The sequence below is a fragment of the Bradyrhizobium sp. CCBAU 25360 genome, from assembly GCF_028128695.1.
Classification (GTDB): Bacteria; Pseudomonadota; Alphaproteobacteria; order Rhizobiales; family Xanthobacteraceae; genus Bradyrhizobium; species Bradyrhizobium ottawaense.
This window is the reverse complement of sequence record NZ_LBJA01000042.1, coordinates 115343-170791: the sequence shown is the minus strand read 5'-3', so window position 1 is coordinate 170791 and position 55449 is coordinate 115343. Positions and strand designations below refer to the sequence as shown.

The following is a 55449-nucleotide window of genomic DNA, read 5'->3' as shown; positions in this document are numbered from 1 at the left end:
ATCAAGCATTCGTGACCAGGGGCCGGCCGGTACCGACCCTGCCGCCGGCCCGGGTCAGATCTTCGGGATCTTCGCGCGCTCGACCACGCCGGTCCATTTGGCGATCTCGGTCTCGATCAGCTTCTTCATCTCCTCCGGCGAGCTGCCGCGGACCTCGCCGCCGACGGCGGTCTCCAGACGCTGCCTGAGCTCGGGATCCCCGAGTGCGTCCAGCGTCGCGGCATTGAGCGCGGCGATGATGGCGGACGGCGTTCCCTTGGGCGCCAGCAGGCCAGCCCAGGTGCGCACGTCGTAGCCCTTGATGCCGGCTTCCTGCACGGTCGGGACATCGGGCAGCAACGCAGTGCGCGTCGGCGAGGTCACCGCCAGGCCACGGATCGCGCCGCTCTGGATCTGCGGGGCCAGCAGCACGGGCGTGCCGACGATGACGGGAACGTCGCCACCGAGCAGCGCGGTGGTGGACTGCGAATCGCCGCGATACGGCACGTGCACGATCTCGATGCCGGCTGTGGCGTTGAGCAATTCTCCCGCAAGATGATGCGTGCTGCCGAAGCCGACCGATCCGAAGCTGAGTGAACCCGGCTTGGCCTTGGCCATGGCGATGAGCTCACCCAGCGATTTTGCGGGATAGTCGCTGCGCACGGCGATGACGAGCGCGTAGTAGACCAGCGTCGAAATCATCTCGAAGCTTTCGGCCGGCTGATAGGCGAGACTCTTGTAGGTCGCCGCGGAAATCGCGTGCGCACCGGTGACGAGGCCGAGCGTATAACCGTCGGGCGCCGCCTTGGCGACCGCATCCGCCGCGATGTTGCCGCCGGCGCCCGGCTTGGCCTCGACGATGATCGGCTGCCCGAGCTTCTTCGACAGCCCGTCGGCGATGATTCGCGACAGCGTGTCGGCGGCGCCGCCGGCGGCAAAGCCATGCAGCAGGCGGATCGGACGCAACGGATAATTGTCCGCCCATGCCGGGGTCACCAGACAACCACCGAACAGAAAAATGGCCGCAGCAAGCCGCTTCATCCCTCGCATGGATGCTCTCCCTCAATTGTTATGTCGTTGGCCACAGCGCGTGCGGCGTCTTCAAGTCATGATCGCGCTAACGCGCGAACTCCGTGCATTCAGGCGACGGCGGCATACCCCAGACGTCACGCGGCAGCCCGACCCATATCTTCGGCCGCTGCGGGCGATCGCGATGCCAGGGACGCGGCTCGAAATAGCCGAGCTCCTCGTCCACCATCCGGTCGAGGTCATGAAACAACTCGACCAGATGCCCATCGGGATTGCGGTGATAGATCGCCGTGTTGTGCCCGGGGCCGTGACGCACCGGTCCCCAAAGCACCGGGAGCTTGTGACGCGCGAGATGGTCGCAGGCCCGATGCATGTGGTCGGGGCCCCGCAGTTCGAACGCAAAATGATGCAGACCGCGGCCAGGCGCGAGCGCAAAATTCAACGTGTGATGCTCGAAGCCGCTGCGCATGAAGACGAAGCGGTCCTCAATCCAGTCGGATACCCGCAGGCCCATCACCTTCGCGTAAAACTCCGAAGCGGCCTTGGGATCGGGCGTGCGAAGGGCGACATGGCCGAGCTTGGCGACAGCGAGGCCACCGATCCGCTCCTGCGCGGGCGTGGGCGTCCAGCTCTGGATCAGCTCGAAGCGCGTGCCCTCTGGATCCGTGAACGACAGCAGCCGGGACACGCCCGGCAGGGGATCGCTCCGAAGCTCGGGCCGTAAGTCCGCCTGCTTCAGCGCGGCGCCCAGCGCCTCGATCTGGACCTCCGGGGAGATCTCAAAGGCGATGCTGCTCAGTGCGGCATCGCCGGGCTCGATCACGAGCGAGAGCTGCTCGGAATCGCTGGCGAGGAAAATGCGGTCTCCGTCGCGGGCAACGAGGCCAAGTCCGATCACGCCGCGATAATAGTCGAGCAGCCGCTCCGGATCGGGCGAGGTGAAGGTCGCGTGTCGCAGCCGGGTGAAGCGTGCAATGGGTGCTTGTGTCATCGTGCGGTCCATCCCCTCATGGAATCATGATGATCTTGCCGAGCGCGGAGCCCTGCTCCAGCAACGTATGCGCCTTGCTGACTTCGTCGAGCCTCAGTACCGCCGAGATCGCCGGCTTGATCGCATTGCGGCTCAAGGCCTCGATCACGCTGCGCATCACGCCACGGCGTCCGTCACGATCGTGGTCGTAGATGTGGAAGGAGAAGCAGCGGATCGCCGGACAGATGTCGAGATGATCGCGCATCGCCGCCATCAGATTTTTTTCCGGCAAACCGGCGAAGGCGTTGTAGGACAGCAGCGTGCCCCATTTGCCGAGCGCGCCGAGATAAGAGGTGAACTCGGGCCCGCAGACGTGATCGAGCACGAGGCCGACGCCCTCGCCATCCGTCAGCTCGCGGGTGCGCGCCACGACATCCTCGCTCCGGTAGAAGATGACGTGATCGGCGCCGTTCGCCCTGGCGAACGCGGCCTTCTCTTCAGTCGAGACCGTGCCGATGACGGTCATCCCGGCAAGCTTGGCCAGCTGCACCAGCGCCGTGCCGACGCCGCCGGCAGCTCCAATCACCAGCGCGCTTGCGGGCGCGCGCGGATGGCGGCACTCGTGCAGCAGTGCGTAAGCGACCTGGTAGTTCGACAAGCACACGGCCGCTTGCAGATCGACATTGTCCGGCAGCGCGTGAACGGCATCCGCGGGCGCGACCACGACGTCGGCATAGCAGCCGCCGCGCTGGGACAGATCGCGCGCGCTCAGCAGCACCTTCTGGCCGATGGCAAAGCCCTCGACGCCGGACCCGAGCGCGGAAATGCGCCCCGCGACGTCGTTGCCGGGATTGGCCGGCAGCGGCGGCATCCATTTGTAGACGCCGCGCCGGATCAGCACGTCGGGTTGACCGACCCCGAACGCCTCGGCCCGGATTTGAACATGGCCGGCTCCGGGCAGAGGCACCGGAAGCTCGACCAATTCGAGTGCATCCGGCCCACCCGGCTGACGCACCAGCACCGCCCTCATGACTTCACGCGCTCCCTGGGACCATATTTTCGAAAATCATACCGTTTACGAAAATTATTGCAAGATGGTCGTTAGCGCGGCATGTTGAGGCATCGATTCAGCGACAGGTCCCATGCCCGAGAGCGCCGTCCGCCCCCGCAAGGAATTCGGCAAGACCATCGCCGCCGACATCACGCATCGGCTGCGCGAGGAGATCATTGCCTGCGCCCTTCCGCCCGGCGAGCCGCTGCGCTTCGACGTGCTGCGCGAACGCTTCGGCGCCAGTTTTACCACGCTGCGCGAGGCGCTGACCGCGCTCGCCGCCGAAGGCCTGGTCGATGCCCAGGAGCAGCGCGGCTTTCGCGTGGCGCCGGTCAGCCGCCAGGATCTGGTGGAGGTCACCGATGCAAGGGTGCTGATCGAGGTGGAATTGATCCGCCGCTCGATCGAGCGGGGCGATGACGATTGGGAAATCGCCGTGATCTCCACACTGCACCGATTGAAGCGGATCGAGCAGCGCGATCCCGAGCATCCCCTGCGCGATCCCGAGTGGAAGATCGCGCATCGCCAGTTCCACCAGGCCCTGGTCTCCGCCTGCGGCTCGGCGACGCTGCTCGCCATTCGCGCCGAGCTGTTCGACCGTGCCGAACGCTACCGGCATCTCTCCGCCAATTTCAGGCCGCGCCCGCGCGACAAGGCCGGCGAGCACCAGGCGATCATGCAGGCCGCCATCTCGCGCAACGCGGATCTCGCCGTGCAGTTGATCGAGACCCATATCCGCTCGACCTCCGACAACGTCGCCAAATACGCCGGCCATCTGCTCGACGCCGAATAGGCGACCTGCATTTTCACGCGGCGGGCTTGCGCCCGGCCTAATTTTCGAAAACAATACATCAGATCGAAAATCGAAATCGTTAGGGCGAAATCATGAAGCTGCTGTCGTTCTTGGATGGAAATCGGGAAAGCTGGGGCGCCGTTGTCGAAAACCGCGTGGTGGATCTGGGCCGCGCCCTGCCCCAGTACCCCACGCTCGCGGACTTTCTCGGCAGCGATGACTACGCCAAGCGCGAGGCGATCGTCGCCGGGCACAAGCCCACGTTGGCGCTGAGCGACATCAAATACCTGCCGGTGATCCCGCGGCCCGAGAAGATCGTCTGCGCCGTGCGCAATTATCTCGACCACCACAACGAAGCCGTGGCGTTCGGCATGAAGCGCGAGATCACGGAATTTCCGCCGATCTTCCTTCGGGTCTGGCGTTCCCAGGTTGCGCACAACGCGCCGGTGATCCGGCCGAAGGTCTCGGACAATTTCGATTGGGAGGGCGAGCTCGCCGTCGTCATCGGCAAGGGCGGCCGTCATATCAGCCAGACTGATGCATGGAATCATGTCGCGGGCTATTCGATCTACAACGACGTCAGCGTGCGCGACTGGCAGCGCCACGCCCAGCAGATCGCCTCCGGCAAGAACTTCGTCGGCACCGGCCCGTTCGGACCGTGGCTGGTCACGCCGGACGAGATCGGCGATCCCACGAAGCTCAAGCTGGAGACGCGCGTCAACGGCGCGACCGTGCAGTCCTCCGACACCTCGATGCTGATCTTCTCGATCCCGCGGCTGATCGAATATTGCTCGACGATCTTCGATCTCGTCCCCGGCGACGTCATCGCCACCGGCACGCCGGCCGGCGTCGGCTTCACCCGCAAGCCGCCGATCTTCCTCAAGCCCGGCGATTTGGTCGAGGTCGAGATCGAGAACATCGGCGTGCTCAGCAATCCCGTCGTGGACGAGGCCTAGCTTCAGCATGTCGTCCTACGATATTCGCAAGACCGCGCTCAGCGTCGAGACCATCTGGCATGAGCGCGGCCCACGGCTGGAGAAGCCGCTGCTGGTCGGAACCGCCGTCGCGGTGATCCGCAATCCTTTCGCCGGCCGCTATGAGCCCGATCTGATGCCGTTCCAGGCGGCCTTGCGTGAGCTCGGGCGCGAGCTCGCTGGCGCGCTGATCGCACAGCTCGGCGGTGCGCCGCGGATCGAAGCCTATGGCAAGGGCATCATCGTCGGCGAAGACGGCGAACTCGAGCATGGCGCCGTCTGGCATGAAGCCGGCGGCCACGGCATGCGCGAGGTGCTGGGTCAACCCAAAGCAATCGTGCCGGCGGCGAAGACCATCGGCGGTCCGGGCACGCGCCTGATGGTGCCGCTCGGCCACATCCATGCCGCCTATGTCCGCAGCCATTTCGGCACCGCGGAGATGACGCTGTGGGACGCGCCACGGCGCGACGAGATCGCCTTCGGCCTCGTGATGGCGACCGGCGGCCGCCCCCACGCCCGCATCGGCGGCCTCAAGGCGTCGGAGATCTCCGTGCATGACGGGCAGCGGTGAGCGCCGCCCGTCTCCGCGTCACAGGAAGCCGGTCGAGATCCACGGGATCGCCGCGACGATCAGCGTGCCGATCAGCAGGGCCACGATATAGCCGACGATCGGCTTGATACCCTCGTCGGGACTGATGCGGCTGATGGCGCAGGCCGCGTAATAGCCGACCCCGAATGGCGGGGCGAACAGGCCGATACCCATCGCGAGCACGACGACCATCGCGTAGTGCACTTCGTGCACGCCGACCTGGCGGGCGATCGGAAACAATAGCGGCCCGAACAGGACGATGGCGGGGATGCCTTCCAGCACGCTGCCCAGAATGACGAAGGCGAGGATCGTCACGCCGAGAAAGACAGGCGTTCCGCCCGGCAGCGCCGTCATGAACTTTGCAAGCGAGGCCGAGAAACCCGATTGCGTCAGAGCCCACGCCATCCCTGTCGCAGCGCCGATGATCAGCAGGATCGCGCCGGACAATGACGCGGTCTCCACCAGCATTGGGTAGAGGCGGCGCCAGGAGAACTGACGATAAATCAGGAGCCCGGTGAGCACCGAGTAGACGATGCCGATGGTCGAAACTTCGGTCGCGGTGGCGACGCCCTCGACCACCGCGGCGCGGATGACGAAGGGCAGCGCCATTGCCGGGATGGCAATGACGAAGGCGCGGCCGATCTCCCTCCCCGTGGCCCGCTTCACATGCGACAGGTCCTCGCCCCGGTATCGCCACCAGACCACGGCGCAGAGACCGATGGCGAGCACGATGCCGGGCAGCAGCCCCCCGGTGAACAACGCCGCGATCGACACGCCCGTCACCGAGCCGATGGTGATCAAGACGAGCGACGGCGGAATGGTCTCGGTCTGGGCCCCGGTCGCCGCGAGCAGCGCCACGAGATCACCGGGCCTGGCGCCGCGCTTGGTCATCTCCGGAAACAGCACCGGCGCCACGGCGGCCATGTCCGCCGCCTTCGAGCCGGAGATGCCCGACACCAGGTACATTGCGCCGACCAGCACATAATGCAGGCCGCCGCGCACGTGGCCGAGCAGGCTGGCGAGAAAGCCGACCATGGCCCGCGCCATGCCGGTCATCTCGATCAGCAGGCCGAGGAACACGAAGAGCGGCACGGCCAGCAGGATCAGATGGCTCATGCCTTCGTCCATGCGACCAATGATGACCGCATCGGGCGTGTTCGTCGTCAGCGCCAGATATCCGACGGTGGCAAGACCGAAGGCAAAGGCGATCGGCACCGCCGCCAGCACCATGGCGCCGACGATGACCACGAAGAAGATCAGCAGGTTGAGATTGCCGAGCGGTTTCAACACCGGCGCGATGAGGACGAGCGCGGCGATGATGCCGGCGACGAGCGCCCCAGCCGCGAGCAGGCTGCGCAGGCTCGAGATGCGGGCGAGCCGCAGGACCGCCGCGACCAGCATCAATCCGATGCCAACGGGTAACGCGGCAGCCCGCCAGCTGTTGACGATTTCGAGCGCCGGGGTCGTGACGAACACCTCGTCGGCCGCGAACTCGTAGGCAGGGTGGACCACCAGCAGCAGGAATGCCAGCGATGCCGCGGCGGCAACGACGTCCAGGAAGGCACGTGCGTCGGGACGGAGCATGCCGATGATGGCCGTCATCCGCATGTGCTCACCGCGCTGGAACGCGATCACCGATCCCAGCATGGCGAGCCACAGGAACAGGATGCCGGCAAGCTCATCCGCCCAGATGATCGGAGCGTGAAAGACATATCGTCCGACGATGCCGGCCGACAAAACGACGATCTCGGCGAGCACCAGGAGCGCCGCCGGGATCGCAACCACATGACCAAGCACCTTGTTGGCCGCGACGGCCCAGCGGTGCACACCGGATTGAGGCGCCGCACCCGCGGCGCCCTGATCGATCCCAGGCATATGGTTGATCGCGGTCATGACAGCTTGCCCGCCGCTTTCTCGAGCTGAGTCCAGGCCTCATCGCCGAACTTGGCCCTCCAGTCGGCGTAAAAGCTGGTCTTCGCCAGGGCCTGGCGGAATGCGCCGCGGTCGACGTCGATGAACTGCATGCCCTTGGCGGTCAGGTCGGCGCGCAAGGACTCGCTGAGCTTGGCGACGTCCGCACGCTCGTCCTTGGCCGAGCGATCCAGCTCGCGTGTCACGATCTGCTGCACATCCTTCGGCAGCTTTTCGAAGGCGCGCTTGTTGCCGAGGATCCAGTAATTGTCCCAGACATGCCCGGTCAGGGAACAGGTCTTCTGCACCTCGTACAGCCGGGCCGTCGCGATGATCGGCAGCGGATTTTCCTGACCGTCGACCACTTTGGTCTGGAGCGCGGAGTAAACCTCGTTGAAATTGATCGGCGCGGGGCCTGCCCCGAGCGCCTGGAACAACGACGTCAGATTGGGAGCGGCCGGCACGCGCAGCTTGAAGTTCTTGAGATCGTCCGGCGTCCTGATCTCGCGGCCGGACGACGTGACGTGGCGGAAGCCGTTATCCCAGGGGCTCGACACCGCCATGATCGGCGTCCGCGCGATCTGCGCGCGGATATAGGCGCCGAGCTCGCCATCCATCGCCTTCCAGACCGCGTCATAGTTCGTGAAGAGAAAGCCGAGGTTGACGATGCCTGCGGCCGGCACCAGCGTCGCGAGGATCAGCGAGGACAGGTTGAAGAACTCGACGCCGCCGTTGCGGACCTGCGTCAACAGGTCGGTATCCGATCCGAGCTGGTTCGCCGGGAACAGATTGATCTCGAGCCGTCCGCTCGTCGCCTCGCGAATGCGGTCGGCAGCTTCCTTGGCGCGGATGTTGACGGGGTGCGTCGGATCCTGCCCCGTCGCAAGCTTGTAGGTGAATTCCGCGGCCGAGGCCGGGCGGGTGAGAATGGCACATAGCGGCACGGCGGCGCCGGCCATGAGCAACTTGCGGCGGCTGAGAGTTATCGGCTTGCGCAAGGTCATCGTTTCCTCCTGTCGAGCATGGATTGGTTGATCTAAAGGCGGCTCTTCACCGTCCGTGTTGCTGCTGGCCGGCTCTCGATGCGCCGGCATTGGACAGCAGCCGTCGTTCTTCGCAGCGGCGCGACGAAGCATGTCCGTCGTGGATCGGGAAGACGGGCTGCTAGCGCAGCCACTCCTTGATCTGCCGCTTCACTTCCGCGGTCGAGATGCCGTAGCGGTCGTGCAGCGTCGGCAGCGCGCCGGCGGCGAGAAACTCGTCGGGAAGTCCGATCTGCCGGAACGCGGGATGAACGCCCGCGCGCATCAGCAGCGTCGCCACGGCCTCGCCGAGCCCGCCGATCACGGTGTGATTCTCGGCGACGACGACGAGGCGGCCGGGCTTGCCCGCTTCGCGCAGGATCGCTTCGGTGTCGAGCGGCTTGATGGTCGGAACGTGCAGGACAGCCGCATCAATGCGGTCGTCCGACAAGGCCTGGGCCGCCTCCAGCGCGCGCATGGTCATGATGCCCGAGGAGATGATCAGGACGTCGCCACCGTCACGAAGCAACGCAGCCTTGCCGAGCTCGAACCGGTAATTGTACTCGTCGAGCACCAGCGGCACCTGTCCGCGCAGCAGGCGCATATAGACCGGTCCGCGATGCGCGGCGATCGCCGGCACGACCTGCTCGATCTCGTGCGCATCGCAGGGATCGATCACCGTCATGTTCGGCATCGCGCGGAACAGGGCGAGATCCTCGGCCGCCTGGTGGCTGGGTCCATAGCCCGAGGTCAGGCCGGGCAGCGCGCAGGCGATCTTCACGTTGCGGTCTTCTTCCGCAATGGTCTGGTGGATGAAGTCGTAAGCCCGGCGCGAGGCGAACACCGCGTAGGTCGTCGCGAACGGCATGAAGCCTTCGGCGGCGAGCCCCGAGGCTGCGGCGAACAGCAGCTGCTCGGCCATGCCCATCTGGTAGTAACGATCGGGAAAGGCCTGCGCGAAGATGTGCAGGTCGGTGTATTTGCCGAGATCGGCGGTCATGCCGACCACGTCCTCGCGGCTGCGGGCGAGCTCGACGAGCGCGTGGCCGAAGGGCGCGGGCTTGGTGCGCTGGCCCTCCGCTGCGATCGAGGCGATCATGGCCGACGTGGTCAGGCGCGGCTTTGCCGAGGGGGTCGATCCGGCGGACTTCATGACTGGTCTCCCGCGTTCAGTGCAGACAGCGCGAGCTGCCATTCATGCGGCTCGACGCGAATGAAATGGTTCTTCTCACGCTGCTCCAGGAAGGGAACGCCCTTGCCCATCAACGTGTCGGCGACGATCATGCGAGGCTTCGGCTCGGCATGCGCCGTCGCGGCATCGAAAGCCCCCACCACTGCGTCGAGATCGTTGCCATCGACGCGCTGCACGAACCAGCCGAAGGCTTCGAGCTTGTCGACCAGTGGCTCGAAGCCGAGCATCTGCTTGGAGGGACCGTCGGCCTGCTGATTGTTGACGTCGACGACTGCGATGATGTTGTCGAGCTTGTGATGGGCCGCCGACATGATGGCTTCCCATTTCGAGCCCTCGTCGAGCTCGCCGTCGGAGAACAGCGTGAAAATGCGCGCCGCCGATTTCTTGCGCTTCAGCCCGAGCGCCATGCCGACGGCGATGCCGAGGCCAAGGCCGAGCGAGCCGCCGGACATCTCCATTCCCGGGGTGTAGGAGGCCATGCCCGACATGGGCAGACGGCTCTCGTCGAAGCCATAGGTCGCGAGCTCCGCCCCCGGAATGATCCCGGCCTCGATCAGCGCCGCATAAAGTGCGATCGCATAGTGCCCGTTCGAGAGCAGAAAACGGTCGCGGCCTTCCCAGACCGGATCCTCGGCGCGAAAGCGCATCGCGTGGAAATAGGCCACCGCCAGCACGTCGGCGATATCGAGCGCCTGGGCGATATAGCCCTGGCCCTGGACCTCGCCCATCAGCAAGGCGTTGCGGCGGATATTGCGGGCGCGCTGTGCCAGCGTCGGCGCGTTCGGGAGTGTCGGTTTTGCCATGTATATCTCCTCCTCGCCTAGTGGATCAGCATGCCGCCGTTCACGTCGATGACCGCACCGGTGACGTAGGCCGACAGGTCCGAGGCGAGGAAGGTGTAGATGCCCGCGACGTCGGCGGCCTCGCCGAGGCGGCCGAGCGGTATGCCCTCGAGGATCTTCGTCCGCATCTCGTCGGTGAGCTTGCCCGCGGTGATATCGGTGCCGATCAGGCCCGGCGTCACGCAGTTGACGCGGATACCGTCGGGCCCGAATTCGCGGGCCATCGCCTTGGCGAGGCCGAGCACGCCGGCCTTGGCTGCCGAGTAATGCGGTCCGCCGAAGATGCCGCCGCCGCGCTGGGCGGAGACCGACGACATGCACGCGATCGACCCGCTCCTGCGCTTGCGCATATGCGGGATCACCGCCTGCGACAGGAACAGGATGCCCTTCAAATTGACGTCCTGGATACGGTCCCAATCTTCAGGGGTGATGTCGAGAAGCTTCACCGGCTGCGTCACGCCCGCATTGTTGATGAGGATGTCGATCTGACCGAATTTCGCGATGACCGCTTCAACGGTCTTGATGCAGGCCTGCTTGTCGGTGACGTCCAAGGCGAGGCCAAGATGCGGCTCGCCAGTGCCGGATTCGAGTCCGCGCGCGGCGGCTTCCGCGGCTGAACCGTCGATGTCGAGAATGGCGACCCGGGCGCCTTCGGCCGCAAAGCGGCGGGCCGTTGCAAGGCCGATGCCCCGCGGCGAGGCCGCTCCGGTGATGATGGCTGTCTTGCCGCGTAGCAGCATTGTGATCCTCCCTGAATGGCTGTTGCCGGCACCGACGGCGCCACTGTTCTTGACCCGTTGATTATGCCCCTGCCTCGTTTCCGACAAACGCGCTGTTGTCTTGCATAGGTGAATTTGGTTCACTCGTCGGATGCTGCTGTCCAGTATTCCGATATCATCCATCCGCGCGTTCGAGGCGGCCGCACGCACCGGCTCGTTCCGGGATGCGGCGAACGAACTTCATTTGACGCCGAGCGCGGTGAGCCACGCCATCCGCAAGCTCGAAAGCGCGATGGGCACGATATTGTTCGAGCGGAGCGCCCGCGCCGTCCGTCTGACGCCGGCGGGCGAGAACCTGATGCGTCATGCCGGCGCCGCCTTCGACAATCTGCGCCGCGGGATCGAAGAGGTCGCGGGCCGCGGCCCGCAATTGCTGAGAGTGCACTGCGCGCCGAGCTTTGCCGCGCAGTGGCTCGCCCCGCGCCTTGCCCGCTTCATGGCCGCAGAGCCCCAGCTCGAGGTCCGGCTCGCCGCCAGCACGGAATATGCCCGGTTCAGCAATGACGATTTCGACATCGACATCGTCTACGGGCAGCCGAGAGCCGAGGGAGTCGAGGTCATTCCGCTCGGCGAAGAGACCGTAACGCCGCTCTGCACGCCCGAGCTCGCGAAGAAAATCCGCAAGCCGAAGGACCTGCTCGATCAGGTGCTGATCCGCTCGGAAGTGAAGCAGGTGCAGTGGCACCAATGGTTCACCGCCAACGGACTCGAAGCGCCTGCCATTCACGGCATGCGCTTCGATCGCAGCTTTCTGGCGATTGCGATGGCGTCGAGCGGCCTCGGCGTGACGCTGGAGTCAACCCGGCTTGCCGAACGCGAGATCGCCACAAGGCGGCTGGTTGCCCCCCTCGCCGGACGCTCCGTCGACATCCGCTATATCGGCCACCATCTGGTGTTCCCGCGCGCGAGCCAGCAGCGGCGACCGATCCGCGTCTTCGCCGAGTGGATCACGCGGGAGGTCGCGGTTGCCGGCCCGGCTTCAAGCCGATCGAGAGTCAAGTCGACGGGCTGACGGCTCCGACCGCTCAATACGTGCCGCCGAAGCGTCTTTTCTGCTCAGCCCTTCGAAACCACCGCGCGCCCATAGGGCGGTTGTGCCTGGACCGGCGGATTGGCGGTCTGGGCGGCGAGCTCGCCGATCAGGCGGTCGGCATCGGCGGCCATGCCGTCAGGGGCCTGGATCACCAGGCGCTCCAGTGCCCAGCGATAGGACGAGATGCGCTGCTCCAGACATTGCTGCACCCACTGCACGATCAGCGAGTTCTCCTGCATCCGCGCGACCGCGTCGTCCCTCTCTCTCGGCGAGAGCGCGGAGACGCGCGCCATGCTGGCGTTGCGCTTTCTGTCGAGGTCGATGACGCGGATCGCGGATGCGAAGAACGGCTCGAAGCGGGTGATGTCGTTGCGGACGTCCTCGATCAGCTGCGCATAGCGCGAGGAATGCGAGCGGTGCGGCTCGTCGATCAGCGTGCGGCCGTACATGGTGCGGTCGAACACGATCTTCTGCCGCCAGGGTGACGGCATCGCCTTGTAGTCGCCGAACACGCTCTTCCAGGCGGGGCGCGACAGCGGCGGCTCGATCATGGGATAGGCGAGGTCGCGCAGCTGGCGCTCCTCGTCGGTGAGCTGGAATTGCGAGGGTTTCAGACCGACGCTGGAGGTGACCTCCTCGCCGAGCCAGCGATGCATGTCGTCGCTGCGCATGTCGGCGCGGGTGCGGCCGAAATCGCCGCCGCTACAGGCACCGAGCGCAGCGCCAAGCATCGTGAGCAGCACGGCCGATCGGACAGACCGGATCTGGCGGATGGTGTCCGGCATTGCAAAAGCCCGGAATCAGCGACGGCGACGACGGCGCCCCGGCGCTGTGCCCTGCTCCGGCCCGTGATCGCCGCTGGTTTCGTCTGCCTCGCGCTCGATACGGATGACGGGAAGGATCAGGATCGTTCCCATGTCCGCGCGCGGAGCGACATCCCCCGACGAGCCCACCCGGCGACCGGCCGGAAATTCAATGATGGTCCCCATGTCAGCTCTCTTCAATTGCCGCGCGACCGAGCGCGCTCATGCAACATGCATTCATTAAGATCAGTTCATGGTTAACGGGGTGTAAACGTCGCGGTCGGACCGTAACCGCACGGGCCGCCCGCGACGTCCCGTTGCGGCACGAGATCGCTTCAAATCGAGCGTTCGGCTTCACGCCTCGTTTTCCTTAACGAGCCTTTAAAGGAGCCTGCGATAGGCTGGCGGGCAGTATCTCTTCCAGGTCGCGTATCTCTCCATGACCAAGTCGCTGTTTCCCGGATTCGACGGGCTGATGTCGCTCTCCCGTCGCGAAGGCGTCGATGTTCGGCCGACGCTGCTGCGCGTGCTGACCGACCTCTATGTGCAGACCCGCATCCACAGTGACGACGAGCAGCGCCAGTTCACCGAGCTTGCAACGCGGCTGATCGACCAGGTCGACGATGCGACCCGCGCGGCCATCAAGGCCAAGCTCGCGATCTATCCGTCGACGCCCGTCCCGGTTCTCCAGAAGCTCGGGCTGGTTGCCGCACATGAAGGCCGCAGGGTTCCACTGGCGCGTGAAATCCCCACGCCCGCACCCGCCCCCGCGCCGGCCCGCACGCCGACCGACGCCGAGCTGCGCATGGCCGCGAACATGGCGATGCAGCCGAAGGACGCCGCCGAGATCCACGACATGTTCTTCCGCGCCGGCGCCTCCGAGCGCGCGCTGATCCTGCACAACCTGGCGCAGACCCCGCTGAAGGCGGCGCCCCGCATTCCGACCGTGCGCGCCAAGCGCGCGATTCAGATCCTGGAGATGGCGGCGATCGCGGGCGACGTCGAGAATTTCACCCTCGAGCTCGGCGACAGCCTGATCCTGCCCTCGCGCGTCGCGGCCCAGATCGTCGACGATGCCGGCGGCGAGGCGCTCGCGGTCGCCGCGCGCGCGCTCGACATGCCGAGCCCCAACTTCCAGCGCATCCTGCTGTTCTTCAAGCCGGAGATCGGCACGTCCGTGAACGAGGTCTACCGGCTATCGCGGCTCTACGATCGTCTCAACGACCGCTCGGCGCTGGTGATGCTGGCAGCCTGGCGCGGCTCGACGCTCGCCGTCACCCGCGCAAAGTACCAGTCGTCACTGCATGACGGCGAACGCCAGCGCGCCCGCGCGGGCGCAAGCCAGACCCGGCCGGGCGTGCAGCCCGGCGCAATGCCGCCGCGCCGCACCGGCACCGACGGGTCATCGGAGCGTTGAACGACCCGCTGACGCTGAGCGTGAGGCGCGCGGCATCTCCCCAAGCTCGTCATTGCCAGCGCAGCGCGCAGTCGTGCCCCGGACGCAGCGCAGCGCCCCTCCGGCGATGCGCTGCTGAGCCGGGGCCCATCTCTCCGCCTTCGTTGATGCAGCCTTATGGGTCCCGGCTCTGCACGGCAACGCTGGCGCGTCGCCGCTTGTCCGGGACACAGCTACGCCTTCGCAAGCTCGAGGAAATGCCGTCCGGCACGATCCTCGGTCTCGACGATCCAGGCGTCCGGATCGAAGCGGATTTCCTTCGTCAGCCGCTCCTCGATCGTGTGCTCGGGCAGAGGTTGCTGCGCGACCGGCACGAAGAAGCGATCGACGGGGCGGCCGTCGTCGTAAGAGGTCTGCGGCGCCGGCGCGTACAGCATCGCATGGCCGTCGAGCAGCGACACTTTCACGAACACCGCGCCCGCCTCCTCGGCACCGCGACGGCGCACCGCGCCGAACACGCCCTCGGTCTGGCACCGGCGCAGGTAAGCCGCCACCCATATGTTGGATTTCAAACGCATGAGTCGAACGATAGGCCAGCGTGACGCGCGCCGCCAGTCTCAGCGTCCGATTGTCACGCCTTGCTTACACCTTGCCCGCCGTTGATCTGGCGTGCGACGAGGTATGACAGCGGCATCGCAAGTGCGAATCCCACGGCGACCGCATAGGGGATGTTCCTGATCGCGTCGGCGGCGAAGCTCGGCACCATCAGCACGACGATCAGACTGACGCCCGCCAGCACCGTACCCAGCATGATCCAGACCAGAACCGAGACCTTGAACATGACAACCTCTCTTCTTCGTTGAAGATGAGCGATCATGTTCCCCGAAGCCGTCGGCCGTCATTGATCCCAAGCAAATCGCCCGCGCGCGGGCGCGGCGGCGCGCGATGCCCGGAATTGATCGGCGTCAATGACAGCGGGCGGTGGGGTTATTCGACGGGATGGCCGATCGCGGCGCCGAGCTCGCGCAGCAGCCGGTCGGACAACTGGCCGGTGACCTGCATCTTGTGCTCGCGCTCGAACTTCTGGATCGCGGCCTGGGTTTCGCCGCTCATCGTGCCCGTGATCTTCAAATTCCCGTAGCCATATTCGGACAGCGCGCGCTGAACGCCGGCGATACGCCGGGCGGCGGGGCTCTGCGGCACGGGAATCGGCGCGGGCGGACGCATGGCGGACGGCGGCGTCGAGGTCGTCGCCTTGACCAGATTGGTCATGGGATCACTGCCCGCGCGCGGCGTCGATGCGGTCGCCTCGACGGGTTTCTCCGGCGGCTTCTCGGCGGCTCGCTCGGCAGGTTTCGGCTCGGCGCGGAACTCCGTCGCGCGCGGCTCCAGCGGCGAGGTATCGGCGCCGACCGGGCGCGGCCGCGGCATTGGGTTCGACAGCGCCACGGAGGACGGTGCGGGAAGATTGATCACGGTGCCGAACATCGGCGCCGGATGGCGGCCGGTCTGCAGGAACAGCGCATTGGCAACGATCGCGCCGATCGCGGCGACGGCGACGAGACCGGCCAGCGTGTCCTTGGGGCTGTGCAGCAGCACGCGCATCACGAGGTTGCGCTCGGTCTCGACATCGACAACCGCGGCCTTGGCGCCACGGCGGCGCGGAGCGGCTTCGTCCTTGGTAGACTTCCTAGGCACTTTTCTTCACCAGAGCGGGTTGGTCCTGAGACTGGTCGTGAGTTTGGTCCTGAAGATCCTGGCGCAGCACCGGCGTCAGCGTCGCGACCTTGCTTTCGACCGGCTTGACTTGCGGCGGCGTGTAGACGAGCGGCAGCCTGACGGTGACGGCGGTGCCCTCTCCCAAACTGCTTTGTACCGTCAATTCGCCGAGATGCAACGCCACGAGACTCTTCACGATCGAAAGTCCGAGACCGGTTCCCTCGTGACGGCGCTGATAGGTCTTGCCCGCCTGGAAGAACGGCGCGCCGATGCGCTTGAGATCGTCGGGCGCGATGCCGACGCCGGTATCGCTTATGCGCAGCGTCAGCTGCGAACCCGACACCGAAGCGGTCACGGAGACCTGACCGCCACGCTCGGTGAACTTGATGGCGTTGGCGACGAGATTGAGCACGATCTGCTTGAACGCCCTGGGATCGCCGGTCATGACGGGCAGATCCTGCGGCGCATCGGTGATGAGATCGATGCCGTTCTCCCGCGCCTTCAGCGCCAAGAGATTGCAGCAATGCAACAGCGAGGCCCGCGGCGCGAACGGCTCGGACGCGATCTCGAAATTGCCCGACTCCATCTTCGACATGTCCAGGATGCCATTGACGACCGACAACAGGTGCTGGCCGGAATCGTTGATGAGCTGCGCGTATTCCTGGCGCTGGGCCGCACCCAGCATCAGGGTCTGCTCCTGCGCGATCATCTCGGAGAAGCCGATGATGGCGTTCAGCGGCGTGCGCAGCTCATGGCTCATGGTGGCGAGGAAGCGCGTCTTGGCGGCATCGGCAGCTTCCGCGGCGCTGCGCGCCTGATCCAGCGCCTGCTCGGACAGCTTGTGGTCGGTGACGTCGCGCATCACGGCGACGACTTCGGCCTCGCGCGTGACGTCACTGTGATAATTGTGGCCGATATCCCGGTCGAGCGGGCGGCAGCGCATCTCGACCCAGAGGAAATCGACCTGGCCGCGCTCCGAACCGTCGGGCTCACGCCGCAGCCGGAACTCGATGCTGCGCACGTCGCCGCGCGCGGCATCGGAGAGCGCGGTGAGATAGGCCGGGCGATCGGCGACATGGACGCGGTCGAACAGGCCATGCCCCAGCAGTTGCGCCACCGGCATGCCGAGCATGGCTTCCGCCGCCGGCGAGATGAACTGCACCGCACCGTTGCGCTGATGCCGCGAGACGACGTCGCTCATGTTGCGGGCGAGCAGGCGATAGCGCTCCTCCTCGCGCGACAGCAGCGCAACGCTGGTGCGCGCCAGCGATTCCGCGCCGAAGGCAAGGCCGGCGGCATAGAGCGTCGCCGAGACGACGCCGCACGCCATCAGCACGCCGCGTTCAGCAGTGCTGGTGTCTGCAACCGGCAGCCAGCCGAGCTGGCCGACGAGAATCAGGAGTCCCGCACAGGACAGCGCGAGCAAGGAAGCGAAGGCGGCGACGCGGCGCGAGGCCGACAGCGCGGCTTCGAGGGGAACCACGACCAGCCAGACCGCGGCGAATGATTCGATGCCGCCCGTGGTGCCCGCGACCGCCATGATCAGGCCGGCGAGCGCCAGCGACGACAGCACATGGGCGCCTTCATAGCGGCCGGTGCGCGACAGGAACCAGGACAGCAGGATCGGCGCGATCAGCCAGGCGAACGCGGCGACCTCGACCGCGCTCGGTGCGCCGCGCATGGCGAGATAGACCGGGAATGCGGCAAAGGCGGCCAGGCTGCCGAGCAGCCGCGGCGCCATGAAGGCACGATGACGCGCCCGCATCAGCGCATCGTAACGCGCGGAGGGATGCAGCAGTGCATCGAGACAATCGCGGATGATACTCAAAACTGTCACGGGTCTCGCGCTTTGGCTCAATCGTCTTTGGAAGACGCGCCGCAACGCCTCCTTGTCGTTGAGCCACCGTGTCAGAGCGACCTTAAACGAGTGCTAAGGCGGCTCGGTGTGGGGCCGGACGCCGAGACATCGCGGGGCTTTTTAGACGATTTGGCGACGTCTTCGGCGAGGATGGTGAACACAGGGTTTCACACATCCCGGCATGGTTTCGAATTGGTGGATACGCATGCCAGCAGAATCACGGGCGCCGGCGTCAATCGAAAATTTACGACACCGTCGATCTCGAAGAATTTTGCGTAAATTTTCCGCGAATTAAGCTCAAGGCAATCACTTGCGATTTATCGAGAGTTGCTAGGTCGAAACGCGCGCGGACCATCGCCGCGGGCGGGATCTAACGAACAGGTCGATAAGATGCGCTTTCTGCTCCGCATCACATTCTGGCTCGGGCTGGTGCTGGTGCTCCTGCCCAGGGACAAGACGCCCGAATCGGAGAAGCTGCCCCAGATCGGTGCCGCCGACGCGGTGCAGGCTGCGACCGCGGCCGTCTCCGACATGACCCAGTTCTGCAAGCGCCAGCCGGCGGCCTGCGAGGTCGGCGGACAGGCCGCGACCATCATCGGCCAGCGCGCCCAGGACGGCGCGCGCAAGATCTACCAGATCATCAACGACAAGAAAGAACAGATCTCCAACGACAAGAACGAGAAGAACGACAAGAAGGCGCCCGACCATACCGGCTCGATCGCGATGGCCGGCGAAGGCGATGCCGCATCGACCGAGGCACCGCGCGATACCCTGAGCCAGGACGACCTCGCGCTGGAATGGCGCGGCCCGGCGGCGGCGAATTAGCGCCCAAACCCTATCGATTTCATCTCCTCGCATCCTTATATTGGCCCTAACGGGAACACGGGCCAACATGACGACGATCGACGAAATCAGGGACAATTTCGAGCTTCTGGACGAGTGGGACGACCGCTACCGGTACGTCATCGAGCTCGGCCGCACCCTGGAACCGATGCCCGAGGCGGAACACTCCGCCGAGAACAAGGTCAACGGCTGCGTCAGCCAGGTCTGGCTCCAGAAGCTGGTCGACCGCGGCCATGGCTCGCCGATCCTGAAATATCGCGGCGACAGCGACGCGCATATCGTGCGCGGGCTGGTCGCGATCGTGCTCTCGCTCTATTCCGGTCGCACGCCGCAGGAGATCATCGATACCGACGCGATCGCCGTGTTCAACGAGTTCGGCTTTCGCGATCATCTGACGCCGCAGCGCTCCAACGGCCTGCGCTCGATGGTCGAGCGCATCAAGACCGATGCGAAAGAGGCGCTCGCGGAAGCGTCGTGAGATGCTCTCGTAGGATGGGCAAAGCGGCTTGTCCGCCGTAGCTCGAAGAGCGAAGGCGGAAGCGTGCCCACGATCTGCGTGTGACTGGTTGAGAATTCGTGGGCACGTCGCGCAAGAGCGCGCCTTTGCCCACCCTACGAGAGCTGGCCGAGCGGACGAGCTACTTCCGCTTCCGCTGCTGCTGTCCGAGGCCCATCTGCTTGGCCAATTGCGAGCGCGCCACCGCATAGTTCGGCGCGACCATGGGGTAGTCGGCCGGCAGGCCCCATTTCTCGCGGTATTGCTCCGGCGTCATGTTGTACTGCGTGCGCAGATGGCGCTTCAGCGACTTGAAGCGCTTGCCGTCTTCCAGGCAGACCAGATAGTCGGGCGCGATCGACTTCTTCAGCGAGACGGCCGGCTTGGCCGGCTCGAGCGGCGCGGTCTCGGTGCGGCCTGACGACACCCGCACCAATGCGCCATGCACCTGGCTGATCAGGTTCGGAATCTCCGCCGCAGGCGTCGGATTGTTGCCGAGATAGGCCGACACGATGCTCGCCGTCAGCTCGATGAAATTCTTAGCCCCGGCATCCGACATGGGCCCGCCCTCTCTGCACCTTGCGCTTCACGGGATAGACGACGCCGAACCTTTCCGTGTCAACAATACGTTCGGCTGAAACAAGGGACTGACGAGGCGACGACGATTGCGGCGCTTGACTGCTGCGCGGCAGAGTTCAGGACCGCTGGTCGAGATGGGCACGCAACTCGTCGATCGACGCAAAGCGCATCATGCCCTCCGGCATCTGCGCTTCGATCGAGCCGTCGGAATAGAGCGAATAGGCCATGCCGTCGACGATGCCGGATTTGAGGACGGTCACGGGCGCCTGCTCGACGGGTGGTGGTGGGGGCGGCGGCTCGGGTGCAGGCGGCGGAGCGGCCTCCGCAAAGGTCGATGGCGAGCGCGGCGGCGGCCGGCGCAGGGCGGCCGGCGGCTCCGACGGACGCATGCGGTCCGGCTTCGGCCAGGCATCGTCAAAGCTTGCAGGCGGAGTATCCAGGGCCTCACCGGGCTCCGCAGGTAGCTGCGGCGGCGCGTCCTCGATGGCCTTCGCCTCCGCACGCTCCCGCTCCTTGCGCGAGGTCGATGCGAACAACAGGTTGCGCCGGCGCGGCGCTTCCGGAGCCGCGGGCGGCGTTGGAGCTTCCGGCACCGGCGGAGCCTCGACGCGCGGACGCTCGCGCGCGGCAGCTTCGCTCTGCCACGGCGGCGGGCCTGCAGCAGGTGGTGGCGGCGGTGGCTGCTCGATCTTTCCTTCGGCCCTTCCCTCGATCCTTGCCGCCGCAGCGGCAGGCATCGGTTCGGGCGCAGCGCCTGATGCGGCGAGGCCCGGCAGCACGGGCCTGACCCGAACCTCGGACGGCGCACCGGCCAGCCGACGCGCGAGGCCCTTCAGTTCCGTGACCACGACATAGAGGCCGGCCAGTAACATTCCGGAGCAGACGGCGATCGTGCCCGAGATTATGAGGGGGCTGCCGAGGCTGAACTCCCTGACGGAGAAGCCAAACAGGATCGAAAGGAAGCCCGCCACGACGGCGAAAATCCCCGCGATCAACAATGCCAGATTCATCGAACTCACCCCCGGTCGCCATCCACACGCGACAACCGCTACGCCACGATACCGTCATCCGGTGTTCCACGCCAACGAGGAATCGTCGGTAGCGTTCCTAAAGGGAAGGAAATCAGGGACTTATTCACATTCCCTTCAGCTACGGCTCGCTACTGCTTAGACTGCTCTCAAGTAACCGGAATTGCTGCGTCGCATCAGGAATTTAGCCATAATGCCCAATTACTTGGTAATGGAACTGCGCTATAGGGAGTCCGGGGAACAGGCCCGCGCGCACCAGCAGGGCCAAGAGGGGATTCCGGGGCACCGATAGCCATGACATCCATCACGACTTCGGCGATCGACACGCCTCTGCGGCGCTCGGTCGAACGGACTTGCGACGATCTCGCCATGCTGGTGCTGGCCGCGGTCGCGGTCGTTGCAGGCCTGACGTTCCGCGACTACGGCCTCGGCTGGGACGACTACACCCACGCTGAATATGCCGATTTGCTGCTGCGCATGTTCGGTTCCGGCTTCAAGGATACTGCGGCGCTCTCCTTCGCCAATCTCTACATGTATGGCGGCGGCTTCGACATGGTCGCGGCCCTCCTGCACAAAATCATTCCGCTCGAGCTGTTCGAGACGCGACGTCTGGTCGGCGCCATTGTCGGCGTGGTCGGACTTGCGGTGACGTGGCGGCTCGGCCGTCGCATCGGCGGGCCCCTTGCCGGTCTTGCCTCGCTGCTGCTGCTCGCGCTGTGCCCGATCTTCTACGGCCACATGTTCATGAATCCGAAGGATGCACCCTTCGCGGTGGCCATGATCATCCTGATGCTCGGCCTGGTCCGGCTCGCCGAGGAATATCCCAAGCCGTCGCCGCGCACGATCCTGATCGTCGGCCTGGGTGCCGGCCTTTCACTGGGCTGCCGCGTTCTCGGCGGGCTCGCGCTGGTCTACGCCGTGCTCGGCTTCGTCCCGCTGTTCCTGGAGGAACTGCGCAGCGAGGGCCTGCGCGAGTCGGTCCGCCGCTTCGCCCATGTCGTCTATGTGCTGCTGCCCGGCTTGGCGTTCGGCTACCTCGTGATGGGCCTGATTTGGCCGTGGTCGATCATGGAGCCCGGCAATCCCTTCGAGGCGCTGACCTACTTCTCGCACTTCTTCGAGAAGCCGTGGAAAGAGATGTTCGACGGCGCGATCGTGTCCGTGCCGGACATGCCCTGGTCCTATCTGCCGACGCTGTTCGCGCTGCAGCTGCCCGAGGTGATGCTGGTGCTGATGGCCGGCGCCGTGGTCAGCACCTTCGCCATGCTGCCGCGAAGCGAGGTGCCGGCGCGGCGCAAGACCATCATGCTGATGCTGACGCTGGCTGCGACCCTGCCGCTCGCGATCGCGATGGTGAAGCGGCCGGCGCTGTACAACGGCATCCGCCATTTCGTGTTCGTGATCCCGCCAATGGCGGTGCTCGGCGGCGTCGCTTTCGCGTGGGCCATGGAGCGCCTGCGCGCCAATCACCGCACCTGGCAGCCGGTCGTGCTCGCCACGTTCTGCTTTGGCCTTGCGCTCTCGCTCGCCGAGATGATCCGGCTGCATCCCTATCAGTACACCCACTTCAACCATATCGCCGGCACCGTGCGCGGCGCCGACGACCGCTTCATGCTGGACTATTGGGGTCTCGCGCTGAAGCAGGCTTCGGACGAGCTGCGCGAGCAGATCGTCGAACGCCAGGAAGTGCCGCCGACCAATCGCAAATGGAAGGTCGCGGTCTGCGGTCCGCAGCGCCCTGCCCAGGTCGCGCTCGGGCCCGACTTCACCATCGGCTGGGATTCCAACGCGGCCGATTTCGCGATGACGCTCGGCGAGTTCTACTGCAAGGGCCTCACCGCGCCCGTGATGGTCGAGATCAAGCGCGACGACGTGGTGTTCGCCCGCGTCTACGACATCCGCGGCCGCAGCATTTCCAGCCTGCTCTCGATCCCGGCGCCGTAATAATTTTCTCTAGGGCGAAGCCCGGATGAGCGAAAGCGACATCCGGAATCCCCCTCAGAGCGGCCCCGCATGTCGTTCCGCTCATGCGGGCTGCGCTTGACTGCCGCGCGCTTGTCGCGCCTTGCTGCTTGCCACGAGCGGTACTACGCTCCCTCCCCGCAACAACGATGTTCGGAGAGATCAGCCATGTCGCCAGCGGAAGCGCGCCTGAAGGAAGTGCCGTCTGATATGACGGAGGCTGAGTGGCAGCAACGGGTCAATCTCGCCGCCTGCTACCGCCTTGTCGCGCTGTACGGCTGGGACGATCTGGTCGATACCCACATCTCCGCGCGCGTGCCCGGCCCCGACCATCATTTTCTCATCAATCCCTATGGGCTGATGTTCGACGAGATCACCGCCTCGAGCCTCGTCAAGGTCGATTTGCACGGCAACCAGCTCTCCGAGAGCGAATACAGCATCAACCCGGCGGGTTTCACCATCCATTCGGCGATCCACGAGGTGCGCGAGGACGCGATCTGCGTGCTGCATCTCCACACCCTCGACGGCACCGCGGTGTCGAGCAGCGCGGAGGGCCTCTTGCCGCTGAACCAGACCGCCCAGCTCGTCACCCACGACCTCGCCTATCACGACTATGAAGGCATCGCGCTCGATCACGACGAGCGGCCGCGGCTGCAGAAGGATCTCGGCGACCACAACCACATGCTGCTGCGCAATCACGGCACGCTCACCGTCGGCCGCTCGGTCGCCTCCGCCTTCGAGCGCATGTATCACCTCGAGCGCGCCTGCTCGATGCAGGTGCGCACGCGCGCGCTCGGCACGCCGGTCTATCCGGTCGACGATATTGCTATCGACAAGAACACCGAGCTGCTCGCCAACCGCGACCGCGCCGAGCTGCGCGCCACCAACCTCGTGTGGCCGCCGCTGCTGCGCAAGCTCGACCGCGAGCTTCCGGGCTACCGGTCTTGAGATTTTCGGGATTTGGTGTAGAGTAGCGCCCAACGAACCTCTACGCCTTTTGGAATGAAACGCCGCCCAATTCCGGGCGGCGTTTTTATTTTGGGGCGGTGGTCGCCACGACAACAGAGCCGTAGGGTGGGCAAAGCGGAGCGTGCCCACGTTCTTTCATAATCACTGAGAGATTGGTGGGCACGGCGCTGCGCGCCTTTGCCCACCCTAATGCAGCTCCCTACGGCCCCGTGCCCTACTTCACCTCCGCCAGCGCCGCGAGGATGCGGGCCCAGGAGCGGATGCCTTTCTGGAAGCTGCGAAGATCGTACTTCTCGTTCGGCGAATGGATGTTGTCGTCGTCCAATCCGAATCCGACCAGCAGCGAGTCGAGGCCAAGCGTGCGCTTGAAGTCGGCGACGATCGGGATCGAGGCGCCGGAGCCCATCAGCACGGTCTCCTTGCCCCATTCCTCCGTCAGCGCCTTGCTGGCGGCGGCGAGCGGCTTCATGTTCCAGTCGAGCGCGACAGCGGGCGCGGCGGAATGGTCGCCGAACTCGACCTTGCAGTCGCCGGGAATGCGCGCCGTCACGTAGTCGCGGAACGCCTTGCGGATCTTTTGCGGGTCCTGCCCCTCGACCAGGCGGAACGAGACCTTGGCCGAAGCATGCGACGGGATCACCGTCTTGGAGCCCTCGCCGATATAGCCGCCCCAGATGCCGTTGACGTCGCAGGTCGGGCGCGATGAGGCCTGCTCGATCAGCAGGCGTCCCTTCTCGCCAGCGGGGATCGACAGGCCGATCGGCTTGAGGAACATCTCCGGCGTCAGATTGAGCTTCTTCCACTGCTCCAGGATATCGGGCGGCAGGTCCTTCACGCCGTCGTAGAAGCCGGGAATGGTGATGTGGTTGTCGTCGTCGAACAGGCCGCCCAGAATTTTGGTGAGCACCCGGATCGGGTTCATCGCGCTGCCGCCGAACACGCCGGAATGCAAATCGCGATTGGCGGCGGTGATCTTCAGCTCTTCGTAGAGCAGGCCGCGCAGCGAGGTCGTGATCGCCGGCGTGTTGCGGTCCCACATGCCGGTGTCGCAGACCAGCACGTAGTCGGCCTTGAACTCGTCCTTGTTGGCCTCAATGAAGGGCACGAAATTCTTCGAGCCGACCTCCTCCTCGCCTTCGATCAGGAAGGTGATGTCGACCGGCAGCGAGCCCGTCACCTTCTTCCAGGCGCGGCAGGCTTCGACGAAGGTCATCACCTGGCCCTTGTCGTCCTCGGCGCCGCGCGCGACGATGATCTTGCGGCCGTCGGCATGATCGGTGACGACGGGCTCGAACGGCGGACGGTGCCAGAGATCGAGCGGGTCGACCGGCTGCACGTCGTAATGGCCGTAAAAGATCACATGCGGCCGTCCACCGGCACCGGTCTTGCCGACGATGGCGGGATGCCCGGCCGTCGGCCTCACTTCAGTGGCGACGCCGAGGCTCGCGATGTCCTTGGCGAGATGCTCGGCCGCCGCCTTGCAATCCCCGGCGAAGGCCGGATCGGCGGAGATCGACTTGATCCGGAGCAGCGCGAACAGGCGCTCCAGGCTGTTGTCGAAATCCTTGTCGATGTGGTCGAGCACGGATTGAAGCTGCGCATTGGCCATGATTGTGGGTCCTGACATTCGAGTCTCAAGAGGTACCGGGTTTTAGCGCCGTCGCAGGCTCGGAGCCAGCCGCAACGGGCGGATGCCGGATGTGCCATGCAAGACTACCTGCAAGAACGGCGGTCGCGAGGAGATTGTTGCCCCAGGCCTGGAGGACAGTTGGAAACCACGGCAGCGCCAGCAGCATGAGAATGCCGGCCGCGCCGAGCGCGAGCCAGGTTCCGAGACGCACATTCGCCCGCTCGTCGAAGGCGGCGCGATGCATCAGCACCGTCATCGGGAAGAACAGCCACATGAAGTAGTATTGCCGTGCCAAAGGCGAGGCCACCGTGATCAGGCAGAACAGGATGGCGAGTTCCTCCGCATCCGAGCGCGCCGTTCGCCGTGCTTGCTGCGGCATGATCGCGACGAAGCCGAGCCCGAGCAAGGCCGACAGCACCAGCACGATCCAGTTCGCCGTCCTGTAGTCGACGTCGATGATGTTCATCGTGCGTGGCGGCTTGCCGGGATCCTCCAGATTGAAGTTGATCGGACGGACCAGGCGATGCGTGACGGCGATGAGGGACTGGTTGACCCACGACCAGTTCTGCTCGTCACGCTGGCCAAAGCCCTTTTCCGAGCTCGTTCCGACCATGCCCTGATACCAGGTCGCAAGCTCGGCCGCGTTGCGCTCGAAGCCGCGGATCGGCGCCGGCACCACATAGAGAAGGATGCCGGTGAAGGCGACCGTGGCGGCGGCCGCCGCCCATTTCCGCCGCCAGACCAGATACGGCAGGACCGCGATCGGAAACACCTTGATGGCAGCGGCGAGCGCGAACATGAAGCCCGCAAGCCAGGGACGTTGGTGCCGCAAGCTCCAGAAACCGTAGAGCATCATGGCCAGCAGGACGAGGTTCGGCTGGCCGAGGTCGAACATGTCGAACACGAAGGGCACGGTGACGACGGCGGGCAGCGCCTCCAGCCAGCGGCCGGGGCTGCGCCCCGAGCCGGCCATGACCTGGGAGAACGTCCCGGTGTACCACCACGCTACGGCGTTCAGGATCGACAGGACGACATAGAGCGGGATCTTGCCGAACCAGCTCGGGATCGCCAGCAGGATCGCCGGCAACGGCGGATAGATGAACTCGAAATACTCGACGGCCGTGGCGGGATAGAGTGGCTCACCCTGCAGGACCTGCTGCCCGGCCCACAGCCACAGCGGGTAATCCTTGGTCTTGCCGCTGCCGAAGATCTCGGGAACGAGCACGTCGGCGGCGAGCAGGACGCAGCAGAACAGAAACAGCAGATCCAGCGGCGCGCGCAGCGACAGGTGTCGGGGCGCGTCAGGCTTGGCTAACGGGGCGGGCGGGGTCACGGAGTGGTCCTGTGCGGCGGCGAACAGGACGTAGCAGACCGGCGCAGGCTTGGAGAGCCCCTCACCTGAAATTGTACCGGTGGTGGCCTCGGGCAACGGCAAGCGGAATTGCCCAAAGCGGCCTGCCTACCGCCGCAGCAATCCGCCGAGCGCGCCGCGAACCAGCGTACGGCCGATCGAGCCGCCGAGCTGGCCACCGACCGACTTGCCGATATTGGCGGCCATCCCGCCGATCACCTGGTTGGTGACCGATCGCGTCACGTCCCGCGCAATGACCTGGCCGGTCGACAGGCGGCCGCGCTTGACGTTGGTGCCGAAGATGGTGCCGACGATCGAGCCGATCTGGCCGAGAAGGCCGCCGCCATTTCCGCCAGCCGGGCCGTCCGCGGTGGCCGCCGTGCCGGCAATGCGCTTCTGGATCATCTCGTAGGCGGATTCTTCGTCGACGGCGGTGTCGTATTTGCCCTTCACCGGGCTCGCAGCCATGATCGCCTTGCGCTCGTCCGGCGTGATCGGCCCGATGCGAGCCGACGGCGGCCGGATCATCACCCGCTCCACCATCGCCGGCGTGCCGTTGCCCTCGAGGAAGGACACCAGCGCCTCGCCCTTGCCGAGCTCCATGATCACCTTGGCAGTGTCGAGCTTCGGGTTGGGCCGGAAGGTCTGGGCCGCAGCGGCGACCGCCTTCTGGTCCCGCGGGGTGAAGGCGCGCAGTGCGTGCTGCACCCGGTTGCCGAGCTGTCCGAGCACGCGGTCGGGGACGTCGACCGGGTTTTGCGTCACGAAGTAGACGCCGACGCCCTTGGAGCGGATCAGGCGGACCACCTGCTCGATCTTGTCCATCAGCGCCTTGGGCGCATCGTTGAACAGCAGATGCGCCTCGTCGAAGAAGAACACGAGCTTCGGCTTGGGCAGATCGCCGGCCTCGGGCAGCTCCTCGAAAAGCTCCGACAACATCCACAGCAGGAATGTCGCGTAAAGTCGGGGGTTCTGCAGCAGCTTGTCGGCGACCAGGATGTTGACCATGCCGCGGCCGTCGCGGTCGGTCTTCATGAAGTCCTTCAGCGTCAGCGCCGGCTCGCCGAAGAATTTGGTGCCGCCCTGGTTCTCGAGCACCAGCAGCTGGCGCTGGATGGTGCCGACGGTGGCCTTGGTGACGTTGCCGAACCCCTGCGCGGCCTTGCGGATGGCTGCGAGCGGATCCTCCTCCGCGTCCGCCCCCTTCTTCCCGCTATCGGGCACGATGGCATCGAGCAGCGCGCGCAGATCCTTCATGTCGATCAGGGTCAGCCCGGCGTCGTCGGCGACGCGGAAGGCAACGTTGAGCACGCCTTCCTGCACGTCGTTGAGGTCGAGCATGCGTGCGAGCAGAAGCGGCCCCATTTCCGTGACGGTCGCGCGCACCGGATGGCCCTGCTCGCCGAACACGTCCCAGAACACCGTCGAGAACTGATCGGGCTGGAAATTCAGCCCCATTCCGGAGGCGCGCTTGACGATGAAGTCTTTGGCTTCGCCGACCTCGGAGATGCCGGAGAGGTCGCCCTTGATGTCGGCGGCGAAGACTGGAACACCGGCGCGCGCAAATCCTTCCGCCATCACCTGCAGCGTCACAGTCTTACCGGTTCCGGTTGCACCTGTGACGAGGCCGTGGCGATTGGCGAGCGCCAGCGTCAGCCAGGCCTGCTCCTCTCCCTTGCCGACGAAGATCTTGTCGTCGGTATCGCCGAGCTTGCTGTCCTGTGCGGTCATTATTCTCTCTGATCTCTTCTTGCCGGGTTTCGCGTACCGAAACTCGAATGCTCCAGTTCCGTAGTTTAACGCATGTCGCGCACCGATTAAAACGGTTCAACGCGCTCCAAGCATGCGACATTGTCGGAAACAGACGGACGGTATCAGCCGAAAGTAGGAACGAGCTGTTCGCAACGCGGCAATTTTTCGCCGATTCCATCTCCGCTCTTGCACCGCTGCAACACCTTTCGCGCGTTCGAAGGTGAATCGCCACGGCGCGTGCGTTCATCGCTTGAATTTCACATCACACCGGCTCAAGATCATTTTCGAAAGAAATACTCCGGCAAGCAAACCGGCTGAGGGGCGGGCCTTATGGACGAGCTGATCGGGCGGCTGGCGACAAACGCCAGCATAGATAGTGCTGTCGCTGAAAAGAGCGTCGGCATTATCCTGGGCTTCCTCCGCAACGAGGGTCCTTCCGATAGCGTGCAGGCCCTGATCGACCAGATCCCTGGAGCGGAAGCCGCGATCGAGGCATCCAGGAGCGGCGGCGGACTGTCGCGGCTGATGGGCGGCGGCTTGATGGCGGTCGGCACGCGCCTGATGGGCCTGGGGCTCGGCATGTCCGAAATTCAAAACGTCGCCCGTGAACTTTTCCGCTTCGGCCGAGACAAAATCGGAGCAGATCAGATGGGCAAGATCGTTGCGGGGACGCCAGGCCTCAGCCAGTTCGCCTGAAGCTTTGGCAATTCATATCGAGTATCATGACATATCCGATCTCCGAGATTGAGGGCCTGTCGGTCTTTGCCGCCAACAAGTTGAAGGCGCAAGGTATCCGCACCACCGACGGGCTGCTCGAGGCGGCCGGCACGGTGAAGGGCCGCAAAGCGCTTTCCGCCAAGACCGGCATCAGCGAGCAGCTGCTGCTGGAATGGGCCAACGTCTCCGACTACATGCGTATCCCCGGCATGGGCCGGGCCAAGGTCGGCCTGGTCCGCGCCGCCGGCGTCACCACCGTGCGCGAGCTCGCCTATCGGAATCCGGCAAGGCTCGCCCAGAGCATGCGCGACGCCAACGAGAAGAAGAAGCTGCTGCGCATCCTGCCTTCGGAGAAGTCGGTCGGCGACATCATCGCCAAGGCGAAGAAGCTGCCGCCGAAGATCACGTATTAGGGGTCTTTCGAGAACGGATTCCCGCGCCACCTTTTCGGTGTCGTCCCGGCGAACGCCGGGACCCATACCGCGGAATCTATCGGTCACAGACGGTGGCAGTACCGGACTACGAGTCTTCGCCAAACTTTACCCTGGGGGTATGGGTCCCGGCGTTCGCCGGGACGACAGCTGGGGTGATGCGCGAGAGTGCCACAATATCGATGCCGCCCGCCGACACCGCCATCCCGCCTTGACTCCCCCTCGCCGACCGCGCAAAGCCACCCACATGAATGCCTCGCCCTCCCCATCCGTCCCGCCGGCCGGCTCGGCCGGGCCAGATGCGCTGCGGAAACTGCTGGAACGACCGATCCCGGCGGTGATGGGCGTGCTCAACATCACCCCGGATTCCTTCTCCGACGGCGGCGAGTTCATCGGGCCCGAGCAGGCGCTCGCGCGGGCGCGGGCGATGATCGCGGATGGCGTCGACATCATCGATATCGGCGCCGAGTCCACCCGGCCCTACAAGGGTGCGAAGGCCGTCACGGCGGAAAGCGAGCTGGCCCGGCTCAAGCCGGTGCTGGCGGGCGTCGTGGCCCTCGGCGTGCCCGTGTCGATCGACAGCATGAAGGCGGAGGTGGTGGCCTATGCGCTCGACCAGGGCGCGGCGATCGCCAATGACGTCTGGGGTCTGCAACGCGACGCCGCGATGGCGCCGCTGGTGGCCGCAAGAGGCGTTCCCGTCATCGTCATGCACAACCGCGACGACGCCGATCCCGCCATCGACATCATCACGGACATGAAGACGTTCTTCCTGCGCTCGCTGGACATCGCCGCAAAGGCCGGCATCGCGCGCGAAAAAATCGTGCTCGATCCCGGCATCGGCTTCGGCAAGACCGCCGAGCAGAGCATGACCGCGCTGGCACGCTTGCGCGAATTCGAGATGTTCGGCCTGCCGATCCTCGTCGGTGCCTCGCGCAAACGCTTCATCGCCTCGGTGTCGCCGTCGGAGCCGAAGGAGCGGCTCGCCGGCTCGATCGCCGCGCATCTGATCGCCGCGCAACGCGGCGCGAAGATCATCCGGACTCATGACGTCGCCGAGACCCTGCAGGCGCTGCGGGTAGCGAACGCAATCGAGGGCAAGCAATGACCGATACGATCTTCGTCACCGGCCTGTCGATCCACGCCCGCCACGGCGTGATGGATCACGAGACCGAAGTCGGCCAGCGCTTCGTCATCGATCTCGAACTCTATACCGACCTGTCGGAGCCCTCGCGCAGCGACCGGCTCGCCGACACGGTGTCCTACGCCGACGTCGTGGCGACGACGACGGCGGCGTTCAAGAATACCAATTACAAGCTCCTGGAGCGCGCGGCCGGCGCGGTGGCCGACGCCATCCTGTCGCACTTCCCGCGCATCCGCGCCGTGAAGATCACCGTGCACAAGCCGCATGCGCCGATCGCCGCGATCTTCGACGACGTCGGCATCATGCTGACGCGCTCGCGGCACCCCTGATGGCAAGCGTGCTGATCGCACTCGGCGGCAATGTCGGCGATGTCCGCGCGACATTCGCCAAGGCGATCGCCCATATCTGCGGCATGGCGCAAGCTGCGCTAATCGCGCGATCCTCGGATTATGCGACGCCGCCGTGGGGCGACGAGGAGCAGGCTCCCTTCATCAATGCCTGCATCGAGATCGAGACCGGCCTCGATCCGCACGCTCTGCTGTTCGTGCTGCAGAAGGTCGAGCAGAAATTCGGCCGCACGCGGGACAAGGAGCGGCGCTGGGGCCCGCGCACGGTCGATCTCGACATGATCGCCTATGACGATGTCAGCTTGCAGAAGCCGGATCTGACCCTGCCGCATCCGCGCCTGTTCGAGCGCGCTTTCGTGCTGGTACCGCTGGCCGAAATCGCGCCGGACCGCGTGATCTCGGGCATTCCAGTGCGTGACGGGCTCGCCAGCGTCTCGACGCAAGGCATTGAGCGGCTTCCGGATACCGGTTAACCAAAAACAACCGTTTGCAGGGGCGGCCCGCCGTGGCAATTTCGCCTGCGAATAACGATACGTTTGGGAGCCCTTGGCCGCATGACCTCCGTGACCGACGACCTGCCGCTGGCGGCCGATTTTCCCAAGGCGAGCGTCGAGGACTGGCGCAAGCTGGTCGACGGCGTGCTGAAGGGCGCGCCGTTCGAGAAGCTGGTCGGCAAGACCTACGACGGAATCAAGATCGAACCGCTCTATCCGCGCGCCAAGGGCGTTGCGCCCGTGATGGGACGGCCGGCGGCGGCGCCCTGGCAAATCGTGCAGCGGATCGACCATCCCGATGCGGCGCTCGCGAATGCGCAGGCTTTGCAGGACCTGGAGAACGGCGCGACGGGGCTCGCGCTGGTGTTCGCCGGCGCCAATGGTGCTCGCGGTTTCGGTCTGGAACCGTCGGCCGAGGCCGTAGCAAAGGTGTTGAAGGACATCCATCTCGATGCCGGCATCGGCCTCGATCTCGAGATCGGTCCGCAATCGCGGATGGCCGCGATCCACGTCGCGGAATATGTGAAGAGCAATGGCCTCGATCCCGCCGCCTGCAACATTCGCTTCGGCCTCGATCCGCTCGCGGCCGGCGCGGTGTGGGGCCACAGCCCCTATACCTGGGAGGAGATCGCTCCCGCCGTCACCGGCGCGATCAAGGGCCTCGCCGGGCTCGGCTTCAAGGGACCGTTCGCGTCCGCCGACGGACGCGTGATCCACGATGCCGGCGGCTCCGAGGTGCAGGAACTCGCCTTCGTGCTCGCCTGCGGCGTCGCTTATCTCCGCGCGATCGAAGGCGCCGGCATTCCGCTGGACGCCGCGCAAGGCATGGTCTATGCGCGGCTTGCCGCGGATGCCGACCAGTTTTTGACCATGGCCAAATTCCGCGCGCTGCGGCTGTTGTGGGCGCGTATCGAAACAGCGTGCGGGCTGACGCCCAAGCCATTGTTCATCGCCGCCGATACGGCCTGGCGCATGCTGACGCAGCGCGATCCCTATGTGAACATGCTGCGGGCGACCATCGCGACATTCGCGGCAGGGCTTGCCGGTGCCAACGCGATCACCGTGCTGCCGCACACGCTGGCGCTCGGCCTGCCCGACCCGTTCGCACGCCGCGTGGCGCGCAACACGCAAGCCCTGCTGCTGGAAGAGAGCAACCTCGCCAAGGTCTCTGATCCCGCCGCCGGCGCAGGCGGCATCGAGACGCTGAGCGCGCAGCTTTGCGAGGCGGCCTGGGCGCTGTTCCAGGAGAGCGAGACAGCCGGCGGCGCCTTCGCCGCGCTTCAGCAAGGCGTATTCCAGAGCAAGGTCGCGGCCGCGCGAAAAGCGCGTGACGCCAACATCGCAAAGCGCCGCGACGTGCTGACCGGCGCCAGCGAGTTTCCGAACCTGCACGAGAGCGAAGCCACGGTGCTGAAGGCAACGCCGGTTGCGCTCGCGCCTTACGGGGAACAGAAATACAAGTTCGATGCGCTGCCGCCGATCCGGCTGGCGGAACCGTTCGAGGCGCTGCGCGACAAGTCGGATGCAGCACTCAAGTCGCGTGGTGCGCGGCCAAAAGTGTTCCTGGCCAATCTCGGCACGGCCGCCGATTTCACGGCGCGCGCGACTTTCGCCAAGAGCTTCTTCGAGGCCGGCGGCATCCAGGCTGTCGACAACGAGGGCTTTGCCGATCCGGCCAAGCTCGCCGCCGCCTTCAAGACTTCGGGCGCCGAGCTTGCCTGTCTTTGTTCCAGTGACAAGGTCTATGCGGAACACGCCGAAGCTGCAGCGAAGGCCCTGCAAACGGCCGGCGGGGGACATATCTATCTGGCAGGCCGCCCGAGCGAGACCGAGGCGGCGCTGCGGGCCGCCGGCGTCACGGGTTTTGTCTTCGCCGGAGGCGATGCGCTTGCGACATTGCAAGACGCCTATCGACGGATGGAGCAGAAATGACCGAACCAGGCAAACCAGTTCTCAGCGGCGGCTGCCAATGCGGGGCCGTGCGCTTTGGCGTCACGACGGCGCCAACCAGGATTTCGATCTGCCACTGCCGCATGTGCCAGAAGGCGGCCGGCGCGCCGTTCGCTTCCTTTGCCGACATCAACAAGACGGACTTTGCCTGGACCAAGGGGCAGCCGTCGTTCTTCCGCTCCTCGTCGATCGCCGAACGCGGCTTTTGCGCCGGCTGCGGCACGCCGCTTAGCTTCGGCCGCATCGGCGGCGACCGGATCGAGATCATGACCGGCGCCTTCGACCGTCCTGACCAGATCATTCCGACGCGACAGTTCGGCACCGAATCCCGTCTCGGCTGGGTGGTCGGCATCGCCAATTTGCCGAGCCAGACCACGCAACAGAATTACGGACCGGAGAAGATGGCAACCATCGTCAGCCATCAGCATCCGGATCATGATTGAGGATATGGTTGAAACCATGAGCCGCATTCCCAATTTCGCTGATGTCGCCTTCGAGCGCGCCACGACCGCCGCGCCGTCAGGCAGCGCCGAGCCGTGGCTGACGCCCGAGGGCATCTCAGTGAAGCCCGCTTATGGCGAGGCCGATCTCGCCGGGCTCGATTTCCTTGAGACCTGGCCAGGCATCGCGCCGTTCCTGCGCGGTCCCTACCCGACCATGTATGTCAACCAGCCCTGGACGGTCCGGCAATATGCCGGCTTCTCCACGGCGGAGGATTCCAACGCGTTCTACCGCCGCAACCTCGCCGCCGGGCAGAAGGGTCTCTCGGTCGCCTTCGACCTCGCCACCCATCGCGGCTATGACTCAGATCATCCGCGGGTCGGCGGCGATGTCGGCATGGCCGGCGTCGCCATCGATTCCATCTACGACATGCGCACGCTGTTCGCGGGGATCCCGCTCGACCAGATGAGCGTATCCATGACCATGAACGGCGCTGTGCTGCCGATCCTCGCGCTCTACGTCGCGGCCGCCGAGGAACAGGGCGTGCCGCCGGAAAAGCTCTCAGGCACCATTCAGAACGACATTCTGAAAGAGTTCATGGTGCGCAACACCTACATCTACCCGCCCGCGCCCTCGATGCGGATCATCTCGGACATCTTCGCCTACACCTCGCAGAAGATGCCGAAATACAATTCGATCTCGATCTCCGGCTATCACATGCAGGAGGCCGGCGCGACGCAGGACCTCGAGCTCGCCTATACGCTCGCCGACGGCGTCGAATATCTGCGCGCCGGCCTTGCCGCGGGCCTGGATGTCGACCGCTTCGCGCCGCGGCTGTCGTTCTTCTGGGCGATCGGCATGAACTTCTTCATGGAAGTCGCCAAGCTGCGCGCCGCGCGCCTGCTCTGGGCAAAGCTTCTGAAGCCGTTCAACCCGAAGGACCCGCGCTCACTGTCGCTGCGCACGCATTCCCAGACCTCGGGCTGGTCGCTGACAGCGCAGGACGTCTTCAACAACGTGATGCGCACGACGGTGGAGGCGATGGCGGCGACACAAGGCCACACCCAGTCGCTGCACACCAACGCGCTCGACGAAGCGCTGGCGCTGCCGACCGATTTCTCTGCGCGCATCGCCCGCAACACCCAGCTGTTCCTGCAGCAGGAGAGCGGCACCACCCGCATCATCGACCCCTGGGGCGGCTCCTATTATGTCGAGCGTCTCACGCGCGACCTCGCGGCGAAAGCGTGGGGCCACATCCAGGAGGTCGAGGAGCTCGGCGGCATGGCGAAGGCGATCGAGGCCGGCCTGCCGAAGCTGCGCATCGAGGAAGCCTCGGCCAAGACGCAGGCCCGGATCGACGCCGGCAAGCAGGCGGTGATCGGCGTCAACAAGTACAAGCCCACCGACGAGGACAAAATCGAAATTCTGAAGGTCGACAACACCAATGTTCGTCGGCTGCAGATCGACAAGCTGACGCGGCTGAAGTCCGAGCGCAACCAGAACGACGTCGATGCCGCCCTCGCTGCGATCACGCGCTCGGCCGGCGAAGGCAACGGCAATCTGCTGGCGCTCGCGATCGACGCGGCGCGAGCGAAAGCAACCGTCGGCGAGATTTCGGACGCGATGGAGAAGGTGTTCGGCCGGCACCGCGCCGAGATCAAATCCATCACCGGCGTCTACAAGCGGGAGGCGTCCAGCATGGGCAATCAGGTCGAGAAGGTTCAGGCGCTGATCGATGCCTTCGAGGAAGCCGAGGGTCGCCGTCCGCGCATCCTCGTCGCCAAGATCGGCCAGGACGGCCACGACCGCGGCCAGAAGGTGATCGCGTCGGCATTCGCAGACATCGGCTTCGACGTCGACATCGGGCCGCTGTTTGCGACCGCCGACGAGGCCGCGCGACAGGCCGTCGAGAACGACGTGCACATCCTTGGCGTTTCCTCGCTCGCCGCGGCCCATCTCACCGCCGTGCCGGAGCTGAAGGCCGCGCTGAAGAAGCAGGGCCGCGACGACATCATGATCATCGTCGGCGGCGTGGTGCCGCCGCAGGACTACGACGCGCTCTATGCCGCCGGCGCCGAAGCGATCTTCCCGCCGGGCACCGTGATTGCGGACGCCGCCGAGGAGTTGATCCGCAAGCTGAATGCGCGGCTCGGGCATAGCGAGGCGGCGGAATAGCTTCGCCGTCTACTTCCCGACAAGAAGGAATTTGCGTGATGTTTTTCGCGCCCACGTTCATGCGCGCGCTCGCTGCTGCCGCAGTTTGCAGCGCATTGTTCGGTCCCGCCCACGCCGCCGACCCCAAGCCAGACGCCGTCATCAAGACCAAGAGCATCGAGGCCCGCGTGTTCCTCGACGACAAGATCAAGGCGGATGCGGCGCTGGCGGCGGATTGCCTGGCCGAGGGCAAGAAATGGCTCGACAAGAACGCCGCCGAAGCGGCCGCCTCGCGCAAAGCCGATCCGCAGTTCTTCAAGGACGGCGGCTGGGATTTCGAGCGCAAATATGAGATCCGCTCGGTCGTCGCCGACCGCTACGTCAGCATCCTCCGCAACGACTACATGAACACCCATGGCGCCCATCCCAATTCGAACGTGGATACGATCCTGTGGGACAAGGCCGACAACAAGCGCATCTCGATCCGCCCGCTCTTCACCGAGACCGCCGATAACGGGGCGACGATGAAGGCGATGGTGAAGGCCATCATCGCCTCGCTCCGCACCGAGAAGAAAAAGCGCGATGCCGGCGAGACCGCGACTGACGAATGGTTCAAGGGCGTCGCGCCGAGCCTGCTCAAGGTCGGTGCGGTGACGCTCGCGCCCTCGACCGAGGCGGGCAAGAGCTCCGGGCTGACCTTCCACTATCCGCCCTACGCCGTCGGCCCCTACGTCGAGGGCGAGTATGTCGCCTTCGTGCCGTGGGAAACGCTGAAGCCTTATTGGACCGCGGAAGGCGCGCGCATCTTCGGCGGCGCGCGGCCGAAGGGTGACGCCGAGGAGCCGTGAGCGGTCGCTAACTGGCCCGCGCCAGCGTCCGCGCAAGTGAGTCCGTCCAATCGGGAATCCAGGAGGCGAATAGCGCCTGCCAGCGATCGGCATCCGCCGGCTCGGTATCAAGGGAGACCGACCATTCGATGAGGGTACGATCGCCCTCGACGATCGGGCGCAGATGCATGGTGCCTTGATAGCGCGTCGGCGCCGGCGTCTGGCTTCCGTCATCTTGCGGATACGGCAGCGCTTCGAGACCGGCATAGGTCAGGGTATGCTGCCGGTCCGAGTGATCGACCAGGCGCTGGCGGATCCAGTTTCCGAGATAGCAGAAGCGTCTGACGGCGCCGACTTCATCGCCGCGCTTGTCGTCTTCGATCTCGCTCTCGCTCACGCCGTCGATGTAAGCGGGATAGTTGTTGAAGTCGCGGATCAGCGACCAGACTTCGTCCAGCGGGCGGTCCAGCACGGCGCTGTAATAAGCTTGGGTCATCGGTGGCTTGCCTTTGGATTTCGTTACGCGCAGAGGTTGGCGAATTGCGCGGGCAAAACCCACCCGATTTCCGACTGCCCATCCGATGGGCATGCTGTTTTCACACAACATGGCGATCTCGTTGGTAGCGCTACCTTGCGGGGGCGCTGCAAAGCCGACTAGAATGGCGCATTGAGAAGAGCACCCGACGTCACGGGCGCCGCTGGGAGGATTCAATGTCCAAGATTTCGCGCCGCACCTTTGCGGCTTCGACCGCCGCAGTTGCGGCATCCGCCGCTTTCGGCTTCAAGCCAGCGCTTGCGCAAGCCTATCCGGCCCGGCCGGTCACCGTGATCGTGCCATGGGGCGCGGGCGGCGGAACCGATGCGACCGCGCGCATCGTCGCAGCGCTGCTGGAAAAGGACCTCGGCCAGCCCTTCAACGTGGTCAACCGCACCGGCGGTTCCGGCGTGGTCGGCCATAGCGCGATCGCGACCGCACAGCCCGACGGCTACACCATCGGCATGCTCACCGTCGAAATCTCGATGATGCACTGGCAGGGCCTCACCGAGCTGACGCCGAAGAGTTACACGCCGCTGGCGCTGATGAACGAGGACCCCCCGGGCATCCAGGTCTCCTCCTCGTCGCCCTACAAGACGGTCAAGGAACTCGCCGAGGCGATCAAGGCGGCGCCTCCCGGCAAGTTCAAGGCCTCCGGCACCGGCCAGGGCGGCATCTGGCATCTGGCGCTGGTCGGCTGGATGCAGGCGATGGGCCTGCCCGCCAACCAGGTCGCCTGGGTGCCCTCGAACGGCGCGGCGCCTGCAATGCAGGATCTCGCCGCCGGCGGCCTCGACCTCACCACCTGCTCGGTGCCGGAGGCGCGCGCCATCATCGAGGCCGGCAAGGCCAGGAGCCTCGCCATCATGGCCCCCGCGCGCAACCCGATCTTCAAGGACGTGCCGACGCTGAAGGAAGCGATGGGCATCGACTATGCGACCGGCGCCTGGCGCGGCATCGGCGCCCCGAAGAACCTGCCGCCGGAGATCGCAACCAGGCTCACTGCGGCGCTGAAGAAGGTCTACGAGTCCGCTGAGTTCAAGGACTTCATGAGCAATCGCGGCTTCGGCACCGTGTGGGGCGATGCCGGCCAGTTCGCAGGCTTCATGGACAAGGGCGACGCCCAGATGGGCGAAGCGATGAAAGCGGCGGGCTTGAGCAAAGCGTGACGTTTCACATAGCTCACGCGTGAGATGACTTTGATTGATGGTCACGGCACTTCTTCAACCTCTCCCCGCTTGCGGGGAGAGGTCGGATCGCATCGCAGATGCGATCCGGGTGAGGGGGAGTCTCCGCAAATCCAATTCTCACCTCCCCCGCGGAGAGCCCCCCTCACCCCAACCCTCTCCCCGCAAGCGGGGCGAGGGAGAACATCGTACGTAGGACTTCTCCCATGCGTCTTCCCGACTCCGTTACGGGATCGTTTCTCGTCGTGCTTGGTGCTGCGGCTGCCTATGGCGGCTGGATCTTGCCGCCGGTGCCGGGCCAGCCGGTCGGCCCCAACGTGTTTCCGCTCGTGATCGGCAGCGGCCTTGCGCTGTGCGGGCTCGCGATCGTGTTGGGGATCGGCCATTCCTTCGAGGAGGAGGAAGAGCTGATCCCGCTGGAGGACGGCCAGGCCGCCGCTCCACCGCCGCAGGGCACGCTCTACGGCCTGCGCGCCTTGCTGCCGCCGGCGCTGCTGCTGTTCTACGTCGTCGCCGCCGACCGGCTCGGCTTCATCATCACTGCGGCGATCATGGTCTATGTGACGTCCACCGCGCTCGGTGCGAAGTGGAAGCTGGCGCTGCCGCTTGCCGCGCTGTCGCCGTTCGCCATCCACCTCATCTTCGGCAAGCTGCTGCGCGTGCCGCTGCCTGCCGGCCTGCTGCCGACGCCCTGGTAATCCCCCATGCTCAAGACCCTGATTGAAGCATTCGCGCTGATCTCCACCTGGGAGGTCATCATCGCAATGTTCGCAGCCTCCGTGTACGGGCTCGTGATCGGCTCGCTGCCCGGCCTGTCGGCGACGATGGCGACCGCCCTGCTCGTCCCCGTCACCTTCTACCTCTCGCCGATCGCGGCGATCGCAACCATCGTCGCGGCGTCCTCGATGGCGATCTTCTCCGGCGACATTCCCGGCGCACTGCTGCGCATTCCCGGTACGCCCGCCTCGGCCGCCTATGCCGACGAGGCCTATGCCATGACGCGCAAGGGCCAGGCCGAGCTCGCACTCGGAGCCGGCGTCTGGTTCTCCGCGGTCGGCGGCATCGCCGGCGTGCTGTCGCTGATGATCCTGGCGCCGCCGCTCGCCGAGATCGCGTTGTCGTTCTCGACCTTCGAATATTTCTGGCTGGCTCTGCTCGGCCTGATGTGCGCCACCTTGGTGGCGCGCTCCTCCCCGGTGAAGGCGATCGCCGGCATGTTCCTCGGCCTGCTGGTGTCCTGCATCGGCATCGAGAATCCCGGCGGCGTGCCGCGCTTCACCTTTGGCCTCACCGATCTCTTCGGCGGCATCGAGCCGATCCCGGCGCTGGTCGGCGTGTTCGCGGTGGCGCAGGTGATGCGCGCGATGCTAACGCCCGAGCCGCCGCCGCTGCCGCGGCGAAAATTCGGAAGCATCATGGCCGGCCAGTGGAGGCTGACCAAGCTGTATCACTGGCAGATGACGCGCGGGAACATCGTCGGCATCATCATCGGCGTGCTGCCCGGCGCCGGTGCCGACATGGCCGCCTGGGTCTCCTACGCGATGTCGAAGCGCTTCTCCAAGGAGCCGGAAAAATTCGGCACCGGCCATGTCGAGGGGCTGGTCGAGGCTGGCGCCAGCAACAATGCCAGCATCGCTTCGGGCTGGGTGCCCTCGCTGCTGTTCGGCATCCCCGGCGACACCATCGCCGCGATCGCGATCGGCGTGCTCTACATGAAGGGCCTCAATCCGGGCCCGACGCTGTTCACCGAGAAGGCGTCGAGCATGTACGCGATCTACCTGATGTTCATCATCGCGAACATCATGATGATCCCGCTCGGCATCGCCATGATCCGGGTCGCGGCCTACATCCTGCTGGCGCCGCGCTCCGCGATCATGCCGGTCATCATGCTGTGCTGCGCGGTCGGCTCGTTCGCGATCGGCAACAACATGTTCGGCGTCGTCACCGTCGCCGCCTTCGGCGTGATCGGCTACGTGATGGAGGCGAACGGCTATCCCGTCGCCGCCATGGTGCTCGGCATCGTCATGGGGACCATGGTCGAACAGGCCTTCGTCACCTCGCTGATCAAGTCCGACGGCAGTATCCTGCCGTTCTTCGAGCGCCCGGTCGCGGCGATCCTCGCCGCGATGGCGATCGGCGCCCTGCTGTGGCCGGTGATGGTGTGGGTCTGGCGCAAGATGAAACCGGTGCAGACGGCGGTGGCGACAAGCAGGTGATTCCGGGCGAGCGGCCCTCGCCTGCCCCGCCTCGGCGTTGTAAAGCAGGGCATGACTGAGAAGAAGGCCTCGCTGGACATCAAATCCCTCGCCCGCGACTTGCGCGCCGGCAGCCGCGCGGCGCTGGCGCGGGCCATCACGCTGGTGGAGAGCCGGCGCGGCGACCACCAGGCGCTGGCGCGCGAGCTGGTGCAGATGCTGCTGCCCGACACCGGCAAAGCGTTCCGCGTCGGCATCACGGGGTCGCCCGGCGTCGGCAAGTCCACCACCATCGATGTGCTCGGGACCTATCTGATCGAGCAGGGCCACAAGGTCGCGGTGCTCGCGGTCGACCCGTCCTCGGCACGCAGCGGCGGCTCGATCCTCGGCGACAAGACGCGAATGGCGCGGCTATCAGCATCCGACGATGCCTTCATCCGCCCCTCGCCGTCCTCGGGCACGCTCGGCGGCGTCGCGGCAAAAACGCGCGAGGCGATGCTGCTCTGCGAGGCGGCGGGCTTCGACGTCGTGCTGGTCGAGACCGTCGGGATCGGCCAGTCCGAGACCGCGGTCTGCGACATGACGGATTTCTTCCTCGCACTGATGCTGCCGGGAGGCGGCGACGAACTGCAAGGCATCAAGAAGGGCCTGGTCGAGCTCGCCGACATGATCGCGATCAACAAGGCCGACGGCGACAATCTCAAGCGCGCCAAGGTCACCGCCGCCGATTATCGCGGCGCGCTGCATATTTTGGCGCCGCGGTCCGAACATTGGCACCCACCCGTCGTCACCTATTCGGCGCTGGCCGGCACCGGCATCACCGAGCTCTGGCAGAAGGTTCTGGACCATCGCAAGGCGATGAACGCGTCCGGCGATTTCGCCGCGCGGCGGCGTCAGCAGCAGGTGAAATGGATGTGGTCGATGCTGGAGCAACGGATGCTGGCGCGGCTGCGCAGCGAGGCCCCGGTTCGCAGCAAGGTCCGGAAGATCGAAACCGAGGTCGCCGACGGCCATCTCACGCCGGCCCTCGCCGCCGAGCAGATCCTGGAGTTGCTGCAATGAGCGAAAAGCTCCGCATTCTCCTCACCGGTTTCGGCCCGTTTCCCGGCGCGCCCTTTAACCCGACCCGGCCGCTGGTCGCGCGGCTCGCGCAACTGCGCCGTCCGGCCCTCGATGATGTCGCGCTCTCCAGCCACATCTTCCCGGTCACCTATGCCGCAGTCGACCGGCAATTGCCGGAGGTGCTCGCGAAGGTGAAGCCGGATGCGCTGTTGATGTTCGGCCTCGCCGCGCGCACGCCTTACCTGCGCATCGAGACCCGCGCCCGCAACGCCGTCACCATGCTCTGGCCCGATGCCGCCAACACCCGATCGAGCAAGCGCGGCATCGCCGGCGATGCCGACGCGATGAATTTCGGTCCGCACACGGCACGGCTGCTGCGCGCCGCGCGCCTCACCGGCATCGATGCGCGCGCCTCGCGCGATGCCGGCGCCTATCTCTGCAACTATCTGAGCTGGCGCGCGATCGAGAATGTGAAGGCGGGCGGGCCGCAGCTTGCGGCGTTCATCCACATTCCCCTGCTCGCGCGCGGCGGTGCAGTGCGGCGCAAGGGCGCGCCGCGGATCACGCTGGACGAGCTGGTGGATGCGGGGGAAGCGATGCTGATGGAGATGGTGGCGTTGGCAAGGAAGGCAGGGAACAAGGCTTCGTAGGGTGGATTAGCGAAGCGTAATCCACCATTTTGGCTTCAGCACACACCGTAGTCGCGGTGAGATGGTGAGTTACGCCGCGCGGACTGCGCTTCGCGCAGCCGCGGGGCTAACCCACCCTACGGCACCGTCTCTGCGTAAACATTTAACCCTACCGCGAACTATCCTCACGACCCCGGTCGCCCTGCGCTACCTAGTCGGCGCGGACCCCCGCGTCCGCCGGAGGACGCGTCATGGACCTCAATCGCCGCCATCTCATCGGAGCTTCGACCGCAGGTATCGCGGGCGCCCTCGCCATGCCGGCCGACGCCGCGCGCGCGGCGCCGCTGACATCCCTGCTGGGCCGCGATGCCACGCAATACGGCGTGCGGCCCGGCAGCAGCGAGGATCAGACCCGCGCGCTGCAACGCGCGATCGATGAGGCCGCGCGGGCGCAGATGCCGCTGGCGTTTCCGCCCGGTATCTACCGCAGCGGGCTGCTCCGGCTGCCGAACGGCGCACAATTGATCGGCGTCCGCGGGGCGACAAAATTCGTCTTCACCGGCGGGGCATCGGCGATCCAGAGCGATGGTTCGGACTCCCTTGGCCTCACCGGCATCACTTTCGACGGCGGCAACATCCCGCTGCCGGCGCGGCGCGGGCTGATCCATGTCCTCGGCGGGCGCGATACGCGCATCACTGATTGCGAGATCACGAATTCAGGCGGCAGCGGCATCTGGCTCGAGCAGGTGTCCGGCGACATCTCCGGTAACATCTTCACTGACATCGCGGTGACCGCGGTGGTCTCGTTCGATGCCAGGGGCCTCAGCGTCTCCCGCAACACGATCATCGGCACCAACGACAACGGCATCGAGATCCTGCGCAGCGCGATCGGCGACGACGGCACGCTGGTTGCCGACAACCGCATCGAGAACATCAAGGCCGGCCCCGGCGGCTCCGGCCAGTACGGAAACGCCATCAATGCCTTCCGCGCCGGCAACGTGATCGTGCGCGGCAACCGCATCAGGAACTGCGATTACTCCGCCGTGCGCGGCAACTCCGCCTCGAACATCCAGATATCAGGCAACAGCGTCAGCGACGTGCGCGAGGTCGCGCTCTATTCGGAGTTTGCGTTCGAGGCCGCGGTGATCGCCAACAACACGGTCGACGGCGCGGCTGTCGGCGTCTCCGTCTGCAATTTCAACGAAGGCGGCCGCATCGCGGTGGTCCAGGGCAACATCATCCGCAACCTGATCCCGAAGCGCCCGATCGGCACCGCGCCCGACGACGACGCCGGCGTCGGCATCTACATCGAGGCGGATACCTCGGTGACCGGGAATTTGATCGAGAACGCGCCGTCCTACGGCATCGTCGCCGGCTGGGGCAAATATCTGCGCGACGTCGCGATCACGGGCAACGTGATCCGCAAGGCCCTCGCCGGCGTCGGCGTCTCCGTCGTGCCGGGCGCCGGCATGGCGCTGGTCAACAACAACATGATCTCCGAGACCCCGCGCGGCGCCGTGGTCGGCCTCGATCACGCGCGGGCCGTAACCTCGGATCTGTCAGCCGACGGCGCGCAACGATTTGCGCAGGTGGTGCTCGGCGGCAATGCAGTGCGAAGGTAGGCATCGGCCTGCAGCTGGGCCGTTCATCCTTCGAGGCTCCCCACGCGGCGCGTTGCGCCACGTGTCTCGCACCTCAGGATGACGGTGCAAGAGAGCCGGTTGCCTCTCCTCCATCCCCACCTTAACGGCTAGAACGCGTTCCTGAGCAGCGGGTACTTGGCTTCAAGGCCGTCGAGGCTAAAGGTGAATTCGACGACGCGCTCGGGGGCTGCGACGATTTCGGCGGCCGGCGGGGCGAACTGCGGCAGGAGCGATGCCATCGCGGCAGGCGCGGCCTTCGGCGGCTTCGCGGCAGACACAGCCAGCGGCGGCCTCACTTCAGGCGCAGCGCGCGGCGCCATCGCGGCAGGCGCGGCGAGCGGTGACCTCACGGCAGGTGCGATCAGCGGCGCCCTCGCAGCCGGAGCCCTGAGCGGCGGCATCTCGGCCGGCGCGATAAACGACGCCATCGCAGCGGAGGCTGCGGGCGCGGCGAGCGGCGCGATCGGGGCTTCGGTGATCTCGGCGAGAACGTCCGGCTTCGGGTCGAGCCTGACCGGCACGGCGGTCTCGGGGGCGATGTGGACGGCCTTTGGGTGCAGGGTCTTGGGCTGCAGGGTCTTGGGCTGCAGGGTCTTGGGCTGCACGATCTGCGCCTGCTGCTCGCGCGGAAACACACGGGGCATGGTCGCCGGCGACCAGCCGAATGCCGGCGTCACGCTTGCAGCGGCCTCGGCGACGTCAGCACCGGTCGCAAGCGCGCGCCAGGTCTGGACCGCGCGCTTGGCTTCCTGGATATTTTCGAGGAATGCGATCTCTGAGTGATAACGGCGCCAGCGGCCGGTCTCGAACATTTCGGAGAGATGTTGCAGCCGCTGCTCGGCGAGAGCGCACCAGCGCGCCGCGACGTCGCGGCCAGCAACCACGGCACGCGCAGACGCGCAATAAGACTCTTGGCGATGTGTCATGAACCAGCCCGTCAGGGGAAAACACGGACGCGGGGGACGCAACGCACACGAATCAATTTAGACGCGACATGAATATTTTGTGGAAAAGTTTTGACTTGTCCAGCAACGACACGCCAGTCGTCGTCAATCACCGTAGTCGTGCGGAGATTTGCTGTGTTTTCGAGTCAAGCCTCGCACAAGCATAGCGGAGGTGCGACGCGCTGAGCGAACAGCCGACTCGAACACAGGGGCGTCCGATCAACCGCAAGCTGAACGAACGCGAGGCTTCGAAGAATCGGATGCCCAAAAGAAAAGACCCGTCCGGGGGGACAACCGGACGGGTCAAGCCATATGGGCGCTTGGGGTGGATGGGCGCTCGCGCCTGATATGACTGATGGGGAGGGATGACCGCTCCCACATAATTTGGTCGTGGCAGCTGGCTGAACGTTCAATGCGGGGTTCGCTTTTTTGAGCTTGGACGTGCGCGCATCTTTGTCGCAGCCGCTATCGCGTCGCCGGCCTATCCGCCTGAGAAATCGTGGATTTATCGTCCGCACTCGACAGCGAGGGTTGTTCGATCGCGCGGGTGCCAGGCTCATCGCGACGCTTCCCGGCATCTTCACGTTTTGTTGTACCGGACGCAGCCGCGACCGGCGTCGCGCTGTCGGCGGGAACAGCCATGACCGCGGCAAACGCATCGGTCTGGCCGTCGCCGAAAAGCTCGTCACGCCCGGGGGAGCCGAGGTCGCGCGCGGTCTTCGCCAGCGTCATGCGCAGCGCCTCCGGCTTCAAGGTGTAATTGCGCTCGAGCAGCAACGCCGCGACGCCGGAGACATAGGCAGCCGAGAACGAGGTTCCCGACGTCATCTGGTACTTGCCGTCCGGCGCCGGCAGGAAGATGTCGACCCCGGGCGCCGAGACGGCGATGTAATTGCCGCGGTTGGATGCCGTAAACAGCCTGTCCTGCTGATCGGTCGCGCTGACCGCGATCACGTTGGGATTGGCGGCCGGATAGAGCGGCGGCGATTTTGCCCCGGCATTGCCGGCGGCGGCGATCAGCACGAGACCGCGCGCGGCGGTCGCCGCGATGGCGCGCTCGATCACGGCGTCCTTCGGACCGGCAAAGCTCATATTGACGATCTGCGCGCCGTGCTCGGCGGCGTAATTCAGCGACCGCAGGATGATGTAGGACGAACTCTCGGCGCCGCCATTGCTGCCACCGAAGGCACGGATCGCGATGATGCGCGCCTGGGGGGCGCTGCCCATCAGCCGGTCATGCGCCACGATGGCGCCGGCGATGCCGGTGCCGTGGACGTGCGGCCCCTCCGCGCTGCCGAGCGCATCGAAATTGTCGGCGACGGAATTGGCCAGCTCTGGATGCTTGGTGTCGATGCCGGAGTCGATCACGGCGACCGTGACGTTGGCGCCGTGCGCCAGCGTATGCGCCTGCGGCAGGCGGAGCTTTGTCAGTGCATATTGCGCAGGATCGCCTTCGCTGGGCGGCGTCGATTTCTGGTCCTGCAGCACATAGCGGAAGTTCGGCTGGAGCGAGCGCACGCTGCCGTCGGCCGCGAATTCGCGCCGCACCGCCTCGTACGGCCGGCCATCCGTGACACGAAACAGACCGAACGTAGCCCCGATCAGCGGGAAGCTCTCCGACGAGATCCGCGTCAAGCCGTGCCGGCGGGCCAACGCGTCAGCATCATCGGGCGACAATGTGCCGTCGATCTCGGCCACGAATTCGTTGGCGAAGCTGCGAAGATTGGCGGCGGCCGGCGTGGCGTTGCCGCGGCCCTTGCCGGCGCTCTTCTTGGCGGGTTTGCCCGAGCCACCGCCGCCGGCATTCGGCTGCGCCAGGCATTCGCCCTCGGCATCGCGATAGGGAGCGGTGCAGGCCGGATACAGGTTCGGCGAGTAGCGCGCATAGGGCAGCACCGTCGTCGTCGGCCGCAGGCGCGACGTCGTGGTGTGGGGAATGGTCGCCATCGTCCGCGGGCCGCGGTCGACGGACACCGCCCTGGCCGAGATGGTCGGAGCGATGCGCGGGGCGATGCTCGGAGAGATGGTCGGCGTTCGCGTGGGCACGCTGATCGTCGGCGTGCGCATGATCGCCTGCGCCTGCGCAACCTCGACGCCGAGACAGGCGGCGATCAAAAGCGCCGCGCCGACCGATGAAGCGTAGGCCCCGGCGCGCACCCTGCTCTCGGACTTGCCTGTCATCGGATCAGCGGCGCGCTTAAGGCGCCGCGACGGCGAGGTTGACGAACTTCTCGCGCTGCATCTTGCCGAGCAGCGAGGCGAGTTCGTCCTGGCTCATCGCCTTGTCGAACTGGAGGCGGAACATGCCGCCCTTGGCATCGCCGATGATCGAGGCCTGATAGCTGTCGAGCAGCGCGGTGATGTCGGCGACGCGGGCCTCGGGCGTGAAGCGCACCAGCGCGCGCGCCGGCGGAACAGTCGTACCGAGTTCGCGTGTGATCGGACCGCTGGTCGAGAGCGAAGCGGTCTGGAAGGTCGCGGGCTGGTTCTTCATCAGCACGGCGCCGATGATTCCGGCTTGCAGCATCAGCGCGATGGCGCCGAGGCTCGCCGACCACGCCAGCGTGCGCGGCGACAGGCTCGCGAAGAAGGTCGAAATGCGCGCCGACAGCGGCAGCGAGCCGCTTGCCCGCGCAGGCTCGGCGTCGATCGAGGCGAACAGCTTCTGCAGCGCGCGCGCCGACGGAGCCCCCAAGCTCTCGTTCAGATGAATGGTCTCTTCGTACTCGCCGCGGATTGCCGCATATTGCCTGGCAAGCCCGGGATCGCGCGCCAGCGCTTCCTCGACCCGCCGCGCATCGCGTGCGTTCAGCGTGCCGGCCGCGTGCCACGGCAGCAGCAGTTCAATTTCACTGGGCTCTTGCTCCAGCATCTTCTTGCTCAAAGCCATCATGGCCAGCCTCGCTCAACGCCGGCTGCCTTCAGCAGTTCGGCCAGTTTCTTGCGCGCATAGAACAAGCGCGTCTTCACAGTGTTCTCCGGTATTCCGACGATTTCGGCCACCTCTTCCACGGACTTCTCGTGGTAGTAGACGAGATCGACGATTTCCCGATGGTCCGGCGAGAGGCCCGTCAGACACTCCCGCAACGCTTCACTGGTATCCTTTTTCTGCACCACCGTTTCCGGATTGTCGGACGTATCCTCGATCGCGTTGGCGGCGTCTTCGTCCAGCTCGAAATCCTTCCTGCGCCGGAGCGCAGACAGGGCCTTGAAACGGGTGATTGCCAGCAGCCAGGTAGAAACGGCGGATCGGCCCTCGAACTTGCCGGCTTGACGCCAGACGTCGAGAAACACCTCGCTGATGAGGTCTTCCGCCGCCTGCTCGTCCCGCACGAGCCTCAGCCCGAACCTGTAGACCCTGACATGGTGCCGCCCGTACAGCACCTGCATGGCGAGCCGGTCACCTTGGGCGATCCTGGCGATCAGGACCTCGTCCGAAGCCGCCTGTGTCACGCTCAATGCCCGTCTCGCAAAGTTGGTCGGGTCGGCGCGGCGGACGGTTCGACCGGGGGTGCAAAATTGTTCAGCGTACCGCAGTCATACGGTGGCCTATGTGACCTACCCCACATACGCGTATTTTTCTTGTCCCATCCGCGGCCGTCGGCCGCCTTCATCCAGATCGGTAACATAATACTGCGATACTTCCCTGCGGAATGCCTGTCCGGCACAGGCGGCCCGGCCTCGTCCGGTTCCATAGCAGCCCTGCACGACATATGTCTCGCCAAGCCCGGCTTAGGCTCGATCGCATCGCAAACGGATACCTGATCGCCGGCAAAATTTCTCCCGCCAGCCGACCGCCTTGTTCCGCGCTGCACGGTTCGGATTCGGTTTCCAAGGATACCAAACCTAAAGGCTTGCCACGTAGATTTTTACGCTGACATCACCATTGGCGGGACCATGAGCACGGCCGCGACGTCCTTTCCCGAGAGGAATGCCGCTGAGGTCGCGGATCTCGTGCTCACGCCCGAGGCGGCGGCTTCCGAAGTGCTGGCGCGCCGGGCCCGGCAGCGCCGCCAGATGTATATCGGCCAGGTGGCGAGCTATTCGCTGGGCGCCTCGGTCCTGCTGCTCTACGCCTATGGCGGCGCCGTCTCCATGGCCGTTCCATCGCTGTTCTGGCTCGGCGGCCTCCTGATCATCGGTACGTTCACCGTGCTCTCGGAAGCCGGCTTCGGCGACCGGTTCGAGGATCATTACCTCACCGTCTTCCAGATCTCGGCGCATATGGCGTTGCAGCTGCTGTTCCTGCTCGCAGTGCCGACGGTCGGGGTCGCGTTCATCGCCGTGCTGTTTCTGATCTTCGCGTTTGGCACGCTGCGGATGACCTCGAGCCAGGCGATGGTGACCTGGGGCCTTGCCACCTGCGGGCTCGCCCTGGTCTTCCTGGGCTCGGACCTGCCGATCGGACTGCCGGTTGAAACCCGCCTGGAGCGAACCGCATCGATGCTCTGCTTCGTGCTGGTGATCGGCCAGTGCGCCTTCCTCGGCCTGTTCGGCGCCACCCTGCGCAAGATCCTGTACCGGCGCAGCATCGAGCTGAAGGCCGCCTATCAGCGCATCGAGGAGCTGGCCGAGCTCGACGAGCTCACCGGCTCCTACAACCGCCGCTGCATCATGCGCCTGCTCGACGCCGAGATCGAAAAGTCGCGGCAGACATCGATGCCCTGCGCGATCGCACTGATCGATCTCGACTGGTTCAAGCGCATCAACGACGCCCACGGCCATCCCGTCGGCGACGAGGTGCTGCGCACCTTCGCGATCACCATGTTCGCCAACATCCGCCCGGCCGACTGCTTCGGCCGCTACGGCGGCGAGGAATTCCTCCTGCTGCTGCCGGACACGTCGGACGACGCCGCACAGCGCATGCTCGAGCGCTTGCGCGGTATCATCGCCGATCTCGACTGGAGCGCATTCTCCCTGAATATGCGGGTGACCATTTCCGCGGGCGTGGTGACGCTGCGCGACGTCGATACTGCCGACACGTTTCTCGCGCGCGCCGATCGCGCGCTCTATTCCGCCAAGGCGCAAGGGCGCAACCGCATTGCAACGAGCTGACCAATCCATTTTTTCCCGCTGCGACAGAACCCGCCGCCGGACCGAGCGCTCCAGGACAGGGCCATGAGATCCAGATCCGCAAAAACATCCGAGAATCTGCTCGAGGAACTGCAGGCTGCGCTCTCGCACGGCACGGTCGCGCGCCGGGTCGAGACGCTGCGCCGCGTCACCGATCTGTTCGTGGGCAATTCGGTGGACTATTCCGATGACCACATCCGCGTGTTCGACGACGTGTTCCAGTGCCTGATTGAGCAGATCGAGACGTCGGCCAAGGCGCTGCTCGCCGACCGCCTCGCACCGATCGCGGCCGCGCCACCGAAAATCATGCGCACGCTCGCGCTCGACGAAGTCATCGAGGTCTCCGGCCCCGTGCTGTCGAAATCGGAACGGCTGGACGAGACGACCCTGATCGAGATCGCGCGCACGAGGGGCCAAGCCCATCTCAAGGCGATCTCGCTGCGGCGGGTGCTGTCGGAAGCGCTGACCGACGTGCTGGTGACGCGCGGCAACGAGGACGTGGTGCAGTCGACCGTCGGCAATCCGGGCGCACGGCTCTCCGAGGGAAGCCTCACCGATCTCGTCACCCGCGCCGAACGCGACGACGACCTCGCCACCTGCATCGGTCAGCGGCCGGACCTGCCGCGCCATCACTATTTGAAGCTGGTTGCGAAGGCGTCCTTGAGCGTGCGCAGGAAGCTCGAGGCCGCGCATCCGGAGCTCGTGGACGAGGTGTCGAGCGTGGTGCAGGAAGTGGCCCAGAGGGTCCGCGCTGCCGCCATGACGAAGCAGACCGAGATGGCGCGCGCGCTGGTGAAGTCGCTGCACGAGGACGGCCGCCTCAACGAATTCCAGGTCACCAGTTTCGCCGAGCAGGGCAAGTTCGACGAAACCAATGCGGGGCTCGCGGCGCTCGCCGGCGTCGCGGTCGAGACCGCCGAGACCATGATGATCGAAAGCCGCACCGAGGGCGTGATGATCCTCGCCAAGGTCGCCGGCATGTCCTGGCCGAGCGTGCGGGCCATCATCGCGATGCGCGAGAAGCTCTCCGGCGGCTCGCAGACCGACATGCTGACGCTGCGCGACGTTTACGAGGCGCTGCGCTCATCGACCGCGCAGCAGGTGCTGCGCTTCCACCGCATGCAGCTGGGCACGACGCCGGCGGCGTGAGGCCCGGCGCGGTCAGTATCTCAGGACCCTCGCCCCGACCGCCGCGCCGATCGCCGTCACCAGCGCGGTCGCGAGCGTGTACCAGGTCGCGACGAACAGGGGCGAATCGTCGGTGCAGTGCGAGGCATAGAGCGTCGCGGCAAGGCCGGCCGACACCAGGCCGGCGAGCGCTCCGGCAAGCGCCGGGCGCGACGGCGCGCCATGGCGCAGGCCGAACAGCGCCCCCGCAAGCAGCGGCAGCGACATCGCCGGAATTGCGACCAGGCACACCCTGGAGTTCTTGCCCATCAAGCGCATCGTCATCGGCATGGCCGGCGCCATCATCGCCTCACTGCCGATCGCGACCGCGAGCAGCCCGACGGGAAGCAGCAGCAGCCAGCCCCAGCCGCGCAGCAGGGCCTCGGGACGCGACAGATGCAGGCTGACGATGATGGCGGGAATCGCGAGCGACAGCGTCACCGCGAACTTCATATCGAAGAACGGGTTGTGCATCGCGCTCATCACGTCGTGACGCACGCCGAGGAACGTCGCGAAGATCAGGATCGACAAGGGCGCGGCCACCAGGAGCGCCATGGTCAGCACCGCGCCGACGCGCGGCGCGCGATGCGCATTGTCGGCTGCGAGCGAACGGATGAGTTGATCGGTGTCCATGACTACTGGTCCCGCAGTTTAGTCGTCAGCGCCGCAAGTCCGCGATGCAGCGCGACGCGCACCGCGCCCTCGCTCATCGAAAACTTCGCCGCCGTATCCTTGATCGAGGCGCTCTCGACCGCGATCGACTGCAGCACGTCGCGCTGGCGCTGCGGCAGGGTGTTGAGCTGGGCTGCGACCTCGCCCGCGGAGGCGGTTTCCTCGGGCGCCTCGCCCGGCAGGGTTTCGGCGAAATCGTCGATATTGACGAAGACGCGCCTGCCGCGCCGGCGCAGCGAGTCGATCAGCTTGTTGCGGCCGATGGCAAACAGCCAGGGCGCGAAGGGGGCTTCGCTGTCCCAGGTGTGCCGCTTCAGATGCACCGCCAACAGAATCTCCTGCACGATATCCTCGGCCTGGTCGGGAGGCTGGCCTGCCCGTGCCAGGCCTCGCCTCGCTGCAGCGCGCAGCACCGGCGTGACCGCCCTCAACAGGCGATGATAGGCCGCATCATCGCCAGCCATGGCCGACCGCATCAGGCCGGTCCATTCGTCCTCACTTCCGCGCACGCGCGCCCCTCACCATGCAATTCGGCCGTCCGTTCAATTTGTTACGCGGGTTCGACGAAATCACGAATTCGTGATATGCCCTGGACCGCGCGACCGATCCGGCCGTAAACGTCTGCGACGGCTCATAACACCGATCGGCCCGTCCCGCACCCGGCGGCTGGCTTCAGGGGGTCCGGTCTGCCCCGGTTTTGCCCGTTGTGGCCCGAAGATTCCCATTTTCTGCCCCGCTGTCGTCACGCCCCGGGGTCTCTGTTCGTGTCCGGGACGGGCGGAATTGGGGAGATCATCACCATGATGAAAGCCAGCGGGCGCGCGGCCCTGATTGTTCTTGCCGGCCTTTTGTTGCTGTTCGGAGGCCTTGCACAGGCGGCCCCAAACTCGGCCACAAGCAATTCGGACAGCGCGGGCAAGCAGGCCGACGCGGCCAAGCCGAGCAAGCACCGGCGCCATGAGTCACGCCGCACCACCACCAGCGGCAAGACAGCACAGAAATCCGACGACAAGGCCGACAAGAACGCCCCTCCGGCCAAGGCCGACAACAAGGCCGACGAGACGAAGGCCGACAGCACGGCCGACAATAACGTCCCGGCCTCGACCCAGATGCCGCCAGCGGTCGCCAACGCCAATGCGCAGCTCGCCACCACCGACACCCCGACTGCGGCAGCGGCCTCGGCAATGACAGACCGCGCCAACACCAATGTCCAGGCAGCGGCCGATAATACCAACGCTGCGAACGCCGAGAGCCAGGTGGTCGCCCCCGATCAGCTCAACGACATCGACCGCGCCGCGCAACAGGACAACCCGCCCGCGCAGAAGGCGGTGATTGCCGCAACCGAGGCCCAGCCCCGGCCGGCACCGGTGATGGCAAGCACCCAGCAGAGCTCTGCCTGGGACCAGAGCTCCCTGATCGGCAAGATCTTCATCGGCGTCGGCACGCTGCTGACGCTGGCGTCCGCCGCCCGCATGTTCATGGCGTGATTGCGGGCCCGATCCTGGCCCGAGAGACCTCCCCGGAACGCGCATCTTGCTGCGTGTTCCGGCGGCCGTTAGCCCCTTGAAGCTCACCGCGCCAGCGGGCACATTGCCCGCCCAATCAAAAGCGTGGGTGGAGCATGAGCACGTTCGAACACATCATCGTCGAAAGCAAAGGCGCGGTCGGCATCATCAAGCTGAACCGGCCGAAGTTGCTCAACGCGCTCTCCTTCGGCGTCTTCCGCGAGATCGCAGCTGCCGTCGACGATCTCGAGGCCGATGACGCCATCGGCTGCATCGTCGTGACCGGCAGCGAGAAGGCCTTTGCCGCCGGCGCCGACATCAAGGAGATGCAGCCGAAGGGCTTCATCGACATGTTCTCCGAGGATTTCGCCGCGATCGGCGGCGACCGTATCGCGCGTTGCCGCAAGCCGACGGTTGCCGCGGTTGCCGGCTATGCGCTCGGCGGCGGCTGCGAGCTCGCCATGATGTGCGATTTCATCATCGCCGCCGACACCGCAAAGTTCGGCCAGCCCGAGATCACGCTCGGCACCATTCCCGGCATCGGCGGTACCCAGCGCCTGACACGCGCGATCGGCAAGTCCAAGGCGATGGACCTGTGCCTCACCGGCCGCATGATGGATGCGGCGGAAGCCGAGAGAAGCGGCCTCGTCAGCCGCATCGTGCCTGCCGACAAGCTGATGGACGAAGTGATGGCGGCGGCCGAGAAGATCGCCGCGATGTCGCGCCCTGCGGCCGCGATGGCCAAGGAAGCGGTGAACCGCGCCTTCGAGACCACGCTCGCCGAGGGCATGAGCGTCGAGCGCAACCTGTTCCACTCGACCTTCGCGCTGGAGGACCGCTCCGAGGGCATGGCGGCGTTCATCGAGAAGCGCAAGCCGGTGAACAAGAATCGGTAACGTCAGGGAACGGGTCAGGCTGGTGTAAGGCTCGGCCGCGTTCCCTCAGAACTCCTGTGACGCACCTGCAACAAGCACGGATTTCATGGGGGTTTCCCCCGCGGCAGTTTGCCTGCGGGACCTCGGCTGGTTAAACAGTTAAGAGGCCACCGTCGGCGGGGGCGGACAGCCGGGGTAAGCGGGATTACATGATTGGGCGTACCGCCAGAGCTGGTCGCGAGATGACGCGGCATCGATCGGGCGTGGGTCCTGTGCTTGCGACATGGACCACGCTGGCGCTGTGTTGCGCCCTGCCCTCCGCCGCCTGGGCCGAAGCCCTGCCGGAGGCGCTCGCCAAGGCCTACCAGACCAATCCACAGCTCAATGCCGAACGTGCGCGACAACGCGCCACGGACGAGAACGTGCCGCAGGCCCTCGCCGGTTACCGGCCGCAGATCGTGGCGAGCCTCAGCGCCGGCCTGCAATCGGTGCGCAATCTGCTGCCCGACAACACCATCCAGACCGGCAATTTGAAGCCATGGATCATCGGCGTCACCGTGACGCAGACCCTGTTCAACGGCTTCCGCACCGCCAACAACGTGCGGGCCGCCGAGCTCCAGGTGCAGTCGGGCCGCGAGGCGCTGCGCAATGTCGGCCAGGGCGTGCTGCTCGACGCGGTCACCGCCTACACCAACGTGCTCGCCAACCAGTCGCTGGTCGAAGCGCAGCGTTCCAACGTCGCCTTCCTGCGCGAGACGCTCTCGGTCACCCAGCGCCGTCTCAACGCCGGCGATGTCACGCCGACCGACAGCGCGCAGGCCGAAGCGCGCCTTAACCGCGGCCTTGCCGATCTCAACGCCGCCGAGGTCGCGCTTGCCGTCAGCCAGGCGACCTATGCGCAAGTGAT

Annotated in this window: 55 protein-coding genes (1 of these 55 running past the window's edge); 29 read left to right on the top strand and 26 right to left on the bottom strand. The window is 65.8% G+C overall.

The window, feature by feature from the left end:
* Positions 1 to 54: 54 nt before the first annotated feature.
* The 3 genes from XH81_RS24960 to XH81_RS24950 form a co-directional block, all read right to left on the bottom strand.
* Positions 55 to 1029: a tripartite tricarboxylate transporter substrate binding protein gene (locus XH81_RS24960; RefSeq protein WP_028142968.1), complete on the bottom strand. Its 975-nt coding sequence runs from the start codon at positions 1027 to 1029 to the stop codon at positions 55 to 57.
* Positions 1030 to 1096: 67 nt separating this feature from the next.
* Positions 1097 to 1999 (bottom strand): VOC family protein, encoded by a 903-nt coding sequence (locus tag XH81_RS24955; protein ID WP_028142967.1) that lies wholly within the window; start codon positions 1997 to 1999, stop codon positions 1097 to 1099.
* A 16-nt stretch (positions 2000 to 2015) separates the two neighbouring features.
* Complete coding sequence (locus XH81_RS24950; protein WP_028142966.1) at positions 2016 to 3008, bottom strand: zinc-dependent alcohol dehydrogenase family protein; 993 nt, start codon at positions 3006 to 3008, stop codon at positions 2016 to 2018.
* A 112-nt stretch (positions 3009 to 3120) separates the two neighbouring features.
* Here XH81_RS24950 and XH81_RS24945 point away from each other — a divergent pair, with 112 nt between their 5' ends.
* The 3 genes from XH81_RS24945 (at position 3121) to XH81_RS24935 (ending at position 5367) form a co-directional block, all read left to right on the top strand.
* Positions 3121 to 3822, top strand: coding sequence for a GntR family transcriptional regulator (locus XH81_RS24945; protein ID WP_028142965.1), 702 nt, complete (start codon positions 3121 to 3123; stop codon positions 3820 to 3822).
* 92 nt (positions 3823 to 3914) lie between these two features.
* Complete coding sequence (locus XH81_RS24940) at positions 3915 to 4778, top strand: fumarylacetoacetate hydrolase family protein (protein WP_028142964.1); 864 nt, start codon at positions 3915 to 3917, stop codon at positions 4776 to 4778.
* Between the two features lie 7 nt (positions 4779 to 4785).
* The gene (locus XH81_RS24935) at positions 4786 to 5367 is read left to right on the top strand and encodes an amino acid synthesis family protein (RefSeq protein WP_028142963.1); all 582 of its coding nucleotides are present in this window, start codon (positions 4786 to 4788) and stop codon (positions 5365 to 5367) included.
* Positions 5368 to 5385: 18 nt separating this feature from the next.
* On the opposite strand, the gene XH81_RS24930 is transcribed toward XH81_RS24935, so the two are convergent.
* The 5 genes from XH81_RS24930 to XH81_RS24910 all read right to left on the bottom strand — a co-directional run bounded on the left by XH81_RS24930 (position 5386) and on the right by XH81_RS24910 (position 11092).
* The gene (locus XH81_RS24930; protein ID WP_038974272.1) at positions 5386 to 7278 is read right to left on the bottom strand and encodes a TRAP transporter large permease; all 1893 of its coding nucleotides are present in this window, start codon (positions 7276 to 7278) and stop codon (positions 5386 to 5388) included.
* Positions 7275 to 8300 (bottom strand): TRAP transporter substrate-binding protein, encoded by a 1026-nt coding sequence (locus tag XH81_RS24925; RefSeq protein WP_028142961.1) that lies wholly within the window; start codon positions 8298 to 8300, stop codon positions 7275 to 7277. Before XH81_RS24925 ends, XH81_RS24930 begins: the two co-directional genes overlap by 4 nt.
* Positions 8301 to 8460: 160 nt before the next feature.
* A complete protein-coding gene (locus XH81_RS24920) occupies positions 8461 to 9471 on the bottom strand; it encodes a transketolase family protein (RefSeq protein ID WP_152103266.1) in 1011 nt (336 codons plus the stop codon).
* Positions 9468 to 10313 (bottom strand): transketolase, encoded by an 846-nt coding sequence (locus tag XH81_RS24915; protein WP_271596401.1) that lies wholly within the window; start codon positions 10311 to 10313, stop codon positions 9468 to 9470. The genes XH81_RS24920 and XH81_RS24915 overlap by 4 nt, the downstream gene beginning before the upstream one ends.
* A 17-nt stretch (positions 10314 to 10330) precedes the next feature.
* Complete coding sequence (locus tag XH81_RS24910; RefSeq protein ID WP_038947833.1) at positions 10331 to 11092, bottom strand: SDR family NAD(P)-dependent oxidoreductase; 762 nt, start codon at positions 11090 to 11092, stop codon at positions 10331 to 10333.
* Positions 11093 to 11225: 133 nt separating this feature from the next.
* On the opposite strand from XH81_RS24910, the gene XH81_RS24905 reads away from it, so the two are divergent.
* A complete protein-coding gene (locus tag XH81_RS24905; RefSeq protein WP_049801714.1) occupies positions 11226 to 12143 on the top strand; it encodes a LysR substrate-binding domain-containing protein in 918 nt (305 codons plus the stop codon).
* 44 nt (positions 12144 to 12187) lie between these two features.
* Here XH81_RS24905 and XH81_RS24900 read toward each other — a convergent pair whose 3' ends face one another.
* Positions 12188 to 12949 carry a hypothetical protein gene (locus XH81_RS24900; protein ID WP_038947832.1) on the bottom strand — a complete coding sequence of 254 codons (762 nt, stop codon included), beginning with the start codon at positions 12947 to 12949 and terminating at the stop codon, positions 12188 to 12190.
* A 15-nt stretch (positions 12950 to 12964) separates the two neighbouring features.
* Entirely contained in the window at positions 12965 to 13153 is a 189-nt protein-coding gene (locus XH81_RS24895) for a hypothetical protein (protein ID WP_018315770.1), read from the bottom strand.
* 253 nt (positions 13154 to 13406) lie between these two features.
* Between XH81_RS24895 and XH81_RS24890 the strand changes: the two genes are divergently transcribed.
* Positions 13407 to 14384 carry a DUF2336 domain-containing protein gene (locus XH81_RS24890; protein WP_095426447.1) on the top strand — a complete coding sequence of 326 codons (978 nt, stop codon included), beginning with the start codon at positions 13407 to 13409 and terminating at the stop codon, positions 14382 to 14384.
* Between the two features lie 212 nt (positions 14385 to 14596).
* On the opposite strand, the gene XH81_RS24885 is transcribed toward XH81_RS24890, so the two are convergent.
* From XH81_RS24885 to XH81_RS24870, 4 genes are all read right to left on the bottom strand, one after another.
* Entirely contained in the window at positions 14597 to 14941 is a 345-nt protein-coding gene (locus tag XH81_RS24885; RefSeq protein WP_028142953.1) for a DUF1491 family protein, read from the bottom strand.
* A gap of 53 nt (positions 14942 to 14994) precedes the next feature.
* Positions 14995 to 15204 (bottom strand): hypothetical protein, encoded by a 210-nt coding sequence (locus XH81_RS24880; protein WP_028142952.1) that lies wholly within the window; start codon positions 15202 to 15204, stop codon positions 14995 to 14997.
* 146 nt (positions 15205 to 15350) lie between these two features.
* Positions 15351 to 16061: a peptidoglycan-binding domain-containing protein gene (locus XH81_RS24875; protein WP_028142951.1), complete on the bottom strand. Its 711-nt coding sequence runs from the start codon at positions 16059 to 16061 to the stop codon at positions 15351 to 15353.
* The gene (locus XH81_RS24870; protein WP_212429465.1) at positions 16054 to 17919 is read right to left on the bottom strand and encodes an ATP-binding protein; all 1866 of its coding nucleotides are present in this window, start codon (positions 17917 to 17919) and stop codon (positions 16054 to 16056) included. Before XH81_RS24870 ends, XH81_RS24875 begins: the two co-directional genes overlap by 8 nt.
* A 411-nt stretch (positions 17920 to 18330) precedes the next feature.
* Between XH81_RS24870 and XH81_RS24865 the strand changes: the two genes are divergently transcribed.
* Complete coding sequence (locus XH81_RS24865; RefSeq protein WP_038947827.1) at positions 18331 to 18765, top strand: DUF5330 domain-containing protein; 435 nt, start codon at positions 18331 to 18333, stop codon at positions 18763 to 18765.
* A 67-nt stretch (positions 18766 to 18832) separates the two neighbouring features.
* The gene (locus tag XH81_RS24860) at positions 18833 to 19261 is read left to right on the top strand and encodes a SufE family protein (protein WP_095426445.1); all 429 of its coding nucleotides are present in this window, start codon (positions 18833 to 18835) and stop codon (positions 19259 to 19261) included.
* A gap of 160 nt (positions 19262 to 19421) precedes the next feature.
* Here the strand turns inward: XH81_RS24860 and XH81_RS24855 are convergent, their stop codons facing one another.
* Both XH81_RS24855 and XH81_RS24850 read right to left on the bottom strand, forming a co-directional pair.
* Complete coding sequence (locus tag XH81_RS24855; protein ID WP_028142947.1) at positions 19422 to 19838, bottom strand: MucR family transcriptional regulator; 417 nt, start codon at positions 19836 to 19838, stop codon at positions 19422 to 19424.
* A 136-nt stretch (positions 19839 to 19974) separates the two neighbouring features.
* A complete protein-coding gene (locus tag XH81_RS24850; protein ID WP_038947826.1) occupies positions 19975 to 20868 on the bottom strand; it encodes a hypothetical protein in 894 nt (297 codons plus the stop codon).
* A 312-nt stretch (positions 20869 to 21180) separates the two neighbouring features.
* Here XH81_RS24850 and XH81_RS24845 point away from each other — a divergent pair, with 312 nt between their 5' ends.
* Together XH81_RS24845 and XH81_RS24840 are read left to right on the top strand one after the other, a co-directional pair.
* Complete coding sequence (locus XH81_RS24845) at positions 21181 to 22830, top strand: glycosyltransferase family 39 protein (protein WP_028142945.1); 1650 nt, start codon at positions 21181 to 21183, stop codon at positions 22828 to 22830.
* Positions 22831 to 23016: 186 nt separating this feature from the next.
* Complete coding sequence (locus tag XH81_RS24840) at positions 23017 to 23796, top strand: class II aldolase/adducin family protein (protein ID WP_028142944.1); 780 nt, start codon at positions 23017 to 23019, stop codon at positions 23794 to 23796.
* 235 nt (positions 23797 to 24031) lie between these two features.
* Here the strand turns inward: XH81_RS24840 and XH81_RS24835 are convergent, their stop codons facing one another.
* The 3 genes from XH81_RS24835 to XH81_RS24825 all read right to left on the bottom strand — a co-directional run bounded on the left by XH81_RS24835 (position 24032) and on the right by XH81_RS24825 (position 28529).
* The gene (locus XH81_RS24835) at positions 24032 to 25426 is read right to left on the bottom strand and encodes a M20/M25/M40 family metallo-hydrolase (protein ID WP_271596423.1); all 1395 of its coding nucleotides are present in this window, start codon (positions 25424 to 25426) and stop codon (positions 24032 to 24034) included.
* Between the two features lie 25 nt (positions 25427 to 25451).
* Positions 25452 to 26780, bottom strand: coding sequence for a glycosyltransferase family 87 protein (locus tag XH81_RS24830; protein WP_028142942.1), 1329 nt, complete (start codon positions 26778 to 26780; stop codon positions 25452 to 25454).
* Positions 26781 to 26906: 126 nt separating this feature from the next.
* Positions 26907 to 28529 carry a helicase HerA-like domain-containing protein gene (locus tag XH81_RS24825; protein ID WP_028142941.1) on the bottom strand — a complete coding sequence of 541 codons (1623 nt, stop codon included), beginning with the start codon at positions 28527 to 28529 and terminating at the stop codon, positions 26907 to 26909.
* 351 nt (positions 28530 to 28880) lie between these two features.
* On the opposite strand from XH81_RS24825, the gene XH81_RS24820 reads away from it, so the two are divergent.
* From XH81_RS24820 to XH81_RS24780, 9 genes are all read left to right on the top strand, one after another.
* Positions 28881 to 29246 (top strand): hypothetical protein, encoded by a 366-nt coding sequence (locus XH81_RS24820; protein WP_018315753.1) that lies wholly within the window; start codon positions 28881 to 28883, stop codon positions 29244 to 29246.
* A gap of 26 nt (positions 29247 to 29272) precedes the next feature.
* The gene (locus XH81_RS24815; RefSeq protein WP_028142940.1) at positions 29273 to 29680 is read left to right on the top strand and encodes a DUF4332 domain-containing protein; all 408 of its coding nucleotides are present in this window, start codon (positions 29273 to 29275) and stop codon (positions 29678 to 29680) included.
* Between the two features lie 265 nt (positions 29681 to 29945).
* Positions 29946 to 30806 carry a dihydropteroate synthase gene (folP, locus tag XH81_RS24810; protein ID WP_028142939.1) on the top strand — a complete coding sequence of 287 codons (861 nt, stop codon included), beginning with the start codon at positions 29946 to 29948 and terminating at the stop codon, positions 30804 to 30806.
* A complete protein-coding gene (gene folB, locus XH81_RS24805; RefSeq protein WP_027533885.1) occupies positions 30803 to 31171 on the top strand; it encodes a dihydroneopterin aldolase in 369 nt (122 codons plus the stop codon). Before folP ends, folB begins: the two co-directional genes overlap by 4 nt.
* The gene (gene folK / locus XH81_RS24800; RefSeq protein WP_028142938.1) at positions 31171 to 31662 is read left to right on the top strand and encodes a 2-amino-4-hydroxy-6-hydroxymethyldihydropteridine diphosphokinase; all 492 of its coding nucleotides are present in this window, start codon (positions 31171 to 31173) and stop codon (positions 31660 to 31662) included. Before folB ends, folK begins: the two co-directional genes overlap by 1 nt.
* Positions 31663 to 31743: 81 nt before the next feature.
* Complete coding sequence (locus XH81_RS24795) at positions 31744 to 33615, top strand: methylmalonyl-CoA mutase family protein (protein WP_028142937.1); 1872 nt, start codon at positions 31744 to 31746, stop codon at positions 33613 to 33615.
* Positions 33612 to 34076, top strand: coding sequence for a GFA family protein (locus tag XH81_RS24790; protein WP_028142936.1), 465 nt, complete (start codon positions 33612 to 33614; stop codon positions 34074 to 34076). The genes XH81_RS24795 and XH81_RS24790 overlap by 4 nt, the downstream gene beginning before the upstream one ends.
* A 16-nt stretch (positions 34077 to 34092) precedes the next feature.
* Positions 34093 to 36249 carry a methylmalonyl-CoA mutase gene (scpA, locus tag XH81_RS24785; protein WP_038974274.1) on the top strand — a complete coding sequence of 719 codons (2157 nt, stop codon included), beginning with the start codon at positions 34093 to 34095 and terminating at the stop codon, positions 36247 to 36249.
* A 38-nt stretch (positions 36250 to 36287) separates the two neighbouring features.
* Positions 36288 to 37076: an RsiV family protein gene (locus XH81_RS24780; protein ID WP_028143171.1), complete on the top strand. Its 789-nt coding sequence runs from the start codon at positions 36288 to 36290 to the stop codon at positions 37074 to 37076.
* 7 nt (positions 37077 to 37083) lie between these two features.
* Here the strand turns inward: XH81_RS24780 and XH81_RS24775 are convergent, their stop codons facing one another.
* Positions 37084 to 37662, bottom strand: coding sequence for an SRPBCC family protein (locus XH81_RS24775; protein WP_244439130.1), 579 nt, complete (start codon positions 37660 to 37662; stop codon positions 37084 to 37086).
* Positions 37663 to 37766: 104 nt separating this feature from the next.
* Between XH81_RS24775 and XH81_RS24770 the strand changes: the two genes are divergently transcribed.
* From XH81_RS24770 to XH81_RS24745, 6 genes are all read left to right on the top strand, one after another.
* On the top strand, positions 37767 to 38759 hold the full coding sequence (locus XH81_RS24770; protein WP_028143173.1) for a tripartite tricarboxylate transporter substrate binding protein: 993 nt from the start codon (positions 37767 to 37769) through the stop codon (positions 38757 to 38759).
* A gap of 224 nt (positions 38760 to 38983) precedes the next feature.
* The gene (locus tag XH81_RS24765; protein ID WP_028143174.1) at positions 38984 to 39475 is read left to right on the top strand and encodes a tripartite tricarboxylate transporter TctB family protein; all 492 of its coding nucleotides are present in this window, start codon (positions 38984 to 38986) and stop codon (positions 39473 to 39475) included.
* Between the two features lie 6 nt (positions 39476 to 39481).
* Complete coding sequence (locus XH81_RS24760; RefSeq protein ID WP_028143175.1) at positions 39482 to 40993, top strand: tripartite tricarboxylate transporter permease; 1512 nt, start codon at positions 39482 to 39484, stop codon at positions 40991 to 40993.
* A 51-nt stretch (positions 40994 to 41044) separates the two neighbouring features.
* Positions 41045 to 42034, top strand: coding sequence for a methylmalonyl Co-A mutase-associated GTPase MeaB (gene meaB, locus XH81_RS24755; protein WP_028143176.1), 990 nt, complete (start codon positions 41045 to 41047; stop codon positions 42032 to 42034).
* The gene (locus XH81_RS24750; protein ID WP_095424614.1) at positions 42031 to 42684 is read left to right on the top strand and encodes a pyroglutamyl-peptidase I; all 654 of its coding nucleotides are present in this window, start codon (positions 42031 to 42033) and stop codon (positions 42682 to 42684) included. The genes meaB and XH81_RS24750 overlap by 4 nt, the downstream gene beginning before the upstream one ends.
* A 230-nt stretch (positions 42685 to 42914) precedes the next feature.
* Positions 42915 to 44285 carry a TIGR03808 family TAT-translocated repetitive protein gene (locus XH81_RS24745; protein WP_212429502.1) on the top strand — a complete coding sequence of 457 codons (1371 nt, stop codon included), beginning with the start codon at positions 42915 to 42917 and terminating at the stop codon, positions 44283 to 44285.
* A 128-nt stretch (positions 44286 to 44413) separates the two neighbouring features.
* Here XH81_RS24745 and XH81_RS24740 read toward each other — a convergent pair whose 3' ends face one another.
* From XH81_RS24740 to XH81_RS24725, 4 genes are all read right to left on the bottom strand, one after another.
* On the bottom strand, positions 44414 to 45190 hold the full coding sequence (locus XH81_RS24740) for a TIGR03809 family protein (protein WP_271596422.1): 777 nt from the start codon (positions 45188 to 45190) through the stop codon (positions 44414 to 44416).
* A gap of 525 nt (positions 45191 to 45715) precedes the next feature.
* Positions 45716 to 47431 carry a S8 family serine peptidase gene (locus XH81_RS24735; RefSeq protein WP_212429503.1) on the bottom strand — a complete coding sequence of 572 codons (1716 nt, stop codon included), beginning with the start codon at positions 47429 to 47431 and terminating at the stop codon, positions 45716 to 45718.
* A gap of 16 nt (positions 47432 to 47447) precedes the next feature.
* Positions 47448 to 48143 (bottom strand): hypothetical protein, encoded by a 696-nt coding sequence (locus XH81_RS24730; RefSeq protein WP_028143181.1) that lies wholly within the window; start codon positions 48141 to 48143, stop codon positions 47448 to 47450.
* A complete protein-coding gene (locus XH81_RS24725; protein WP_018315733.1) occupies positions 48140 to 48709 on the bottom strand; it encodes a sigma-70 family RNA polymerase sigma factor in 570 nt (189 codons plus the stop codon). The genes XH81_RS24730 and XH81_RS24725 overlap by 4 nt, the downstream gene beginning before the upstream one ends.
* Positions 48710 to 49147: 438 nt before the next feature.
* On the opposite strand from XH81_RS24725, the gene XH81_RS24720 reads away from it, so the two are divergent.
* Together XH81_RS24720 and XH81_RS24715 are read left to right on the top strand one after the other, a co-directional pair.
* Positions 49148 to 50305 (top strand): GGDEF domain-containing protein, encoded by a 1158-nt coding sequence (locus XH81_RS24720; protein ID WP_095424618.1) that lies wholly within the window; start codon positions 49148 to 49150, stop codon positions 50303 to 50305.
* Positions 50306 to 50368: 63 nt separating this feature from the next.
* Positions 50369 to 51472, top strand: coding sequence for a DUF2336 domain-containing protein (locus tag XH81_RS24715; RefSeq protein ID WP_095424619.1), 1104 nt, complete (start codon positions 50369 to 50371; stop codon positions 51470 to 51472).
* A 12-nt stretch (positions 51473 to 51484) separates the two neighbouring features.
* On the opposite strand, the gene XH81_RS24710 is transcribed toward XH81_RS24715, so the two are convergent.
* Together XH81_RS24710 and XH81_RS24705 are read right to left on the bottom strand one after the other, a co-directional pair.
* Positions 51485 to 52123 (bottom strand): NrsF family protein, encoded by a 639-nt coding sequence (locus XH81_RS24710; protein WP_095424620.1) that lies wholly within the window; start codon positions 52121 to 52123, stop codon positions 51485 to 51487.
* A 2-nt stretch (positions 52124 to 52125) separates the two neighbouring features.
* Entirely contained in the window at positions 52126 to 52671 is a 546-nt protein-coding gene (locus XH81_RS24705; protein WP_095424621.1) for a sigma-70 family RNA polymerase sigma factor, read from the bottom strand.
* A 291-nt stretch (positions 52672 to 52962) separates the two neighbouring features.
* Between XH81_RS24705 and XH81_RS24700 the strand changes: the two genes are divergently transcribed.
* From XH81_RS24700 to XH81_RS24690, 3 genes are all read left to right on the top strand, one after another.
* Positions 52963 to 53649: a hypothetical protein gene (locus XH81_RS24700; protein ID WP_271596400.1), complete on the top strand. Its 687-nt coding sequence runs from the start codon at positions 52963 to 52965 to the stop codon at positions 53647 to 53649.
* A 134-nt stretch (positions 53650 to 53783) separates the two neighbouring features.
* The gene (locus XH81_RS24695; protein WP_028143187.1) at positions 53784 to 54563 is read left to right on the top strand and encodes an enoyl-CoA hydratase; all 780 of its coding nucleotides are present in this window, start codon (positions 53784 to 53786) and stop codon (positions 54561 to 54563) included.
* A 221-nt stretch (positions 54564 to 54784) separates the two neighbouring features.
* Positions 54785 to 55449 carry the 5' end (the start) of a TolC family outer membrane protein gene (locus XH81_RS24690; RefSeq protein ID WP_038971540.1) on the top strand. 733 nt of this gene lie beyond the right edge of the window, so 665 of the gene's 1398 nt are visible here — the first part of the coding sequence; it begins with the start codon at positions 54785 to 54787; its stop codon lies off the right edge, out of view.

Excerpts from the sequence above, each read along its gene's own strand:
- XH81_RS24825 (WP_028142941.1), bottom strand. The coding sequence starts at position 28,529 with ATGACCGCACAGGACAGCAAGCTCGGCGATACCGACGACAAGATCTTC.
- XH81_RS24860 (WP_095426445.1), top strand. The coding sequence starts at position 18,833 with ATGACGACGATCGACGAAATCAGGGACAATTTCGAGCTTCTGGACGAG.
- XH81_RS24935 (WP_028142963.1), top strand. The coding sequence starts at position 4,786 with ATGTCGTCCTACGATATTCGCAAGACCGCGCTCAGCGTCGAGACCATC.
- XH81_RS24910 (WP_038947833.1), bottom strand. The coding sequence starts at position 11,092 with ATGCTGCTACGCGGCAAGACAGCCATCATCACCGGAGCGGCCTCGCCG.
- XH81_RS24920 (WP_152103266.1), bottom strand. The coding sequence starts at position 9,471 with ATGAAGTCCGCCGGATCGACCCCCTCGGCAAAGCCGCGCCTGACCACG.
- XH81_RS24885 (WP_028142953.1), bottom strand. The coding sequence starts at position 14,941 with ATGCGTTTGAAATCCAACATATGGGTGGCGGCTTACCTGCGCCGGTGC.
- XH81_RS24820 (WP_018315753.1), top strand. The coding sequence starts at position 28,881 with ATGGACGAGCTGATCGGGCGGCTGGCGACAAACGCCAGCATAGATAGT.
- XH81_RS24880 (WP_028142952.1), bottom strand. The coding sequence starts at position 15,204 with ATGTTCAAGGTCTCGGTTCTGGTCTGGATCATGCTGGGTACGGTGCTG.
- XH81_RS24695 (WP_028143187.1), top strand. The coding sequence starts at position 53,784 with ATGAGCACGTTCGAACACATCATCGTCGAAAGCAAAGGCGCGGTCGGC.
- XH81_RS24770 (WP_028143173.1), top strand. The coding sequence starts at position 37,767 with ATGTCCAAGATTTCGCGCCGCACCTTTGCGGCTTCGACCGCCGCAGTT.
- XH81_RS24890 (WP_095426447.1), top strand. The coding sequence starts at position 13,407 with ATGACCAAGTCGCTGTTTCCCGGATTCGACGGGCTGATGTCGCTCTCC.
- XH81_RS24960 (WP_028142968.1), bottom strand. The coding sequence starts at position 1,029 with ATGCGAGGGATGAAGCGGCTTGCTGCGGCCATTTTTCTGTTCGGTGGT.
- XH81_RS24815 (WP_028142940.1), top strand. The coding sequence starts at position 29,273 with ATGACATATCCGATCTCCGAGATTGAGGGCCTGTCGGTCTTTGCCGCC.
- XH81_RS24750 (WP_095424614.1), top strand. The coding sequence starts at position 42,031 with ATGAGCGAAAAGCTCCGCATTCTCCTCACCGGTTTCGGCCCGTTTCCC.
- XH81_RS24850 (WP_038947826.1), bottom strand. The coding sequence starts at position 20,868 with ATGAATCTGGCATTGTTGATCGCGGGGATTTTCGCCGTCGTGGCGGGC.
- folP (WP_028142939.1), top strand. The coding sequence starts at position 29,946 with ATGAATGCCTCGCCCTCCCCATCCGTCCCGCCGGCCGGCTCGGCCGGG.
- XH81_RS24790 (WP_028142936.1), top strand. The coding sequence starts at position 33,612 with ATGACCGAACCAGGCAAACCAGTTCTCAGCGGCGGCTGCCAATGCGGG.
- XH81_RS24945 (WP_028142965.1), top strand. The coding sequence starts at position 3,121 with ATGCCCGAGAGCGCCGTCCGCCCCCGCAAGGAATTCGGCAAGACCATC.
- XH81_RS24775 (WP_244439130.1), bottom strand. The coding sequence starts at position 37,662 with ATGTTGTGTGAAAACAGCATGCCCATCGGATGGGCAGTCGGAAATCGG.
- folK (WP_028142938.1), top strand. The coding sequence starts at position 31,171 with ATGGCAAGCGTGCTGATCGCACTCGGCGGCAATGTCGGCGATGTCCGC.
- XH81_RS24710 (WP_095424620.1), bottom strand. The coding sequence starts at position 52,123 with ATGGACACCGATCAACTCATCCGTTCGCTCGCAGCCGACAATGCGCAT.
- XH81_RS24735 (WP_212429503.1), bottom strand. The coding sequence starts at position 47,431 with ATGACAGGCAAGTCCGAGAGCAGGGTGCGCGCCGGGGCCTACGCTTCA.
- XH81_RS24780 (WP_028143171.1), top strand. The coding sequence starts at position 36,288 with ATGTTTTTCGCGCCCACGTTCATGCGCGCGCTCGCTGCTGCCGCAGTT.
- XH81_RS24760 (WP_028143175.1), top strand. The coding sequence starts at position 39,482 with ATGCTCAAGACCCTGATTGAAGCATTCGCGCTGATCTCCACCTGGGAG.
- XH81_RS24930 (WP_038974272.1), bottom strand. The coding sequence starts at position 7,278 with ATGACCGCGATCAACCATATGCCTGGGATCGATCAGGGCGCCGCGGGT.
- XH81_RS24865 (WP_038947827.1), top strand. The coding sequence starts at position 18,331 with ATGCGCTTTCTGCTCCGCATCACATTCTGGCTCGGGCTGGTGCTGGTG.
- XH81_RS24745 (WP_212429502.1), top strand. The coding sequence starts at position 42,915 with ATGGACCTCAATCGCCGCCATCTCATCGGAGCTTCGACCGCAGGTATC.
- XH81_RS24900 (WP_038947832.1), bottom strand. The coding sequence starts at position 12,949 with ATGCCGGACACCATCCGCCAGATCCGGTCTGTCCGATCGGCCGTGCTG.
- XH81_RS24720 (WP_095424618.1), top strand. The coding sequence starts at position 49,148 with ATGAGCACGGCCGCGACGTCCTTTCCCGAGAGGAATGCCGCTGAGGTC.
- XH81_RS24955 (WP_028142967.1), bottom strand. The coding sequence starts at position 1,999 with ATGACACAAGCACCCATTGCACGCTTCACCCGGCTGCGACACGCGACC.
- XH81_RS24915 (WP_271596401.1), bottom strand. The coding sequence starts at position 10,313 with ATGGCAAAACCGACACTCCCGAACGCGCCGACGCTGGCACAGCGCGCC.
- XH81_RS24700 (WP_271596400.1), top strand. The coding sequence starts at position 52,963 with ATGATGAAAGCCAGCGGGCGCGCGGCCCTGATTGTTCTTGCCGGCCTT.
- scpA (WP_038974274.1), top strand. The coding sequence starts at position 34,093 with ATGAGCCGCATTCCCAATTTCGCTGATGTCGCCTTCGAGCGCGCCACG.
- XH81_RS24845 (WP_028142945.1), top strand. The coding sequence starts at position 21,181 with ATGACATCCATCACGACTTCGGCGATCGACACGCCTCTGCGGCGCTCG.
- XH81_RS24950 (WP_028142966.1), bottom strand. The coding sequence starts at position 3,008 with ATGAGGGCGGTGCTGGTGCGTCAGCCGGGTGGGCCGGATGCACTCGAA.
- XH81_RS24925 (WP_028142961.1), bottom strand. The coding sequence starts at position 8,300 with ATGACCTTGCGCAAGCCGATAACTCTCAGCCGCCGCAAGTTGCTCATG.
- XH81_RS24730 (WP_028143181.1), bottom strand. The coding sequence starts at position 48,143 with ATGATGGCTTTGAGCAAGAAGATGCTGGAGCAAGAGCCCAGTGAAATT.
- XH81_RS24855 (WP_028142947.1), bottom strand. The coding sequence starts at position 19,838 with ATGTCGGATGCCGGGGCTAAGAATTTCATCGAGCTGACGGCGAGCATC.
- meaB (WP_028143176.1), top strand. The coding sequence starts at position 41,045 with ATGACTGAGAAGAAGGCCTCGCTGGACATCAAATCCCTCGCCCGCGAC.
- XH81_RS24795 (WP_028142937.1), top strand. The coding sequence starts at position 31,744 with ATGACCTCCGTGACCGACGACCTGCCGCTGGCGGCCGATTTTCCCAAG.
- XH81_RS24835 (WP_271596423.1), bottom strand. The coding sequence starts at position 25,426 with ATGGCCAATGCGCAGCTTCAATCCGTGCTCGACCACATCGACAAGGAT.
- folB (WP_027533885.1), top strand. The coding sequence starts at position 30,803 with ATGACCGATACGATCTTCGTCACCGGCCTGTCGATCCACGCCCGCCAC.
- XH81_RS24895 (WP_018315770.1), bottom strand. The coding sequence starts at position 13,153 with ATGGGGACCATCATTGAATTTCCGGCCGGTCGCCGGGTGGGCTCGTCG.
- XH81_RS24840 (WP_028142944.1), top strand. The coding sequence starts at position 23,017 with ATGTCGCCAGCGGAAGCGCGCCTGAAGGAAGTGCCGTCTGATATGACG.
- XH81_RS24765 (WP_028143174.1), top strand. The coding sequence starts at position 38,984 with ATGCGTCTTCCCGACTCCGTTACGGGATCGTTTCTCGTCGTGCTTGGT.
- XH81_RS24940 (WP_028142964.1), top strand. The coding sequence starts at position 3,915 with ATGAAGCTGCTGTCGTTCTTGGATGGAAATCGGGAAAGCTGGGGCGCC.
- XH81_RS24715 (WP_095424619.1), top strand. The coding sequence starts at position 50,369 with ATGAGATCCAGATCCGCAAAAACATCCGAGAATCTGCTCGAGGAACTG.